The 54,778-nt window shown below is 62.3% G+C and carries 61 protein-coding genes (2 of these 61 cut by a window edge); 36 read left to right on the top strand and 25 right to left on the bottom strand.

Annotated features, from left to right (window positions below; genetic code table 11):
- A protein-coding gene (locus C442_RS15005) for a PQQ-dependent sugar dehydrogenase (RefSeq protein ID WP_008311879.1) crosses the window boundary here: on the bottom strand, positions 1–718 show its 5' portion. Its footprint begins 491 nt before the window's first position; the window shows 718 of its 1,209 coding nt (coding positions 1–718); it begins with the start codon at positions 716–718; the stop codon falls past the left edge of the window.
- A gap of 158 nt (positions 719–876) precedes the next feature.
- Between C442_RS15005 and C442_RS15000 the strand changes: the two genes are divergently transcribed.
- Positions 877–1,551, top strand: a complete 675-nt coding sequence (locus C442_RS15000) for a ribonuclease HI family protein (protein ID WP_008311878.1) — start codon at positions 877–879, stop codon at positions 1,549–1,551.
- 203 nt (positions 1,552–1,754) lie between these two features.
- Positions 1,755–2,828, top strand: coding sequence for an NAD(P)/FAD-dependent oxidoreductase (locus tag C442_RS14995; RefSeq protein WP_008311876.1), 1,074 nt, complete (start codon positions 1,755–1,757; stop codon positions 2,826–2,828).
- Positions 2,829–2,893: 65 nt separating this feature from the next.
- Here the strand turns inward: C442_RS14995 and C442_RS14990 are convergent, their stop codons facing one another.
- On the bottom strand, positions 2,894–3,319 hold the full coding sequence (locus C442_RS14990; RefSeq protein WP_008311874.1) for a ribbon-helix-helix domain-containing protein: 426 nt from the start codon (positions 3,317–3,319) through the stop codon (positions 2,894–2,896).
- Between the two features lie 231 nt (positions 3,320–3,550).
- Between C442_RS14990 and C442_RS14985 the strand changes: the two genes are divergently transcribed.
- The 3 genes from C442_RS14985 to C442_RS14975 all read left to right on the top strand — a co-directional run bounded on the left by C442_RS14985 (position 3,551) and on the right by C442_RS14975 (position 6,121).
- Positions 3,551–4,906, top strand: a complete 1,356-nt coding sequence (locus C442_RS14985) for a sulfatase (RefSeq protein ID WP_008311872.1) — start codon at positions 3,551–3,553, stop codon at positions 4,904–4,906.
- Between the two features lie 120 nt (positions 4,907–5,026).
- Positions 5,027–5,461: a universal stress protein gene (locus tag C442_RS14980; protein ID WP_049943021.1), complete on the top strand. Its 435-nt coding sequence runs from the start codon at positions 5,027–5,029 to the stop codon at positions 5,459–5,461.
- 462 nt (positions 5,462–5,923) lie between these two features.
- Complete coding sequence (locus tag C442_RS14975; protein WP_008311867.1) at positions 5,924–6,121, top strand: heavy-metal-associated domain-containing protein; 198 nt, start codon at positions 5,924–5,926, stop codon at positions 6,119–6,121.
- Between the two features lie 109 nt (positions 6,122–6,230).
- Here C442_RS14975 and C442_RS14970 read toward each other — a convergent pair whose 3' ends face one another.
- A complete protein-coding gene (locus C442_RS14970; protein ID WP_008311865.1) occupies positions 6,231–6,494 on the bottom strand; it encodes an MTH865 family protein in 264 nt (87 codons plus the stop codon).
- 61 nt (positions 6,495–6,555) lie between these two features.
- Positions 6,556–6,768: a hypothetical protein gene (locus tag C442_RS14965; protein ID WP_008311863.1), complete on the bottom strand. Its 213-nt coding sequence runs from the start codon at positions 6,766–6,768 to the stop codon at positions 6,556–6,558.
- 230 nt (positions 6,769–6,998) lie between these two features.
- Between C442_RS14965 and C442_RS14960 the strand changes: the two genes are divergently transcribed.
- A complete protein-coding gene (locus C442_RS14960) occupies positions 6,999–8,189 on the top strand; it encodes an outer membrane protein assembly factor BamB family protein (protein ID WP_008311861.1) in 1,191 nt (396 codons plus the stop codon).
- 48 nt (positions 8,190–8,237) lie between these two features.
- Complete coding sequence (locus C442_RS14955; protein ID WP_239642310.1) at positions 8,238–8,822, top strand: hypothetical protein; 585 nt, start codon at positions 8,238–8,240, stop codon at positions 8,820–8,822.
- A 41-nt stretch (positions 8,823–8,863) separates the two neighbouring features.
- On the opposite strand, the gene C442_RS14950 is transcribed toward C442_RS14955, so the two are convergent.
- The 8 genes from C442_RS14950 to C442_RS14915 all read right to left on the bottom strand — a co-directional run bounded on the left by C442_RS14950 (position 8,864) and on the right by C442_RS14915 (position 17,993).
- On the bottom strand, positions 8,864–10,162 hold the full coding sequence (locus C442_RS14950; protein ID WP_008311857.1) for a DUF6498-containing protein: 1,299 nt from the start codon (positions 10,160–10,162) through the stop codon (positions 8,864–8,866).
- A gap of 679 nt (positions 10,163–10,841) precedes the next feature.
- On the bottom strand, positions 10,842–11,285 hold the full coding sequence (locus tag C442_RS14945; protein ID WP_008311856.1) for a MaoC family dehydratase: 444 nt from the start codon (positions 11,283–11,285) through the stop codon (positions 10,842–10,844).
- A 208-nt stretch (positions 11,286–11,493) separates the two neighbouring features.
- Entirely contained in the window at positions 11,494–12,909 is a 1,416-nt protein-coding gene (locus tag C442_RS14940; RefSeq protein ID WP_008311855.1) for a sodium-dependent transporter, read from the bottom strand.
- 176 nt (positions 12,910–13,085) lie between these two features.
- On the bottom strand, positions 13,086–13,784 hold the full coding sequence (locus tag C442_RS14935) for an ABC transporter ATP-binding protein (protein WP_008311853.1): 699 nt from the start codon (positions 13,782–13,784) through the stop codon (positions 13,086–13,088).
- Complete coding sequence (locus C442_RS14930; RefSeq protein ID WP_008311851.1) at positions 13,784–14,590, bottom strand: ABC transporter ATP-binding protein; 807 nt, start codon at positions 14,588–14,590, stop codon at positions 13,784–13,786. Before C442_RS14930 ends, C442_RS14935 begins: the two co-directional genes overlap by 1 nt.
- Positions 14,590–15,744 carry an urea ABC transporter, permease protein UrtC gene (gene urtC, locus C442_RS14925; protein ID WP_008311849.1) on the bottom strand — a complete coding sequence of 385 codons (1,155 nt, stop codon included), beginning with the start codon at positions 15,742–15,744 and terminating at the stop codon, positions 14,590–14,592. Before urtC ends, C442_RS14930 begins: the two co-directional genes overlap by 1 nt.
- Positions 15,745–16,683, bottom strand: coding sequence for an urea ABC transporter, permease protein UrtB (gene urtB / locus C442_RS14920; RefSeq protein WP_008311848.1), 939 nt, complete (start codon positions 16,681–16,683; stop codon positions 15,745–15,747).
- A 2-nt stretch (positions 16,684–16,685) separates the two neighbouring features.
- Positions 16,686–17,993, bottom strand: coding sequence for an urea ABC transporter substrate-binding protein (locus C442_RS14915; protein WP_008311846.1), 1,308 nt, complete (start codon positions 17,991–17,993; stop codon positions 16,686–16,688).
- A 632-nt stretch (positions 17,994–18,625) separates the two neighbouring features.
- On the opposite strand from C442_RS14915, the gene C442_RS14910 reads away from it, so the two are divergent.
- The 7 genes from C442_RS14910 to C442_RS14880 are packed head-to-tail and all read left to right on the top strand — an operon-like array spanning position 18,626 to position 23,914.
- A complete protein-coding gene (locus C442_RS14910; protein WP_008311844.1) occupies positions 18,626–19,042 on the top strand; it encodes an urease subunit beta in 417 nt (138 codons plus the stop codon).
- A complete protein-coding gene (ureC, locus tag C442_RS14905) occupies positions 19,039–20,745 on the top strand; it encodes an urease subunit alpha (protein WP_008311843.1) in 1,707 nt (568 codons plus the stop codon). The genes C442_RS14910 and ureC overlap by 4 nt, the downstream gene beginning before the upstream one ends.
- Positions 20,742–21,128, top strand: coding sequence for an urease subunit gamma (locus C442_RS14900; RefSeq protein ID WP_008311841.1), 387 nt, complete (start codon positions 20,742–20,744; stop codon positions 21,126–21,128). Before ureC ends, C442_RS14900 begins: the two co-directional genes overlap by 4 nt.
- Entirely contained in the window at positions 21,125–21,748 is a 624-nt protein-coding gene (ureG, locus tag C442_RS14895) for an urease accessory protein UreG (protein WP_008311839.1), read from the top strand. Before C442_RS14900 ends, ureG begins: the two co-directional genes overlap by 4 nt.
- Positions 21,748–22,647, top strand: coding sequence for an urease accessory protein UreD (locus C442_RS14890; protein ID WP_008311837.1), 900 nt, complete (start codon positions 21,748–21,750; stop codon positions 22,645–22,647). The genes ureG and C442_RS14890 overlap by 1 nt, the downstream gene beginning before the upstream one ends.
- The gene (locus tag C442_RS14885) at positions 22,647–23,228 is read left to right on the top strand and encodes an urease accessory protein UreE (protein WP_008311836.1); all 582 of its coding nucleotides are present in this window, start codon (positions 22,647–22,649) and stop codon (positions 23,226–23,228) included. The genes C442_RS14890 and C442_RS14885 overlap by 1 nt, the downstream gene beginning before the upstream one ends.
- Complete coding sequence (locus C442_RS14880; protein WP_008311835.1) at positions 23,225–23,914, top strand: urease accessory protein UreF; 690 nt, start codon at positions 23,225–23,227, stop codon at positions 23,912–23,914. Before C442_RS14885 ends, C442_RS14880 begins: the two co-directional genes overlap by 4 nt.
- Before the next feature lie 88 nt (positions 23,915–24,002).
- On the opposite strand, the gene C442_RS14875 is transcribed toward C442_RS14880, so the two are convergent.
- Positions 24,003–24,563: a class I SAM-dependent methyltransferase gene (locus tag C442_RS14875; protein WP_008311834.1), complete on the bottom strand. Its 561-nt coding sequence runs from the start codon at positions 24,561–24,563 to the stop codon at positions 24,003–24,005.
- A gap of 1 nt (position 24,564) precedes the next feature.
- Entirely contained in the window at positions 24,565–25,005 is a 441-nt protein-coding gene (locus tag C442_RS14870; protein WP_008311833.1) for a DUF302 domain-containing protein, read from the bottom strand.
- 455 nt (positions 25,006–25,460) lie between these two features.
- Here C442_RS14870 and trxA (C442_RS14865) point away from each other — a divergent pair, with 455 nt between their 5' ends.
- The 7 genes from trxA (C442_RS14865) (at position 25,461) to C442_RS14835 (ending at position 30,454) form a co-directional block, all read left to right on the top strand.
- Positions 25,461–25,874, top strand: a complete 414-nt coding sequence (gene trxA, locus C442_RS14865) for a thioredoxin (protein WP_008311832.1) — start codon at positions 25,461–25,463, stop codon at positions 25,872–25,874.
- Between the two features lie 265 nt (positions 25,875–26,139).
- Positions 26,140–27,390 (top strand): M20 family metallopeptidase, encoded by a 1,251-nt coding sequence (locus tag C442_RS14860; protein WP_008311831.1) that lies wholly within the window; start codon positions 26,140–26,142, stop codon positions 27,388–27,390.
- 94 nt (positions 27,391–27,484) lie between these two features.
- Positions 27,485–27,703, top strand: a complete 219-nt coding sequence (locus tag C442_RS14855; RefSeq protein ID WP_008311830.1) for a YgaP family membrane protein — start codon at positions 27,485–27,487, stop codon at positions 27,701–27,703.
- A 2-nt stretch (positions 27,704–27,705) separates the two neighbouring features.
- The gene (locus C442_RS14850; protein ID WP_008311829.1) at positions 27,706–28,299 is read left to right on the top strand and encodes a class I SAM-dependent methyltransferase; all 594 of its coding nucleotides are present in this window, start codon (positions 27,706–27,708) and stop codon (positions 28,297–28,299) included.
- A 147-nt stretch (positions 28,300–28,446) separates the two neighbouring features.
- Positions 28,447–28,683, top strand: coding sequence for a sulfurtransferase TusA family protein (locus C442_RS14845; RefSeq protein WP_008311828.1), 237 nt, complete (start codon positions 28,447–28,449; stop codon positions 28,681–28,683).
- Entirely contained in the window at positions 28,680–29,825 is a 1,146-nt protein-coding gene (locus C442_RS14840; protein ID WP_008311826.1) for an NAD(P)/FAD-dependent oxidoreductase, read from the top strand. The genes C442_RS14845 and C442_RS14840 overlap by 4 nt, the downstream gene beginning before the upstream one ends.
- A gap of 2 nt (positions 29,826–29,827) precedes the next feature.
- Positions 29,828–30,454, top strand: coding sequence for a DUF1641 domain-containing protein (locus tag C442_RS14835; RefSeq protein WP_008311825.1), 627 nt, complete (start codon positions 29,828–29,830; stop codon positions 30,452–30,454).
- A gap of 36 nt (positions 30,455–30,490) precedes the next feature.
- Here C442_RS14835 and C442_RS14830 read toward each other — a convergent pair whose 3' ends face one another.
- A complete protein-coding gene (locus tag C442_RS14830; RefSeq protein ID WP_008311823.1) occupies positions 30,491–31,063 on the bottom strand; it encodes a DsrE/DsrF/DrsH-like family protein in 573 nt (190 codons plus the stop codon).
- Between the two features lie 2 nt (positions 31,064–31,065).
- Entirely contained in the window at positions 31,066–31,311 is a 246-nt protein-coding gene (locus C442_RS14825; protein WP_008311821.1) for a sulfurtransferase TusA family protein, read from the bottom strand.
- Positions 31,312–31,559: 248 nt separating this feature from the next.
- Between C442_RS14825 and C442_RS14820 the strand changes: the two genes are divergently transcribed.
- The 8 genes from C442_RS14820 to C442_RS14785 all read left to right on the top strand — a co-directional run bounded on the left by C442_RS14820 (position 31,560) and on the right by C442_RS14785 (position 37,887).
- Complete coding sequence (locus C442_RS14820; protein WP_008311819.1) at positions 31,560–32,753, top strand: MBL fold metallo-hydrolase; 1,194 nt, start codon at positions 31,560–31,562, stop codon at positions 32,751–32,753.
- 8 nt (positions 32,754–32,761) lie between these two features.
- Entirely contained in the window at positions 32,762–33,253 is a 492-nt protein-coding gene (locus tag C442_RS14815) for a YeeE/YedE family protein (protein ID WP_008311818.1), read from the top strand.
- 66 nt (positions 33,254–33,319) lie between these two features.
- Complete coding sequence (locus C442_RS14810; RefSeq protein WP_008311815.1) at positions 33,320–33,781, top strand: YeeE/YedE family protein; 462 nt, start codon at positions 33,320–33,322, stop codon at positions 33,779–33,781.
- A gap of 143 nt (positions 33,782–33,924) precedes the next feature.
- Complete coding sequence (locus C442_RS14805; RefSeq protein WP_008311813.1) at positions 33,925–34,329, top strand: helix-turn-helix domain-containing protein; 405 nt, start codon at positions 33,925–33,927, stop codon at positions 34,327–34,329.
- Positions 34,330–34,489: 160 nt separating this feature from the next.
- Positions 34,490–34,849: a thioredoxin gene (trxA, locus tag C442_RS14800; protein ID WP_008311811.1), complete on the top strand. Its 360-nt coding sequence runs from the start codon at positions 34,490–34,492 to the stop codon at positions 34,847–34,849.
- Between the two features lie 141 nt (positions 34,850–34,990).
- Positions 34,991–35,347, top strand: coding sequence for a DsrE family protein (locus tag C442_RS14795; protein WP_008311809.1), 357 nt, complete (start codon positions 34,991–34,993; stop codon positions 35,345–35,347).
- Between the two features lie 149 nt (positions 35,348–35,496).
- Positions 35,497–36,282 (top strand): sulfite exporter TauE/SafE family protein, encoded by a 786-nt coding sequence (locus tag C442_RS14790; protein ID WP_008311807.1) that lies wholly within the window; start codon positions 35,497–35,499, stop codon positions 36,280–36,282.
- Between the two features lie 180 nt (positions 36,283–36,462).
- Complete coding sequence (locus C442_RS14785; protein ID WP_008311805.1) at positions 36,463–37,887, top strand: FAD-dependent oxidoreductase; 1,425 nt, start codon at positions 36,463–36,465, stop codon at positions 37,885–37,887.
- A gap of 162 nt (positions 37,888–38,049) precedes the next feature.
- Here the strand turns inward: C442_RS14785 and C442_RS14780 are convergent, their stop codons facing one another.
- The 4 genes from C442_RS14780 to C442_RS14765 form a co-directional block, all read right to left on the bottom strand.
- Positions 38,050–40,635 carry a calcium-translocating P-type ATPase, PMCA-type gene (locus C442_RS14780; protein WP_008311803.1) on the bottom strand — a complete coding sequence of 862 codons (2,586 nt, stop codon included), beginning with the start codon at positions 40,633–40,635 and terminating at the stop codon, positions 38,050–38,052.
- 89 nt (positions 40,636–40,724) lie between these two features.
- The gene (locus C442_RS14775; protein WP_008311801.1) at positions 40,725–41,159 is read right to left on the bottom strand and encodes a pyridoxamine 5'-phosphate oxidase family protein; all 435 of its coding nucleotides are present in this window, start codon (positions 41,157–41,159) and stop codon (positions 40,725–40,727) included.
- Positions 41,160–41,279: 120 nt separating this feature from the next.
- Positions 41,280–42,182, bottom strand: a complete 903-nt coding sequence (locus C442_RS14770; RefSeq protein WP_008311799.1) for a universal stress protein — start codon at positions 42,180–42,182, stop codon at positions 41,280–41,282.
- Between the two features lie 221 nt (positions 42,183–42,403).
- Complete coding sequence (locus C442_RS14765) at positions 42,404–42,886, bottom strand: DUF2267 domain-containing protein (protein WP_008311797.1); 483 nt, start codon at positions 42,884–42,886, stop codon at positions 42,404–42,406.
- Positions 42,887–43,109: 223 nt separating this feature from the next.
- On the opposite strand from C442_RS14765, the gene C442_RS14760 reads away from it, so the two are divergent.
- The 5 genes from C442_RS14760 (at position 43,110) to C442_RS14740 (ending at position 45,862) form a co-directional block, all read left to right on the top strand.
- Positions 43,110–43,589, top strand: a complete 480-nt coding sequence (locus C442_RS14760) for a pyridoxamine 5'-phosphate oxidase family protein (protein WP_008311795.1) — start codon at positions 43,110–43,112, stop codon at positions 43,587–43,589.
- 170 nt (positions 43,590–43,759) lie between these two features.
- Entirely contained in the window at positions 43,760–44,182 is a 423-nt protein-coding gene (locus C442_RS14755) for a universal stress protein (RefSeq protein ID WP_008311793.1), read from the top strand.
- Positions 44,183–44,369: 187 nt separating this feature from the next.
- Positions 44,370–44,645, top strand: a complete 276-nt coding sequence (locus C442_RS14750; RefSeq protein WP_004595131.1) for a DUF7471 family protein — start codon at positions 44,370–44,372, stop codon at positions 44,643–44,645.
- A gap of 58 nt (positions 44,646–44,703) precedes the next feature.
- Positions 44,704–45,264 carry a nitrous oxide reductase accessory protein NosL gene (locus tag C442_RS14745; protein WP_008311788.1) on the top strand — a complete coding sequence of 187 codons (561 nt, stop codon included), beginning with the start codon at positions 44,704–44,706 and terminating at the stop codon, positions 45,262–45,264.
- Between the two features lie 70 nt (positions 45,265–45,334).
- On the top strand, positions 45,335–45,862 hold the full coding sequence (locus tag C442_RS14740; protein ID WP_008311786.1) for a winged helix-turn-helix transcriptional regulator: 528 nt from the start codon (positions 45,335–45,337) through the stop codon (positions 45,860–45,862).
- A gap of 2 nt (positions 45,863–45,864) precedes the next feature.
- On the opposite strand, the gene C442_RS14735 is transcribed toward C442_RS14740, so the two are convergent.
- The 4 genes from C442_RS14735 to C442_RS14720 form a co-directional block, all read right to left on the bottom strand.
- Complete coding sequence (locus tag C442_RS14735; RefSeq protein ID WP_049943020.1) at positions 45,865–46,677, bottom strand: ABC transporter permease subunit; 813 nt, start codon at positions 46,675–46,677, stop codon at positions 45,865–45,867.
- On the bottom strand, positions 46,674–47,399 hold the full coding sequence (locus C442_RS14730; protein ID WP_008311784.1) for an ABC transporter ATP-binding protein: 726 nt from the start codon (positions 47,397–47,399) through the stop codon (positions 46,674–46,676). Before C442_RS14730 ends, C442_RS14735 begins: the two co-directional genes overlap by 4 nt.
- Complete coding sequence (locus C442_RS14725; protein ID WP_008311783.1) at positions 47,396–49,309, bottom strand: NosD domain-containing protein; 1,914 nt, start codon at positions 49,307–49,309, stop codon at positions 47,396–47,398. The genes C442_RS14730 and C442_RS14725 overlap by 4 nt, the downstream gene beginning before the upstream one ends.
- 189 nt (positions 49,310–49,498) lie before the next feature.
- Positions 49,499–50,827, bottom strand: a complete 1,329-nt coding sequence (locus C442_RS14720; RefSeq protein ID WP_008311782.1) for an RNA-guided endonuclease InsQ/TnpB family protein — start codon at positions 50,825–50,827, stop codon at positions 49,499–49,501.
- 266 nt (positions 50,828–51,093) lie between these two features.
- Here C442_RS14720 and fdhF point away from each other — a divergent pair, with 266 nt between their 5' ends.
- Positions 51,094–53,145 carry a formate dehydrogenase subunit alpha gene (gene fdhF / locus C442_RS14715; RefSeq protein ID WP_008311781.1) on the top strand — a complete coding sequence of 684 codons (2,052 nt, stop codon included), beginning with the start codon at positions 51,094–51,096 and terminating at the stop codon, positions 53,143–53,145.
- A gap of 152 nt (positions 53,146–53,297) precedes the next feature.
- Positions 53,298–53,576, top strand: coding sequence for a hypothetical protein (locus tag C442_RS14710; protein WP_008311780.1), 279 nt, complete (start codon positions 53,298–53,300; stop codon positions 53,574–53,576).
- Between the two features lie 159 nt (positions 53,577–53,735).
- Here C442_RS14710 and C442_RS14705 read toward each other — a convergent pair whose 3' ends face one another.
- Positions 53,736–54,778, bottom strand: partial view of a permease gene (locus C442_RS14705; RefSeq protein ID WP_008311779.1) — the 3' portion only. Its footprint extends 343 nt past the window's final position; 1,043 of the gene's 1,386 nt are visible here — the last part of the coding sequence; the start codon falls outside the window, past its right edge; it ends in the stop codon at positions 53,736–53,738.

Below are 54,778 nucleotides of genomic sequence, written 5' to 3'. Positions count from 1 at the left end.
CGTAGCTGAATATCGAACCGACCGCGTCCGGGTCGTCGGTGAACGGGTTCGCGTCGGGAATCCCACCCGAGGGCGTCAGCCGAAGTGTGGTCCCGAGTTCGTTGGTCCTGTCCTGAGCGACGTGGTCGGGCCCGAAGTCCTTGAACTGTCTGTCGCCGACAGTCACATACACCAACCCGTCCGGGCCGAACACGACGCGAGACCCGAAGTGCCCGTCAGAATCGACAAAGGGCTCCGCAGCGTGCAGTTGTTCAAACGTCTCGAACTGCGCGTCAGCGGCGTTCAGACGGCCACGGCCCAGATGTGTCGCCGACTCACCACTGTCGTTGGCTTTCGAATATGTCAGATACACCCACGCTGGGTCCGGAAAGTCGGGGTGGAGCGCCGCATCGAGCATCCCGCCCTGACCGCTCGCGTACACCGACGGTGCGCCAGTGACAGGCGTAATTGTTCCGTCGGCCGAATCGACCAACACCACGCGGCCGACGCGCTCTGTGACCAGCAACTGTGAGCCGTCAGGCAGCGGCGTGACACTCCAGGGCGATTCGAGTCCGTCGGCGACGGTCTCGACAGCGACAGCCGTCTCTGAACCGTCGGCCTGTCCGGAAGCCGTCGCTGTCGCGCCGTCCCCTTGCTGGTCGTCACTGGGGGCACTACAGCCTGCGAGTGTTCCAGCGGCCGTGAGCCCGCTCACAGCGAGGAACGTCCGTCTGTCCATTGTAGCCACAGCTACGGTCGCGGTGCTGTTAACTGCGGTCCCGATTGGTTCATCAGAAACGCCGACCCGTCAGTAGCCGGTACTCACGGGACGCATCCTGCCATCCCTCGCCTATCGCGGCGAAGTGTCTTTTAGCCACCCGCAGCTACGCATTATTGATGGACCGTCACAATCAGCCAGCAGGTGAGAGAGAGCGTCTGCCAGCGGAGACGCTCTCGCCGCTGGCGACGCGGGTCGACGAGCTGCTGGCCCTGTATCGATACGAACTCACCCCCGCTATCGATGCGATCAATGCTGCCGTCGCTGGCTACGGTGGCCTGTTCGACCCGGAGACATCCGCCGATGAAATACGGACCGCAATCGACGAGCTTGTCGAATCTGGCCCGCCCCCGTCACAGCAGGGCTCGGCTACCTCCGACGTGGCACAGGTAGTGCTCTATGTTGACGGCAGTGCACACAGTAACGGGCCGGCCGGTGCCGGTGCTGTGATTCAGGCCGATGAGACACCGATTGCCCGACTCGGGCGTCCGGTCGGCTCCCGGACGAACAACAACGTCGCCGAATACGCCGCCCTCCATCTCGGACTGCGGGCACTGGCGGCACGGTGTGACCCGGAGTCGGTCGAGATACGCATCGATTCGATGACCGTCATCAACCACATCTGGGGTGACAAAGAGAGCACTGTGCAAGCGACGCCGTACAGCACAGCGATCACTGACCACCTGTCGGCGCTGCCCGCCCACGAGTGGACGCATCTGGCCGACAGTGATCCGAACCCGGCTGATGCACAGGCGACGGTCGGGGCCGACATCGCGGCCCTCGGCCCTGGGTGAGACAGGGGTGCTATAGTAACAATTGAAACGATTTACCCACTGATCGCACTGCCGTTGTGCGATCAGGTGTGCATTGATTTTCAATGGCTACTATAGCGAGCCTGTCGTTCGCATCGCTTGCGGAGCGTAACACCAGCGTCGAATTGCTGTGTAGATGGCCGCTGTTCTGCTGTTTTTATTCCTTGAGCACGTATATTACGTTAATGTACACCGAAGGGCGGTACGACTATGATGTGGCCGTTGTCGGCGGCGGGCCGGCCGGGCTGACGAGCGCACTGTACACCACCCGACTGGGGATGGACACGATTGTCATCAACCGCGGTGGGGGCCGCGCTGCGATGATGACCGATACCCACAACGTCATCGGGGTCACCGAGGACGTTTCGGGCAACGAGTTCCTGGAGACAGCGCGTGAACAGGTGCAGGATTACGGCGGGACCTACGAGCGGGGCTTCGTCGAGTCGGTCGAACCGCTCACCGACGGGAACGAGGACGGGTTCACCGTGACGACGAGCGACGGCGAACTGGCGGTCAAGCGAGTCGTCCTGGCGACCGGGTTCGCCGACGAGCGTCCGGACCCGCCGCTGCCGCGGACCGGGAAAGGGCTCCACTGGTGTCTCCACTGTGACGCGTTCATGTTCGTCGGCGAGCCGGTCTTCGTCATGGGGACCGGCGAAGCCGCGGCCCACGTCGCGATGATTATGCTGAACTACACCGACGACGTGGACATCCTGACTCGCGGCGAGGAGCCCGAGTGGAGCGACGAGACGCAGACGATGCTCGACAATCACCCGGTCGAGATCGTCGATACAGAGCTGTCGGGCAAGCAGACTGACGACGACGGCTGGCTATCGGCCTACGAGTTCGAGGACGGGAGCGTTCGGGAGTACAAGGGCGGCTTCCCGATGCTCGGGTCGGACTATCACGCGGAACTGGCCGACGAACTGGGACTCGATAGAAACGACGACGGGACGGTAGCCGTCGACGACCACGGCGAGACCAGTGTCTCCGGCGTCTACGCCGTTGGTGACCTCACGCCGGGCCACAACCAGATCCCGATCGCGATGGGTGAGGGCGCTGATGCGGGCATCGCGATCCACAAAGACCTCAGGAAGTACCCCCGTTCAGTCGACGACATCGAGTCCGAGGGTGCGGTCGAAGACGTGGACGTTCCTGCTGTCTCAGAAGAACTGTTCGCGACAGCGCTGGCACACGAGGGACACGCCGCCGGGCCACGCTCGGAGACAATGCCAGAGGCCCGCGCTGACGACGACTGACGCGCCGGCGAATAGTTCAACCGGTGATGCGACGAGGGAGCCGAGTATCGGCTCCGGGAAACGACCTATTCGTCTTCGGTTTCGCGCTGTCGGTAGGGTTCGAGCAAGTCGTCGAGGAGCAAACAGCGGGGGTCAGTGACGGGGTACGCAGTGTCGATGTACTCTTCTGCCGTCTCGATGTCACCGCGAATCGCGAACTGCCGGACGCGCGCCGCGTTCTCGTAGAAGTTCTCGTTGATCTCCGGCGACATCTCGGCCCCGCTGGAAGCCGGCTGGTGCTGGAAGACCTCTTTCTGGAGCTCGTCGAAATCAACCATTTCGGGCTCGTAGTCCTCGATCTCCGAAAGGACGTACTCGACGGCGAAGCGTTGAAACTCGGACTTGTTCGAGAAGACGCCCTCCGCTACCATCTCCTCGACGCAGTCCATCACCGTTTCGGGAAACCGGACCGTCGATTTGACCACGTTGTTGTTACCAGACTGTCGACCCATATAAAATATACTCACGCGAGGCCCGACCCAGTGCGTCTTGAGAGCATAGCGTAGCTCCAGCAGCGACGAACTGCCTCGAAGTGGTGAGAATATCGCGAGCGGCTTGTATCGCGGCGAGAGACAAATCAGACGCGTACTGGTAGAAGATCTCTGGGCTGGTCACTGGTGCTATCTTGGAAAACCACGATTACAGAACATACTTTTGCCGTGGACACCTTCTAAAGCCTGACAATGGGTCGCCCGAACGTGTTACTCGTCGTTCTTGATTGTGTCCGTGCGGCGAACACCTCGCTGTTGGGTCATCGACGCAGGACCACCCCCTTTCTCGAAGCGTTCGGTCGTGAGGCGACGGTGTACACGCAGGCACGGACAACCGCGAGCTGGTCGCTGCCGGCCCATGCGAGTCTGTTCACCGGAGTCCCGTCCGAGGGCCACACGCTCAGGATTACCGAGCGGCTGCAACCCGGCCAGACGATTTTCGATTTCCTCCGCGACGAAGGCTACGAGACCGGCGTGTTCACGGAGAACCCGTATCTCACGGTTCACCCGTCCGGGCTCAGCGACAGCTTCGAGACCGTCGTCACGGAACGGCCCGATTCGACAGACGTTGACGACCCGTCCGAGACACGCAACGGTGTCGACGGCTTCTGGTACGCCGACGAGCTGACTGAGTGGGTCGACGAGCAAACGGGGTCCTGGGCCGCGTGCCTCAATCTGATGGACGCGCACATGCCGTACGCGACACGGGACGCCTACGACGAGTGGGGTGCGGACTTGTACTGGGGAATGCACGACGAACTCCCGATCAAGTGGGAGTGGAGCGTCTACGGAGAGCAACTCCCGCCGGGCGTCGGGCAGCTACTCGAACCGCTGTACGACGGCGCGATTCGACAGACTGACGCTATTTTGGAGCGGGTCATCACCGACCTGAAAGCACGCGGCGTTTTAGACGACACGCTGGTCGTTATCACGTCGGATCACGGTGACGGGTTCGGAGAACCGCCACAGGCGGCCACCGAGCCACCGGCCGTCATGCACGGGATGGGCACACAGGAGGAACTGTTCCACGTCCCACTGGTCGTCCGAGGGCCGGGGCAGACCGAGAGCCGGCGAATCGAGTCCCTGGCGACGCTGTCACGGTTTCCCGATGCCGTCCTGGCCGCCTTCGACGGCGAAGCGGACGACGCTGGGTGGTTCGTCGCACCAGACGGGCAGACGACTGCGTACCAGACACCACCGACCGGGCAGACAGCGGAGTACGCCGAGCAGTACACTGACGAACCGGACCGGTTCCGACAGCCCGCGTCGCTCGTGTACCGGGACGGACCCGGTGACACCGTATACAAGCGCGCAGCGTGGGGAGAGGATGAGTACGAAGCGGTCGTACGGGGCCGGCGGTCCGAACCCAGCGACGGAACGCCTATCGACCGCCCGCCGTCGGACGTTGTCGCTGACTCCGCAGAGCAAAGTGAGACGCTCGAAATCACCCAACTCGCTGCCGGGGAGGACGAAATGGCAGAATACGATATCGATGGCTTCGACGACGTCGACCTCGAGTCGCGGTTGGAGCGACTCGGCTATCTCTAAGTCGGTGCCACGCAGGCCTGCACCGAGCACCGTCCGCCACAATCGTGGTACGGCTACCGTGTTTGCGATGCCTGAACAGAATCGAAAGGGATGTTTGTGACAACTTGATTTGTACGAACGATGTATAGCGATATTCTCGTTCCAACGGATGGGAGTGCGTCAATGGAGCAGGTACTGGAACACACAATCGACATTGCCGACGGGCGGGATGTCACCGTCCACGCGCTGTATGTCGTCGACGACCGAGCGTTCCTGTCGATGGATGACGAGATGCAGGACGAGGTGCTAGAGAACCTGCGAACGGAGGGCGAAGAGGCCACGTCGGTCGTCCGAGACACGCTGGAACAGGAAGGAATCGAGGTCTCGACAGCTATCCAGCGGGGCAAACCAGCAGACCGCATCGTATCGTACGTTGCTGACGCCGACATCGACCTGATTACGATGGGAACGCAGGCAGACAAGTACGAAAAGAACATGCTCGGGAGCACAGCGCAGAAGGTCGTCACGAAGTCGTCCGTTCCGGTACTCACTGTTGACATTTCCGAGTCGGACTAGGAGAGTTTGTAGTCACACACTGGCCGCAAGCAGTTCTCCAGCGGTAGCGATTGTTACGGGCTCGACGGACCGTGGTGCGACTTGAGCAGGCCAGGACAATCCCATCACCCGTCGCTTAAAAGTTCCAGCAGCCGCGTCGCTCTTGGACTAGACCCGCTGCCAATCGGCTGTGCGAGCCACGGACACGCCTCGGCGGTACTTACTGTAGCGCGGTCAGAACCGGATGCTGAGAGTAGTTCCGTTATCGGCGAGACTGGCCGAGCGCCGCTGGGCGTGAATCCGAAAGGGTTCGATACTCCCTTGTGTTGAGCACAGAGCCAAGTATTGGTAACAATCTAATATAGAAGTACTATGTAATGAATTGTTGAATTTAACTATATTCATTCAGATGTCATTATTAGGTGCTGTTCTGGCGGGTAAGTCGCAACTCAGAAGTTCTGCGCATCCTTCGTCAAAACTGCTATGTCTACGACGTTGACCGTCGAAGGGATGAGTTGTGGTCACTGTGAGCAGACCGTCGAGGAGGCCATCGAGGCGCTCGCTGGTGTCCAAGGCGCTGAAGCCGACAAAGACGCCGAACAGGTGTCTGTCGACGGCGACGTCAGCACAGAACAACTCATCGCCGCTGTGGAGGACGCGGGGTACGACGCAGAGACCTGAGACAGCCCCACTGCGAATACTGTTGTAGCTGTTGTCGACACGACTTCGTTAGCTACTGCTAAGTAGCGAATACCCATCACGCAGTCAAGCGGTGTGAGGAAAATCCCGCTCAGTCGAACAGCCCTTCTTTCCGAAAGCCGGCCATCAGATCGTCGATAAGGGCCGCAGCCGTCTCGTAAGGATAGTCCTGATACTCGGCGTATTCTGTGCCAAAATCCATCACCCCGATGCGGACATCCCCTGCTTCGAATGTCGTACTCGGGCCGTCCGGCAGAACTGGTACCAGTTCCATCGGTTCCTCGACAGGGTACTCTGCGCTGGTGAAAACCGCCTCTAATTCCGCTCTAAGCTGCTCGGCAGTGTCGTCTGTCATACCGGTGACTTGGTTGAGAGAGACAAAAGGCTTGTTCTGTGCCAACGGTAGGAGGAGCGCATCACTCGGTGTAGCCGAGGTCGCGGAGGTTTTTCAGGATCTCTTCGTCTTCGACGGCAGTATCGATGGCTTCGTCCACGATATCCTGTCGCTGTTGCACTACTTGCAGAAGCTGTCGCGCACTTCTGAGTTTGTATCGGACTTCGGGGTCGTCCACGTCGTCGAAAGCGCCCTCCAGCAGTTCGTCGATTGTGGCGAGTGTCGTTTCGGCCATAGAACCGCTATTGGGAGTGATTTACTAAGTTTTGCTGGATTTTCCCGGGAAGTGAGCCTTGATTAATAGGAGAGAGAGAGTCTCTCACACTGTTGCTCAGAATGTGTGTGAGTCTTCTGGAAAACCGAAGGTTGGGATTCCTGCAGATTGCGATATTGTAATAACATTTTTTATCGAGCTATTGGAACGAGCAGTCGATGCCCTCCAGGTCGCGGCGGACATTCCTCGGAATGGTCGCCACCGGATCAGTCGCCAGCATCGCTGGCTGTTCGTCGTCGTGCCCTGACGACGGCGCACCAGACCCATCGCATACAGTCGAACCGGGTATCGACAGCGCCGGCTTCGAAACAGTGCCCGACGGCTCGTGGCCGTTGCCGCGGTTCGACGCGACGAACACGGGCTATGCGCCAGTCGGGATGGAAACCACGACGCCGTCGGTCAGATGGCACGCAGATGTTTCAACATCGTCTGGTGACGGTGAAACCACCGGTGCAAGCGCGGGGGTTGTCGCCGACGGAACTGTCGTGCTAACGACGGCGACCGGTGTCGTCGCCCTATCGCTCCGTGACGGTACAGAACAGTGGCGGCGCGATCTCACACCGGCGACAGTCCCGTCAGTGGTCGACCTTGGAGACGAACCAGCGCCGCCGGTAATATCCAACAATCGCGTCTTTCTCGCTACAGCAGACAGTGTCACCGCGCTTGAGATTGGAGATGGATCCGTCGCGTGGCGAAACACCGACACAGTCGGGGCAGGCGTTCCGACGGTGACTGATGACGCCCTGTTCGTTCCCACGACTGACGGGGTAGCGAGATTTGCGACCGACGACGGACGCCAGCAGTGGACGGCGACCGCCGACGGGACGAGGCTGGCCGTGGCCGACAGTACCGTCGTCATCGCCGGTGAGAAGATAACGGCAGTGGATGCCGCAGCCGGCGAGGTCCAGTGGGAACACTCGGACCGACCTTCGGGATACCCCGTCGTCTCTGACGGGACCGTCTATGTGAGCGGCACGTACGGCGACCTGATAGGCCGGTCACTCACCGACGGGACCGAGCAGTGGCGTCTCGACGACAGACGGTCACTCGAATTTCCGGTCGTGACGCCCGATAGCGTGTACGCAATCGAGCGCCCCGGTGAGTCATCCAGCGCGACGTTCGCCTTCGACCGCGTCGAAAACGGGCCACCGGTTCCCCGGTGGTGCTCGGAAATCAATATCGGTGGTGCGGTGACTGCCGCGGCTGACGACGCTGTGTTCACGTTCCAGAGTGATGATGGCCTCACCGCGTTCACCACGCGCCTGGGCGAGGCAGTATGGCAGTATCCGGCCGAGTATCAGGCTGTCTCACTGGCGGTACTCGATGGCGGAATCGTGAGCGTGTCGCCGGACGGAACCGTCGTGGCCCTCGGAGGTGAGTGACCTGCTATGTGGCGTCGCTCATATCGGCTCGCCGGTCCGATTCTCGGTTTGAGTGCAGTCTGTCTGCTCGTCACCGCAGTGCCGCTGGAACTCTGGCCGACACCGCGGCCGGGTGATTCGTATGTGTTCAACCCACCGCCGTTTAGCGCAATTTGGGTACAACGGACGCTCAGACCGGGACTCGTCATAAGCGCGAACGCGCTGCTGGTAGTCGGAATGGGCACAGTACTCAGGCGAGACAGCGCGTCGATGTCTCGCTTGCAGCGCGCGTTCGCACTCGGCGCACTCTTTGGCGCTGGGGCCTGTTTGCTTGGCACGCTGTTGTTCACCACAGCCGGCACAAACGATATCGGGAGAGAACTCACCGCCTTCCTCATCTGGGCGCTCGCGATCCCGCTCGTGATCCTAGGACTCGTCGGCTGGGGCGCTGGCTACCTCCGGTCGGAAAGGACTCGACTCGGTGCCGCCCTCACTGTCCCACCAGTACTCGCTGTTGCGTACATCGGTCTCTCGATGGCAGGTATCGACTTCTCACCCGTTGGCAGGCTGCTGGTGATTATCCCGACGAGTGGCATGGCGCTTGTCGTCGGCTATGACCTGTGGACCGACAGCGCCGTCTCCGAGGATAGATAACGGGGCCGACGGCGACCTGTTCCAGACAACGAGTAGCCGGTTCACCCGAGTAACCCAGCCCGACCGGGGATTATCGGTTCTGAACGCTCGGGCTGTCGGTCAAACACCGCGATGACCGAGGCGGCATCGGGTAGATGTGGTAGTATGTACTCCCCGTCTGCGTGTTCGATAGTAACCGTCTCTGTTCCGAGCAACGAATCGAGCGGCGTCTGCTCAATGCGGAGGCCACTTTCCTCCCACGACTCGATGCGCCAGAGTGCCGTGCCGAACAGACGGTCATATGCGACGAGCGCACCAGCGTCAGGGTCAATCCGGTATTCGATCGTCCCGTATCGCAATAGCTGATCGAGACACAGCAGGAGAGCCGGGATGCTAACGCTTGCGAGAACGATCACGGCGACGATGTCCCACGCACTGCCGATTGCAAACAGGACCGCAACGAGCAGCCCCATGCCACCGAGAAACAGGCTTCCTGGGTGATACGGGAGCCGGAGGAGGCCGCCGATGACCCGTCCCCAGCGAACCGGACGAACCCGTTCAGGTGCATCAGTGAGCGTCCCGTCGATAGATCGTGCCTTCGGCGGGGCCGTTTGCCAGCCGTGTTCCTCATCGTATGACTTAAAATAGACGGCGAGACGGTCGCTGTAGACGCCCAGGAGGTCGGACGTGAATTTGAAACAGACGACCATGAGTACCAGTGGTAGTCCGACGACAGTCGGGTCAAGACTGCCGAGTTCTGCTTCAGGCCCCTCCGTAGCTGCTGTTATCAGTGCCAGCGTGAGGATGCCGCCGAGAAAGACGGTTACTATCCGAGGGAACAGTCCACGAAACGCCGTCGTCGAGTTGTGTCTCCGATACTCCCCGTTGTAGAAGTAATTCCGTACCGTTGTGATCCCTGTCAGAACGAAAATCCCGATAGTTGCCAGCAGCACACCAGTTACCGTCTCTGTACTGGGTTCCGGCAGTGGACCGATGAGCAGGGCCCCAGTAACCAACCAAACGACTGCCAGGATTAGAACGGTAATTGGGAGCGCGAGTAGCGTCGTGAGATAGACTCGTAAATCGGTTCTCGGGACGGAGAGGGCGAACTGTCGGTCCGCCAGCGGTCCCATAAGCAAGGCGCTGGTCTCAATATCCGGCGGGCGACCAGCGAACACTGCCCGAACGAGTGCCCAGACCGAGTCGACGCCGAGCTCGAACCAGTACAGAAACAGCAGTGCAGCCGCACTCCAGTCAAACAGTCCGACACCGACGACGGGGAGAGAATTTGAGACGATGGTACTGAGGAGTTCTGTCCGACGGCTATTCTCCGCGTAGAGAACCCGTCTGGTGAAGGGCATTATCCGTGGTGACGGCTAATGGCATATGAACGAAACGATTGCACGGCCAGCAGTGTGCTACGCTACAAGCGGAGTTTCAGTACGCTGGCGACCCCCTGAATCACGGATGAGACTGGCTACGCACTGCCATCGAATGAATTAACGCCACTGTTCAGAAGACAGCGACCGAGATCACTTCTCTTACTCGCTCGCTGCCCTCGCTGCAGGTGTGAGCCGCCAGCGCCGGACCCCTCGGTGTGTGTTGAATCCGACCAAGCCTTTCAGGGTGAGTTGCTGGAGATGTGTCGTGACATACGGTTTCGGGGCCGCAAGGCGTGCAGAGATTGGGCTGTCGGGACAGCCGTCGCCTCGCAGTCTTCGAGTCCTGCCAGAACCTCGTCGTTTGTCAGTTGGTCAATCGCCATACTACCCATTCGGGCTGGCAAGTAACAATTGAAACGATGCACACACTGATCGCACTGCCGTCGTGCGATCAGGTGTGTATTGATTTTCAATGGCTACTATAGTTTGTGACTACGACTCGAATACACGTCAACACCTGAGTGCGTACGTGGCAATCTCGCAGGCTGTCTCAGATTGTTCCGGTGGGAGCGATGCTGACTCAGCTATGGGCCAGAACACGGCTAAAAACGAGCGGTCTCCACGTTACTGGCACCTATCCCACAGCTTGGCTATGTCGTCACGCGTCGGTCTCGCGGCGGATCATGGCTGTCGCCTCGTATGAAATAACCAGTTCGTCGTCCTGATTCAGTCCTTCGTGCCGGGTGGTGATGTACCCACGACTCGGGTCGCTGTCGGAGGGTCGCTTGTCGATGATTTCGGTTCGTAGTCGTAGCGTGTCACCGGGTTGGAGCGGCTGATGCCAGCGGAGATCGTCGACGCCGACGCCAGCCTGCGTTGCCATATCCTCGCTGTTCTCGACGTTGAGACGCATGCAGATCGCGGCGGTCTGCCACCCGGAAGCGACTAGCCCGCCGAAGACGGAGTCCTTCGCTGCGTCCGCATCGGTGTGGAACGGTTGCGGGTCGTACTTCTCGCCGAATTCTACGATCTCGGATTTCGACACAGTGTATCCATCGGATTGTCGTACGTCGCCAACCGAAACATCCTCGTAAAGTTTCATACGATCATGCACAGGGTGCACAAACAAAAAACCCGGCGCGATCACCGACAGAATGCAGTTCCGTGGGTATGGCAGCAATACCGGATTCAGGAATTATTGCGATGCGTTCGAGAGTCGCTGGCGAACAATATGCAGTAAGCCAAAGCGGCGAACAAACCCTCTCGGTGGTGCCGTGCTCAGAATAGCAGCGGATTCAAGCGCGGCGTACTTAGCTCGAACTCAGTCGGTCGCTCCAGTTTCCGCTCGTAACTGCGACGGCGAGGGCAACAGTGCCGACCACAGCGATAAGCGCTCGGCCGCCGAGTCCCAGCGACATCCCGGCGAGCGACGCGAGCGTGTTCGTCAGCAAGAACAGCACGACGACGGGGAGAACCCAACTGACCGTCAGGAGCCACGGCCTGGCTAACCACCCGAAGCTTTCGGTTCCGGCGCGGAACTCCGCCAGCGCTTCCCCGCGCAGTAGCCAGCCGACGATGACGGTGAACGCGAACAGTCCGACGGTCAACATGAGGTCTGCGAGCGTGCCGGAGACGAACTGGAACACCGGGCTCGTGAGTGCCAGCCCGCTCCCGGTGGCCGCAAGCAGGACCGAGACCAGCACCGTTGCCCGGCGTCGCGGGACGCCGAAGCTGTCGACGAGCGTGGCGACCGGCGTTTCGAGCAGGCTGATACCGCTGGTCACCGCGGCCATCAACACGGTCGCGAAAAACGCCGTCGCGACGAGTTCCCCGCCCGGGAGCGTCGCAAACGCTGTCGCGAGCGCAACGAACAACGCGCCAGGGCCACCCTGTCCGGGGTCGACACCCTGGGAAAACAGCAACGGAATGACGACCAAGCCGGCGAGGACACCGATGAACGTGTTCGAGACAGCGATGACCAGCGTGTCTCGCGGAAGGGATGCGTTGTCGTCGAGATACGAGGCGTACGTCAACATGACTCCAGCGCCGAGCGAGAGCGTGAACAGCGCCTGGCCCGCCGCTGGCCCGATAACGCTCAGGAAGTTGGCGGCGAGATACTCGGCGTCGAAGCTGAGATAGAACGCGTAGCCGGCGGCCGTTCCCGGCTGGGTGGCCGTCCATACCGCGAGGCCGACCAGGATTAGCACGACGCCGGGCAGCATCACCTTCGAGACGCGTTCGATACCGTGGCTCACGCCGAAGAAGACGATCCCGGCGACGCTCCCGAGAAACAGCAGGTGAAAGGCGACCGCTTCGAGGCCGAAGCTCATTGCCCCGAAGTACTGCTGGGGCTGCCCGAAGTACGCCCCGACCGGCGAGACCAGCGTGTAGCGAAGGATCCACCCGCCGACGACAGAGTAGAACGAAAGGATGACGAGTGTCGTGAGGACGTTGAACGCGCCCAGCCACGACCCCCAGCGGGAGCCGGTGAGCGAGCGAAGCGCCGCTGTCGGCGTCTGTCGGCCACAGCGGCCGAGGACGAACTCAGCGAGCAGTCCCGGGACGCCGATGCCGACGACGACGAGCAGGTAGACGATGAGGAACGCGCTGCCACCGTTCCCGGCGGTCAGCCACGGGAACCGCCAGATGTTCCCGAGGCCCGCCGCACCGCCGACAGCGGCCAGCACGAAGCCGAGGTTCGATATCCATGAGTCACGTTCGGACATTCGTGTACACGTCTGTACAGTGGGTACTCAAATCCCTGTTGATTCGGTTGCTTGCCCGTGGTTATGAAGGCGTCAGCTAGCCGACAGCCGGGCCCGTATGCCGGCTATGCCACAGCAGTCCGTATCGACTGCCAGCACGCCGGCCATTTGGCGCGAAAATGCCCCCGTAATCCGCCTCAGACCGCGAGGTACTCCGCAATCGCGTCCTCGTCGGCGATTGTCGACGGACCGAGTTCGTCGACGACCGTCCCACGCTCCATCGCGTAACAGCGGTCCGCCATCTCGCGGATAACCCCGAGGTTCTGCTCGACGAACAGAATCGTCGTTCCGAGGTCCTCGTTAATCGTCTGCATGTCCTGGCTGATTTGGTCAACGATAGATGGCTGGACGCCCTCGCTCGGCTCGTCGAGCAAGAGCAAGTCGGGGTTCGAGACCAGTGCCCGGCCGATGGCAAGCATCTGCTGTTGCCCGCCCGAGAGCGTGCCGGCCTCCTGGCTGGCCCGTTCTTCGAGGACCGGGAAGTAGTCGTATATCTGGTCGTATAGCGTCTCGTCGCTGTCCGACCGGATAGTCTCGCCCATCTTGATGTTCTGCTCGACGGTTAGCTTGGGGAACACGTCCCGGCCCTGTGGGATGTAGCCGATGCCGGCCCGTGCGCGTTCGTCGGCGGAGGTGGTCGTCACGTCGGTGCCGTCGTAGCTGATGGTCCCCTCGCTGGGCTCCAGCAGCCCCATCACCGTCTTCAGGAGCGTCGTCTTGCCGACGCCGTTTTTCCCCATCACGCCGACGATTTCCCCTTCCTCGACGGAGAGGTCCACGTCCCGCAGTATCGGTGTCGTGTCGTAGGCGGCGGAAACATCGTCGAGTTCGAGCATCACGACTCACCCCCCAGATATATCCGCTGGACCTCCGGATCGGATTCTATCTCCTCGATCGGCCCTTCGCGGAACACCTCGCCGTTGTGCAGGACAGTCACTTCTTCGGCGATGCTCGCGACGAAGTCGGTGTCGTGCTCGATGACGACAAAGGCGATTCCTTGCTCCTCGTTGAGCCGCGTGATCCGCTCGGCGATGGCTTCGCGTTCGGCCACGTCGAGGCCGGCGACCGGCTCGTCCAGCAGGAGCAAGTCGGGTTCGAGCGCGGCAGCCATCCCGATTTCCAGTTGCTGTTGCTGCCCGTGTGAGAGTTGTCCGGCATCGACGTCCTCGTAGCCGGTGAGCCCCGCGGCCTCAATGGCCTCGGCGACCAGCCGGCGTCGCTCCTCCCCGTCGGCGAACTGCTGGACGGGGAGCCTGACGTTCTCTCTAACGCTCAGGGCACCGTACACGGATGGGACCTGGAATTTCATACTGATACCGCGTGAGACCCGCTCGTGTGGGTCGAGATCGGTGATGTCGTGGCCGTTGTAGTAGATACTGCCGGCGGTCGCCTCGTACGAGCCGGTAATCAGGTTCAGCAGCGTCGACTTGCCAGCGCCGTTGGGGCCGATGAGACAGCGTAGCTCCCCTTCGGCGACCGAGAAGTCCACGTCGTCCGTGGCGGTGAACCCGCCGAACTGTTTCACGAGCCCGTCGGTCTGTAGCAGTGTCTCAGTTCTGTCCCCCGTTGCCAGCTCCGCGGCGGTCTGTCGGACGTTCGGTCCGAGCGAATCAATGTCGGATTCGGTTTCAGTGTCACTCATTAGTCACTCACCTCACTCGACGCATCAGGAGCGTCAGGCCCACCGGCTTCGCCCGGGCCGAGTCGGGCGTCGACGATTTGCCGGTGGACCCACGGGACGAACCCGCCGGGGAGCACCAGAATCGTCACCAGCAACAGAGTGCCAAGCAAGACCAGCGCCAGCTCACCCGCCATCGAGATGCGGAGGTATTCGATGGCGAGCGTTGCGACGACGGCCCCAAGCAGGCTCTTTCGGCCGCCGATACTCACCCAGATGACCGGCAGCGTCGCGAACAGCAGCGAGAACACGGTCGGGTCGATGTAGACGTTCCGTGCAGCGTACAGCACGCCAGACAGACCCGCCAGCGCGCCGCCGAGCGTGAACACGACGAACTTGATGCGGGTCACGTTGTAGCCGAACATCTCGGTCCGGTCCTCGTCCTCGCGGACGGCGACCATCACGCGGCCGTAGTCCGAGTTGACCAGGACTCGCAGCCCGAGGTACGTTCCGACCAACAACACCAGCACGAGGTAGTAGAACGGGCTGAGTTCGAACGATCCGATACCGATAACCCGCATCGGGAACGGGTTGTACATGAACTGGTAGGAGGCCCCCTCAACGCCAAGGGTCAACACCGGAATGTCTGGCATTCCGTTGAAGCCGCCAAGCGCTGCCTCGCCGATAGCCCACTCGGACCCCGCGGTCTGGGCCATGAACGTGTGCATGACGATCGTCGAAACGAGCGTGATGATAGTGACGTAGACGTCACGCACCCCGCCGTAGAACATGAAGTAGCCCAGTATCGCCGCACTGAGTCCACCGCCGACGATACCGGCGACGACAGCGGCCGTGATACCGCCCGGGGTCGCGAAGTTGATCGAGACGACGCCGAACGTGTAGGCCCCGATACCGAAGAAGACGACCTGGCCGAAGCTCAGCACACCCGAGTAGCCCCAGACGACCGACAGCGAGAGCCCCAGCAGCGCCAGCACCATGAACAGCGACAGCTGCGAGCCGTCGCCGAACACCGGGTAGACGGCGAGCGCCGCCACGGCGACGACGAAGCCGACCCAGAACCCGCGGGAGTCCCCGATCGTGTTCGGTCCCTCAAACCGGCTTCGGAGCCGGTCCGGGAGCGACCTGTTCGGTGCGCTAGTTGGTTCTGTCGATGACATTTACTCGCTCTCCTGTCTCCGTTTCCGTAGTTGTTCGATGAACCCAGTGATGCCGTCGGGGAGGAACCGGAGCGCGATGAGCGCGGCGACGAGCAACGCGATACGGCCGATGAACGTCCCGTAGAGGTTCGAGAACACGGCCAGTATCGCCCCGAGGACGCCACCCGAGAGCGCGGTCCCGAGGACGACGCTCGGGCCACCGACGACGACGGCGACGAACGACTCGACGAGGAACTGGTCCCCGAGCGTCGGCCGCATCGTGATGACCGGCGCGAAGAGTGCACCCGTCAGCCCTGCCAGTCCTGACCCGATTCCGAACGTCAGCATGTACATACGCTCGGTATCGACACCCATTGCCCGTGCAGTCTCCTTGTCCTGAATGGTTGCACGGGCGCGCATCCCGAACTCGGTCCGGGTAAACAGGTAGTAGGTCGCGACGAGCAGGCCGATACTGACCGCGGCCAGGACGATTCGGTACGTCGAGTAGGAGAACGCGCCGTACTCGATAGGACCAAAGGGCGTCGAGAGGCCGTCGATGGAGTTCCCGAAGGCGATTCGGGTGCCCTGGGTCAGTATCAGGCTGAGCCCGAACGTGGCGACCATCGAGTCGGCCAGCCGGTCGTACAGCGGTTCGATGATGTCCCGGTCGAGCGTCCGCTGGCTGACGTAGTTGGGCACCGCTCCGGAGATGATTACCCGCTCTGTGAGGATTCCGAAGAGGGCGGTGACGACACCGCCGATAGGAATCGCGACGGCGAGCGGAATCCCGAGGTGGGTCACGGACAGCGTGGACGTGTAGGCACCGATGAGGATGAACTCCCCGTGTGCCAGATTGATGACGCCCATGATCCCGAAGATGATGGCCAACCCCGCCGCGGCGAGCACGATGAACGCGAAGCTGTCGAGGAACTGAAGCGCGAGGTTGATCCCGTTTACCATCCCTACTCGGCCTCCTCGTAGTAGTCCACCGGGGTGTACTGGGTCTGCTCCGGGTTCTCGGGGAGGTTACAGCCGGCCGTCTCCGAGAGGAACGTCTCTGGGATCTGCCGGTTCTCGACGGCTTCGACGTTGTGTTCCTCGTCGGCGCGCATAATCCACATGTGGTGGTCGACGTGGTGGGTCGCGCCGTCGAGGCGGATCGTCTCACCCTCGGGCGCTTCGGGTGCCTCCTCGGTGCCGAGTTCGATCCCCGACTCCAGGGCGTCGATGACTTCCGGCTGTTCGGTGGTACCGGCCTGCTCGACGGCTTTCTTGTACATGTACGTCGAGAAGTAGTTGGTCTCGGCCTCCTCGTTGAGGTAGGGGGCGTCGGGGTACTTCTCGAAGTACCGGTCGACGAAGCCGCCGTCACCCGTGTTGCTGTCGGTCGGAACCTCCTCCATGTAGTTGACGCCGGCGTAGATATTGGCCATCGCCGGGGCGTCGAGCCGTCGGTGCTCGTACCCCTGTGCCATCGCCGTCGAGGTGCCGATTGGCACGTCGAGACCGGCCGAGGCTTTCTGCTCGTAGAACGACGTGTGGTTCGCGCCCACGAGCATCGACATGACGAAGTCCGGGTCCGCCTCCTGAATACGGTTGATCGTCGAGCCGAAGGATGATTCGCTGAGCGGGATGAACTCCTCGCCGAGGACGTTCGCGTCGTTCTCGTTTGCCAGCACCTTTACCCAGTCGGCCGAAAGCTGTCCGAAGTTGTAGTCGGCCGCGATGGTGTAGATGTCCGGACCGAACTCCTCGACTAGATACGGGAGGACGATGCCGAGTTGCTGCCGGGCGGTCGGTCCGACCGCGAAGGTGAACTCGTCACAGACACCGCCCTCGTACTGGGTGGTGTAGAAGTACAGCTGTTCGTTGCGGTCGATTATCGGACGTATGGCCTCCCGGGTTGCCGAGGAGTAGCCGGCCCACAGCGCGTCGACGTTCTCCTCGTTGATGGCCGTTCGAGTGAGTTCCTGATAGCGCTGGTTGTCCGACTGGGGGTCGCGCTGGAACGTCTCTATTTGCATTCCGTCGATACCACCGTTGGCGTTGATTTCCTCGATAGCGAGCATCGACGCCTTTGCTTTCGGATCACCAACGAGGGCGAAGTTCCCGGACTGGTCCTCAAGAACGCCAATTTTGAGCGTCTCGGCGCTGCTCGCGGTATCGGTCGAAGTTCCACCTTCACCGGCCGAACAGCCGGCGAGGCCAGCGACGAGTGCGGCCCCACTCGCGCCGAGGAACTGGCGACGGCTGACGGACGGACGACTCATGCTTTCACCGCCAGTTTCTGATTGTTGTTAGAACCATTATATCCGATGCTCTTGACCATCTCTCGTTCTTTGCTCTTGATATCCGAACGTTCGTCCATGATTTCGCTCACAGTGTTGCCGTCCGGGAGGGGGAAAATAAGGTTTACCACTCTTATCTTATATTGTCCGCCATACAGTCTGAAGAGTATAAGGTCGTCAAAGGATATGACGAATAGGCATCGAAGCCACTAGTATTAGCGTGAAAATTTGAATTATTCAGCAATTTTGGGAGAGGAGTTGTCAATACGGCAAAAATAGAAAATAATGGTATTTTTCCGGTTCGGCGGTTTATCTTGCCGCTGTCGGCCAGTTTTGTGCTCTCGACCCTCCAAATCGCCCGTCATATTCTCGCCCGCGCCCCGGGGCCACCTATCGTCGGCACTGCCAGCAGACTGGACGTGAGTCGTGTTGACTCCGAGAAGTAGGACAGTTCGATAGTCTGTCCCCTTTATCTACGGTAGAAACTTTAGCATTTAATTCGTCTGCCGATATAGAGGCGTCACTTGCGCAGAGAGCAACCATTTTAGTATGTGTATTCAAAGAGAGGGGCAGATGATAGACAAACAGTCAGAAACACTACCGGCGGTGGCGCGATGAGCGACGGACTCGTACCCGGTGAGGTCCTCCCTGGCGAGGGAACTGTAACACTGAACGAGGGTCGCGAGACGACCGAAGTGACGGTCGGTAACACCGGCGACCGGCCCTCGCAGGTTGGATCGCATTTCCACTTCTTCGAGGCCAACGCAGCCCTAGAGTTCGACCGCGAGGCTGCCATGGGAATGCGGCTGAACATCCCCGCCGGCACGGCCGTCCGGTTCGAACCCGGCGACGAGCAGACAGTCGAACTCGTCGAAATCGGCGGGAAGCGCCGCGCCCACGGGATGAACGGACTGGTCAACGGGAGCGTCGACGGCGATACGAGCGATGCTGTCGAGCGCATGCGTGCGGCAGGCTTCGGGGACACTGGCGAGACGGCAACGGACGGCGGCGACGCGGAGTCCGACCAATGACACGCGACATCGACCGCGAGAACTACGCCGAGCTGTACGGGCCAACGACGGGTGACAAGGTCCGCCTGGGTGACACGGAACTGTTCGCCGAAGTCGAGGACGACCTGCGGACCCACGGCGACGAGGCGGTTTTCGGCGGCGGGAAGACGCTCCGGGACGGGCTGGGAATGACCCCCGGCGTCACACAGGCGGAGGGCGCACTCGACTGGGTGCTGACGAATGCGACGATTATCGACCCGATACTCGGTATCGTCGCCGCCGACCTCGGAATTCGGAACGGTGAGATCGCCGGCATCGGGAAGGCCGGGAACCCCGACACGATGGACGGCGTCGACATGGTCGTCGGCCCGTCGACGGACGTCTACCCCGCCGAGGGGAAGATTGCCACCGCTGGCGGCCTCGACATCCACATCCACTTCAACTCCGCACAGCTCCACGAACACGCGCTTTCGGGCGGCATCACGACAATGCTCGGTGGCGGGTACGGCGGCGGCGCGACGACGACCACGACCGGCCCGGAGAACATCAAGCGCTTCCTGCAGGCCGCCGAAGCGTGGCCGGTCAACGTCGGCTTCTACGGGAAAGGGAACGCCTCCGAACCCGGTCCGCTGCGGGAGCAGGTCGAAGCGGGTGCCTGCGGGCTGAAACTCCACGAGGACTGGGGGTCGACGCCCGAGACGATCAACACCTGCCTCGAAGTCGCCGAGGACGAGGACGTGCAGGTGTGTATGCACACGGACACGCTGAACGAGGCTGGCTTCGTCGAGAACACGTTCGGTGCCGTCAACGGCCGGACGATGCACCTGTTCCACATCGAGGGCGCGGGCGGCGGCCACGCCCCGGACATCATGGAGATGGTCGGCGAGCCGAACATGCTCCCATCGTCGACGAACCCGTCGATGCCGTACACCGACAACACGTTCGACGAGCACCTGGACATGGTAATGGTGTGTCATCACCTCAACCCCGACGTGCCGGAGGACGTGGCCTTCGCCGAGTCCCGCGTTCGCGCGGAGACCATCGCCGCCGAGGACGTGCTTCACGACATGGGCGCGATTTCGATGATGACCTCCGACTCCCAGGCGATGGGCCGGATGGCCGAGGTCATCCCGCGAACGTGGCAGACGGCCTCGAAGATGAAGTCCCAGCGCGGCCCGCTCCCCGAGGACGAGGGGACCGGCGCGGACAACCACCGCATCAAGCGCTACATCGCGAAGTACACCGTCAACCCCGCTATCAGCGCAGGCATCGAGAAGCATGTCGGAACGCTTGAACCCGGCAAGCTCGCCGATATCTGCCTGTGGGACCCTGCGTTCTTCGGCGTCAAGCCGGCGATGACGTTCAAGGGCGGCTTCCCGGTCCACTCGGAGATGGGCGAGGCCAACGGGTCGCTGATGACCTGCGAACCGATTCTCCAGCGCGAACGGGCCGGCGCGGTCGGCAAGGCCAAACACGGTCTCTCGCTTTCGTTCGTCTCCCCAGCGGCCGCCGAAGCCAACGTCGGCGAGGAGTACGGGCTCGATTCCCGTGTCGTTCCAATCGAGGGCGCACGCACGCCCGGCAAGGACGACATGGTGTACAACGACTATTGCCCCGACGACATCGAAGTCGACCCCGAGACCTTCGAGGTCCGGGTCGACGGTGACCACGTCACCTGCGAACCGTCTTCCGAACTCCCACTCGCACAGCGGTACATGCTATGAAACTCACAGCCAAAGAACAGGAACGACTCACGGTCTTTACCGCAGCAGAGGTCGCGCGACGCCGCAAGGAACGCGGCGTCCCGCTGAACCACCCCGAAGCGGTCGCCTACATCAGCGACTGGTGCATCGAGCGCGGCCGGGACGGTCAGTCGGTCGCCGAGATCCGCTCCGGCGCGTCGAAACTGCTGGGCCGCGAAGACGTGATGGACGGCGTCCCGGAGATGATCGACATGATTCAGGTCGAGCCGGTGTTCCCCGACGGTACGAAACTCGTCACGGTTCACGACCCGATTCGCTCCGACAGTGTCGGGTCGGCCGACGACGATGCACCTGAGGGGGAGACGGCGACCGATGGCGGAGACTCAGCGGGGACAGACGAATGAGTCTCACACATCGGGACGTGGCGACGGTCGGTATCGGCGGCCCGGTCGGCTCCGGAAAGACCTCACTGCTGACCGCGCTCGTCCCAGAACTTCGCGAGCAGGGCCTTGACGTGGGCGTCATCGCCAACGACATCCTCACGCAAGAGGACGCCGACGTGCTGCGCGAACGCTTTGCCGGGGTCGTCCCGGAAGACCTCGTCGCCGGCGTCGAGACGGGAGCGTGCCCGCATACGGGCATCCGCGAGGACCCGTCGATGAACCTCCAACAGATCGATTCGTTCCTGGCCGACCACCCGGAACTGGACCTGGTGCTGGTCGAGAGCGGCGGCGACAACCTCGCGGCGACGTTCAACCCCGAACTCGCCGACTACTCGCTGTACGTCATCTCGGTCGCGGAAGGGGAAGACATCCCCCGCAAGCGCGGCCCCGGCGTCGTCGATTGTGACCTACTCGTCGTCAACAAGACGGATCTCGCGCCTCACGTCGGCGCCGACCTCGACGTGATGGAGCGAGACGCCGACGAGGTCCGGGACGGACCGGTCGTCTTCACCAACTGCAAGGACGAGACGAACATCGACGAGGTGGTGTCACACGTCCGCGAAGGGGTGCTGTTCGCCTGATGGCCGCCGACGCGCCCCACCCGGCGTTCGAGGGGTATGCGACCGAGGCCGTGCCACAGGCCGCCGTAGGGTCGCCGGGGAAAGACGGCGTGCTCGAACTGACCTTCGAGCGGACGGCCGACGGGACGACTCTGGTCCACGACTACGCGACGGTCCCGTTCCACGTCTCGGGGACGCTGGGGCACGACCCCCATCCCGACGCCGACACTGTCTTCGTCCAGTCGCCGACCGGCGGCATCGCCCAGGGCGATCGCCACGACGTGTCGATAACCGTTGAAGAGGAAGCCGTCGCTCACGTCTCGACCCAGAGCTCGACGAAGGTCCAGACGATGACGTGTAACTACGCCGCCGCCGACACGACCCTCAGCGTCGGCACCGACGGCCACCTGGATTACGTGCCCGAGCCGACGATTCTGCACGCCGATTCCCGATACGTGCAGGAACTGACGGTCGACCTGGCCCCCGGCGCGACCGCCGTTGTCAGCGACGTGGTCGTCCCGGGTCGCCTCGCCCGAGGCGAACGGTTCGAGTTCGAACGATACCTCTCCCGCGTGCGCGGGACCGGGCCTGACGGGCTCCTGTTCGAGGACGCAACCCATCTGACGCCGGGAGACAGGGACCCGACAGCACCCGGCGTTCTCGGCGAGTTCACCGTCTACGGGACATCATTCGTCCTCGCACCGCACCGCGACGAGGCCGAACTGAGCGACGCCTTACATGCGGCCGTCACAGACGGCGAAGCCCGGGCCGGTGCGACAGCGCTCCCCAACGGGGCCGGCGTCGCGGTCCGTGCTCTGGGCGACCGGGCTGAGACCGTCCAGGCGACGCTCCACGCGGCCTGGGACCACGCCAGACAGGAGTTAGTGGACGCGCCTGCGCCGTCCGGGAGGAAGTACTGATGCTGGTCGCAGACACCTATCTCGGTCACCGTAACGACGATGCCACCGCCGGGGCCGTCGCTACGTCGGACCACGCAACGGTCGTGCTCTCGGACACTGAACGCCAGCGCTCGCGAGTCCGCACTGAGACGACAGACGGCCGGGACCTCGGTATCGTTGTCGCCCGCGACCTCGCGGACGGCGACGTGCTGGAAGCCGAGGACGGCACCCTCGTCGTCGTCGAACTCGCCGCGATCGAGGCCCTCGTGCTCGATTTCGCCGACAGCGAGGTGTCACCGACCGCGGCGCTGGAGCTCGGTCACGCAGTCGGGAACAGACACTGGAACCTCGCGGTCCGCGACCGAGAGGCCCTGTTCCCCGTGACCGACTCGAAGGAACGGATGGAGACGACGGTCGCCGAACTGCTGCCCGCAGACGTGCCGACGCGGTACGAACACGTTCCGCCGACGACGTTCGATGACGACGGGGTCGATCATACACACGGCGGCGATACCGATGTGCACGACGACGGCGGCCACAGTCACGGCGCCGGCCACGCCCACGACCACGGCGTCCGGACTATCGATGGGGGCGACCAATGAGCGACGCCGCGACGCTCGAATCGTTCCGGCTCGCGGACTCGTTCCTCCCGGTCGGGACCTACACCGTATCGTACGGACTGGAGCAGTTCATTCAGGACGACCGAGTCGACGACGCGGCGGACCTCGAAGCGCTCCTGTCGACGTACCTCCGCCGGCAAGTCGGACCTGCCGAACTCGTCGCGCTCCGGGCTGCACACGCCGCTGCAACCGATGGGAATCTCGAAGCGGTCTGTCGGGCCGACCAGCGGCTTTCGGCCGTGACGCTGGCCGCGGAGTTCCGCGAGAGCGCCAAGCAGTCCGGCGACCGACTGCTCTCGCTCCAGACGGACCTGTGTGACGAGGCGCTCCTGGACCGGTACGCTGAGCGAGTCGCCGCCGATGAAGCCCCCGGCAACTACGCCGTTGTACTCGGCGTTGCGACAGCCCTGGCCGACGTGGCTGTCCGTGACGCCTGCTTGCTGTGCTGTCACGGGTTCGTCACCGGACTGCTGGGCGCAGCCCAGCGCCTCCTCTCGCTCGGCCACACAGATGCCCAGCGAATACTGAATGACCTACAGCCGGTCATCACAGCCGCAGTCGAGGAGAGCGCGGACCGGGGGATAGACGAGATGACGCCGTTCGCCCCACTGGTAGATGTGTTGGCCGCCGAGCACGAACGCGCGGAGCGGCGGCTGTTCGCCAGTTAACGGCCGACCCACGACGGCGGTCCCTTGACACGGAGGCTCCGCGCTGCACTCGGCCATACAAAAATGACGTGACCAGTAGCCAGTTCTGTTATTCGGCACTCGCAACGAGCAGAAACGTCTCCGGTCGCACCGCCTCGAACTCGATTGTGAATCCGTGCTGGCGGAGCGCGTCCGTTGCCTCGGCGGCGGAAAACCGTTCGTCGACGGGCGGGCCGTTGCGACCGCTGCCGGAAGCCGCCCAATCAGCGATGGCGAACGTCCCACCCGAGTTGAGTACCCGTGCGACCTCGTTCAGCGCCCCGTCGCTAGCGAACTCGTGGTACGTCATCGTCGAGAACGCCCCGTCGAGACTGCCGGTATCGAACGGGAGGTCGTCGACCGCACTCGTCACGAGGTCGACGTTGTCAGGGACGCCTTTCTCCCGATAGTAGTCGTGCATCGCTTCCTGGATGTCGACAGCGTACACTGATTCGACGGCCGGTGCGATGTCGTCGGTGTAGAATCCAGTCCCGCTCCCGAGGTCCGCGACCGTCTCGTCACTGTCGGGTGAGAGCGCCCAGTGCAACTCTTCTGCAGAGAGAGAGCGGTACCGTTGCTGAGCGTCTTCGAGTTTGTCGGCCCGGCCGGCGTCGAACGTGTGATACCCCATATTAGAGGTTCTGGAACGCCTCGTCGACGATTTCGCCGGTGTCGGCGACGATGTCCGCCATCTCCTCGTTGTCGGGAGCCATCCCGACGAGGCGGGCGATACGCATAATCGAGACGTGATAGACGCGCTGTTGTCCGGGTTCTTCCTCCCAGATGACGACGTTACAGGCCATGAGCGCACCGAGTTTGTTGTCTGTCGCATCGAGAGCGCGGTCAGCGACTTCGGGGTTACAGGCCCCCAACACGTAGTAGGGGTCACGGTCCGCATCGATCTTCTCGTTGAGCATATCGGAGGGCGAGAACTCGACGGGGACACCGAATCCGGCGTCGGTGAACACGTCTCGGACGTGTTCGATGGCGTCTTCGTGACTCATTTCGAGCGTCGCCTGTTGTTCGCCGATGTCTTCGGGGTCGATCTGGCTCGGGTCGATTGGGAGTACCATTCGTGTGTTGTATTGTGCCTACAGAGCAAAGTCTCTTCGGATATACTGTCGGAGGGGCGGAGCGAATTTTCGAGTTCCGGATCGAGCGGGAGGGTCGTTACTCGTCGATATTGCAACCGTAGCTCGTCGGCGGAGTATGTCTTGTTATGTGGTACTTCGGAAATGATGTGGCTATCAAATGGCTAGTAAAGTACGCCATTACCGACCACTTCCACGGGTACTGAGGCAATTCTACCTGTGAACCCCACACGATAGGCCACACCGACTTGTTGTCATATATGAGACTGGCCTGTCCCGGTTACCGTTTGAGAGAACCGACGGCTGTGATGCCGAGGGTGGGAATCGACTGCTGGTCAGGTCCAACTCTTGACTCTCGTATAGACTCCCGCAGTGCAACTCAGTATTGCAAAGAGTGTACAAAACAAATAAGTCGACCCGGTCCGAATGTCGGAGTGATGACTGACGAGCTAGAGGAGATCAGACGACAAAAACTGGACGAGCTTCGTACCCGGGGTGAGTCGGGTAGTACCAACGAATCTGAATCAGGAGACCCCTCCGAACCGATTACGGTCGATGGAAAAGCCGAGTTGTCCGACACGACTACCGATCACGACGTGGTTCTGGTCGACTTCTACGCCGACTGGTGTGGGCCGTGCCAGATGCTCGAACCCGTCGTCGAAACCGTCGCGGCCGAGACCGCCACGACAGTGGCGAAAATCGACGTCGACGCGAACCAGGAGCTCGCCGCCGAGTACGGCGTTCGGGGAGTCCCGACGCTGCTTCTGTTTGCCGACGGGGAGCCGGTCGAGCGACTCGTCGGAATGCAGGACGAATCACAACTGCGTGCCGTAATCGAAAAGTACGCGTGATTCGGGCGGTAGCGAGTTTACCTGAGAGAAACGGAGGCAAATCCCGTCTCACAAGCGTAGGGGACTCGTAGCGGTTCATCTGGACTCCGTTCTGTAGTCGTTTCTCTCCACAGGCGGGCTCCACGTATAATACCACATAGTATTGTAATATCTGCGAAATACTTTTGCGCACACTGGTTCTATTATAAGATATGACGTTGGTCTTCACCCACCCAGAAACGGTCTGGACGACAGCAAAGGTCGTTAACGGTATATTCGGCCACACATGAGCCCCGCTGCTCCCCTCGCCTACGTTCGAGACCACCGCGAGGAACTGGTCACACTCGCCCTCGACCTCCTGGCGATAGACACGTCGAACCCGCCCGGGGATACGCGTGCGATTGTGACCGATATCGAGGAGTTCCTCGACCCGCTGCCGGTCGACGTCGAGCGGTTCGCAGTCGGCCCGGCGAAGCCCAACCTGCTCGTTCGGATTCCCGGCGAGTCGGACCGAACGCTGCTGTACAACGGGCATCTCGATACGGTTCCCTTCGAGGCCGACGCGTGGACTCACGCTCCGCTCGGCGAGCGCGTCGACGACCGCGTGTACGGCCGCGGCGCGACCGATATGAAAGGTGCCGTGGCGTCGATGCTGCTTGCCATCCAGGCTTTCGCCGCAACCGACGCTGAACCGCCTGTCACGCTCCTGTTTGCCTTTGTGAGCGACGAGGAAGTGGGCGGTGACGCCGGCCTTCCCGCGCTGCTGGAGGCCGGGAAACTCGACGCGGACGCGTGCGTGATCGGCGAACCGACCTGCGAGGCGGGCCGGCATTCCGTCACGGTTGCTGACCGGGGCAGCATCTGGTTGACACTCGAAGCCAGCGGCGAGGGGGCCCACGGTTCCCGGCCGATGCTGGGCATCAACGCGGTCGACCGACTCTACGACGCCGTCGAGACGCTGCGGGACCGCTTTGGTTCTAGACGACTCGATATCGCCCCCGAAGTGGAACCGATCGTCGACGAGTCGGTCGAATACTACGCCCCGTCGCTGGGCGAGGATGTCGCTCATGATCTGTTCCGGTACCCCTCTATCAACCTCGGTGTTCTCGAAGGCGGCGATGCGATAAACAGCGTCCCGCAGTCCGCCCGCGCCGAAATCGATATCCGACTGACCGCCAGGGTGGAGACGCCCGACGTGCTCTCGGAGATCCGGTCCTGTGTCACCGGCTGTGAGGGGATTACGATTACCGATGTCTCCTGGAGCGTCGGGACTGTCGAGGAGTCCGACAGCCCGCTCGTCGAAGCGGTCACGTCGACGGCGGCGGACGTCACAGGTGAACGCGTCTTCCGACGGAGTGCCACGGGCGGCGGCGATGCCAAGACGCTCCGGAACGCGGGCATTCCGACCGTCGAGTTTGCGCTCGGGACCGATACCGTCCACACCCCCGACGAGTACGTCCCGGTCGATGTGCTCGTCGACAATGCAGCCGTCTACACGAGACTGCCGGCAGTGTGGGCGTCACAGACAGCACCGTAGCAGTCCGTTGCGGTGTGATTTTGTCGGCGCGACTGCTCTGGTGGCCGCCGTGCATCGAGTAAGACTTAGGTAGATGTATTGCGTATTTGTGGGTATGGAGAACAATATTGGAGCGACTGATAGACTGACCCGCATCGCTGTTGGCCTCGTGCTGGCAGTTGCTGGACTGGCGACGCTCGGCGGTCTGCTGGGCTTCGGAACGACGGTCGGCGCGGTCGCGACACTGCTTGGTGTCGTCCTCGTCGCGACTGGCCTCGTCCGGATGTGCCTCCTGTACCGACTGCTGGGTATCGACACGTCGGGTTCCCGCTAGGGATGGACCGGTTCCAGAACACCGGCCAGCCCGACTGGGACTGGTGGGGCAAACTCTGGCCGACGCCCGGCGCGACGCTCCGGACACTCGGTGTCGCGTCCGGCGAGTCGGTCGCCGAGGTCGGCTGTGGAAGCGGGTACTTTGCGCTCCCAGCCGCCCGCATCGTCGAGCCCGAGCCGGTGTACGCGCTCGATCTGGATGCGGCCCTCCTCGACGAACTCGAAGATCTCGCCGACCAACAGGAGATCGAGAACGTCGTCCCAATCCACGGCGATGCTCGGAACCTGCCTTCGGCGCTCACTGCCCGCGTCGACACGCTCATGATAGCAAACACGTTGCACGGCGTCGACGACCAGTCCGGCTTTATCCGACAGGCCTTCCGGGCGATTGAGGCTGGCGGGAGCCTACTCGTCGTGAACTGGCACGACCGTCCGCGCGAAACCACGACCGTTGCGGGCGAACCGCGAGGGCCGCCGACGGGGCTTCGGATGCCCTCAGCGGCAACCGAGGATGCGGTGCTCTCGGCGTCGGAGTTCACGCTTGAGCGGCAGGTCGAACTGCCGCCGTACCACTACGCCCTCGTGTTCACCCGATAGAGATAGCGGCGCGCTCCCGGCGGTTCCGTACTCGCCGTACGATCGATACGCTTGCTCCACTGCGCCGGACTCATCTGTTTTCATAATCTTGGAATTTACGCACAATACTAATACAGGTGAACCCCAACTAACTCCTGTGAGACTCCCATGACTGACATCGAACCCGACGAAACCGTCGACGCCCGAGGCGCGGCCTGTCCCGGTCCGCTGATGGACCTCATCGGACAGATCCGAGATGCCGAAGCCGGTGACGTGGTTCGGCTCCTGAGCGACACCGACCAGTCACTCACCGACGTTCCGGAGTGGGCCGAAGAGGCCGGCAACGAACTGCTCGCTATCGAGGAGCTCGACGACCACAACGCGTTCTACGTGGAGAAAGCATGACCGAGCACGTCGTCATCGTCGGTGGTGGGACCGGTGGCACCGTCCTCGCGAACGACCTCGCCGACCGACTGGACCCTGAACTTGACGCCGGCGACGTCCGAATCACGCTGGTCAACGACGGGCCTGACCACGTGTACAAGCCGGTCTGGCTGTACGTGCCGTTCGGACAACGTGAACCGGACGACGGTCGGCGACCGCTCGACGAGCTCGTCGGCGACGCCGTCGACCTTCGAATCGACCGCGTGACCGAAATCGACACCGAAGCCCAGCGACTGCAGTTCGACGGCACTGCCCCGTCAGTCGGCTACGACTACCTCGTGCTGGCGACCGGGTCGACGCTAGAGCCCGAACAGATTCCTGGCCTCGCGGACGGCGGGCACGATTACTACAGCGAGTCGGGCTCGACCGCCCTCCGTGACGAACTGCTTGGGTTCACCGAGGGGCACCTCGTGTTGAGCGTCATCAGCTCGCCGCATATGTGTCCGGCGGCACCACTGGAGTTCGTCTTCATGGCCGACGACTGGTTCCGCGAGCGCGGGCTCCGCGACGAGGTCGACATCACCTACACGTACCCGATCCAGCGCGTCCACGGCAACCCCCAGATCGCCGAGTGGGCCCGGCCGATTATGGACGAACGCGACATCGAGGCCGAGACGTTCTTCAACGCCGAGGCGGTCGACCCGGACTCGGAGACGCTCGTCTCGATGGAGGGGACCGAACTCGACTACGACCTCCTCGTGACGATTCCGCCCCACGGCGGTATCGACCTCATCGAGGAGGCGGGGCTTGGCGACGACGGCTGGGTCGACGTCGACAAGCACACGCTCGAAGCCGAAGCCGCCGAGAACGTCTACGCGCTCGGCGACACCGCCGACACCGGCGTCCCGAACGCGGGCAGCGTCGCCCACTACCAGGCCGGCGTCGTCGGCCAGCGCCTCGCCAGTGAAATCCGCGGCCGTCCGGCGACAGCGACCTACGACGGGAAGACACTGTGTTTCATCGAAACGGGGATGCACGCGGCGTCGTTCGTCGAGTTCGACTACGAGAACCAGCCGTCGCCGGCACCGCCCTCGGAGAAGCTCCACTGGTCGAAGCTGGCGTACAACGAGTCCTACTGGCTCACCGCACGGGGGTTGCTCTGACCATGTCCGGAGAGCAGGTCTCCGAGCAGACCGATCTCGAAGCGGCGATCCAGCAGAACCCCGAAGCCGTCGCCGAGTTCGTCGAACATCTCGACGCCGTCAACGAACTCCTGGACGTCCTCTCGCTGGGCGAGAGTGCGCTCTCCGACGAGATGGTGCGTGAGCTCTCTGCCACGGGCTCGACGCTCGCCGAGTCCGCAGACGGGCTTGCGACCGACGAGACCGTCGCCCTGGCCGAGACCGTCGGTGAGAACGGCGACGAGTTGCAGGACGCGCTCGAAACCCTGCTCGCGCTCCAGCGAAGCGGCACGCTCGACGAACTGGCCGAACTCGCCGAAGTCGGCTCGCTGGCGACCGCCGCGCTCGACGACGAGATGGTCACGTCGCTGGCCGGTACTGGTGCCGCGCTCGGCGAAGTCGCACAGACGGCTGCGGACGACGACACCCGCGACGGTATCGAGACGCTACTGGCGAGCCTCGGTGAAGCGGAGCGCGAACCGGCCGAGCCGGTCGGTCCCGTCGGATTGCTTCGCGGGCTACGCGACCCGGACGTTCAGTACGGGCTCGGTTACTTGCTGGCGCTTGCCGGCGCAGTCGGCCGTGAGCGCGCCGAGGAAAAGACAGAATAGTTGTCCGCCGCAGCTACCTGTACGCGATTAGTCGTTTCAAACGAGAAGTTGGATATCGGCGTCAGCCATATCCTGAAGCGCTGTCGCAGCGCCGACGCCCGTGGTGACGCCGTCGTAGAAGTCGTCCTCGTCGTAGTCCATCAGATCGATGGTCATCTGACAGGCCTGGAACTCCACACCCATGTCGAGGCTCGTCTCCAGCAGCTCCTCGATGGTGGCGGTGTCGTTGTTCGCGATGCGCTTTTCCATCATCTTCGTCGTTACGCGGTCCATGCCGGGAATCGCGGCGACCGCGTTCGGCATCGGCATGTTCGGGTTCCCGACGGAGCTCAGTTTGAGGTTTTTCGAACGCTCCTCGTGGAGGATATCTAACCCCCAGAACGTGTGGAAGACGGTCACCTCGTAGCCGAACGCAGCGGCGGTGCTGGCGAGGATGAGCGGCGGGTACGCCATGTCCAGCGTCCCCTTCGTCGCGATGATGCTCATCTTCTTCGTGTCGTCCTCACTGGTAGCCTCCGCGAGCGCGTCTTCCAGCTCGTCCACGCGAGCGGCCAGTTCCGCACGCGAGGGCGTGTCGTCGGACGGCGCGTCTGGTGTGTCCGTGCTCATCGTTACTCCGTCTTGCGGACGTAGTGCTTGTACACGTCGTCGCCCTCTTCCTGGTCGACGAGTTCGACGCCCGCAGTGCCGGCGGCCCAGCCGTCGATGTCGCTCATACTCCCGGGGTCGGTCGCCAGCACTTCGAGGACGTCACCCTCGGCGAGGTCGTCGATAGCCGACTTCGTCTTCACCACTGGCATGGGACACGATGCACCTTTCACGTCGAGCGTCTCCGCGATATCGAATTCAGCGTTCATTGGTTATTCGCTCCGTTGAGTTGTCTTGGAGCTAACGCACAATACCGCCCGTCCAAGTAAAAGATTGTCGATTCTTGTAAGTTCAGCAAACAACTACTGATCAGATTTCCGGCCTCAAGTGCCCTAATATGCTAATTCAGGCTATATTTAATTTACTCGTGGGTTTATTTGGCCAATAGTATTGTTTAGAATGTGGATTACTATGCAAATGCTTTTGTGCGTCCGCCCGGTAGAAACGAGTGCACAAAATGAACGCTGACGACTTTCCGACGCCGGACGCCGACGTAGAAACGACCGATCCGGAATCGCTCAAAGACCGCATCGACGCCGGTGAGAACGTGACGCTTCTCGACGCGCGTATGCAATCGGACTACGACGAGTGGCGTATCGACGGTGCGAACGTCACCTCGCTCAACATCCCGTACTTCGAGTTCCTCGAGGACGACATCGACGGCGACGTCCTCGCTCAGATCCCCGACGACCACGAAGTGACTGTCCTGTGTGCGAAAGGCGGAGCAAGCGAGTACGTCGCGGGCACGCTCGCGGAACACGGCTACGACGTCAACCATCTCGAAGACGGCATGAACGGATGGGCGAGCATCTACGAGGCCGTCGAAGTCGAACGCTACGACGGCGCCGGCACGCTCCTCCAGTACCAGCGCCCGTCCTCGGGCTGTCTCGGCTACTTCCTCTATCACGACGGCGAAGCCGCTATCATCGACCCGCTGCGGGCGTTCACCGACCGCTACCTCGACGACGCCGCTGAACTCGGTGTCGACCTGCAGTACGCCCTCGATACGCACATCCACGCCGACCACATCTCCGGTGTTCGTAACCTCGACGCTGAGGGCGTCGAGGGCGTCATCCCGGAGGCCGCTGTCGACCGCGGCGTCACCTATGCTGACGACCTGACGACCACCGAAGACGGCGACACGTTCCAGGTCGGCGACGCGACTATCGAGACAGTCTCCACGCCCGGCCATACGACCGGAATGACCTCTTATCTCGTCGACGGAAGCCTGCTCGTGACCGGTGACGGGCTCTTCATCGAGAGCGTCGCTCGCCCCGACCTCGAAGAGGGCGACGAGGGCGCGCCTGAAGCCGCGCGTATGCTCTACGAGTCGCTTCAAGAGCGCGTGCTGACCCTGCCCGACGACACGCTGGTCGGCGGCGCGCACTTCAGCGACGCGGCCGAACCCGCCGAGGACGGCACATTTACCGCCCCAATCGGTGCGCTCGTCGAAGAGATGGACGCGCTCACCGTGGACAAGGACGCGTTCGTCGAGCTCGTCCTCTCGGATATGCCGCCGCGGCCGGCCAACTACGAGGAGATTATCGCGACGAACCTCGGGCAGAACGCCGTCGACGACGAGGAAGCATTCACCCTGGAACTCGGGCCGAACAACTGCGCCGCTAGCCAGGAATCCCTTGCGGGTGACTAACGACGCCAATGGTGATTGAGGCACTTCCACTGCAGGCAACCGCCGAACTGTTTCCGAACGGCATCAGTCGCTACGCCGTCGGTGGCTTGCTGGTGGGGCTCGGGACTGTCGTCATCTACCTCGGAACCGGCATCAGCGCCGGCGCGAGCACGTTTTTGGAGTCGACGCTGTCGTACGTCTCGGACCGGTCCCGGTTCCAGCAGTACGTCAGCTCCCGTGACTGGCGCGTCGTGTTCACGCTCGGCATCATCCTCGGGGCGGCCGTGTACGCGGCCGTCTATCAGGGCGGCGCGTGGACCACGGACGTCCAGCCGTGGCGACTCCTCCTCGGCGGGGTATTCGTCGGCATCGGGACACGCGTCGGCAAGGGCTGCACGTCAGGCCACGGCGTCTGTGGCGTCGGCTCGGCGTCGAAAACGTCGATCGCCGGCGTCCTGACGTTCCTCGCCGTCGCCATCATCACCGCACAACTGGTTTCGGCACTGGGGGTGAGTCCGTGAGCTGCGAGACACGAGCGGAGCAAGAGTCTGAAGCGAGCGACCGGGAGCGACCGGGGGGAGCGACACATGAGTGACGACCGCCACCCCGCGTTCATGCCGCTGATTCTCGTCGGCGGGCTCATCTTCGGGTTCGGACTCGCGTACAGCCACATGGCGCGCCCGGAAGTCGTCCTTGACTTCCTCCAATTCGAGGACTTCGGGCTGGTGTTCGTGATGTTCGGCGGCGCTGCCGTGACAGGGGTGGTCTTCGTTCTCGCACCCCGCCTCCTCGGCCGCGCGCCACTGACCGGAGACACCTTCGAACGGCGTCTGAAGTCCTTCGACCGGAACGTCCTGGTCGGCGGTGCCATCTTCGGCGTCGGCTGGGGACTGTCCGGTATCTGTCCGGGGGCCGCCTACGCGAGCCTCGGTATCGGTAACGTCACCATCCTCTGGGCGCTCGCCGGGATGTTTCTCGGCGCATATCTCCAGGGCTACTGGCGCACCCGGAGCGAGACCCGCGATACAGCCGTGACGGGCGCAGACTAACCGTTCGCGGGCGTGTGTGTCGGCTGTGAGGTGAACGGCGTTGACCGCTCACTCGAGGGCAGTTTTTGCCGGATCGTGCATGCATTTGTGCGAACCGTACACAAGTCTTATTACCGCGTAGTGGCTACAGAACAGTGATAACGATGCCAGATTCGATGTCTGAACAACTCCGCCGGGATATGCAGTGTGAGGGGCTGTTAGAGTGTTTCCACGGGCTCAAAGAACTCGACAAGGAGTGCTTTCGAGCGCTCGTCGAGGCTGACGAACCACTGACCGTCGACGAACTCGCCGAGGCAGTCGACCGGGAGCGCTCGACCGCGTATCGCGCCGTCCAGCGACTCCTCCAGACGGGCTTTATCGAGAAAGACCAGATCAACTACGACCAGGGCGGCTACTACCACGTCTACTCGCCGACGGACCCGTCCCAGATCGCAGACGAGATGCAGCGCATGCTCAACGACTGGTACGCGAAGATGGGCCAACTGATTCAGGAGTTCGAGAACAAGTACGAACAGTCCGAGTCCTCGGCTCCGACTGTCGAGAGCTAACACCGCCGTTCTCTCTATCACACGCTGTCGCGTCCGAGCCGAGCCGATTTCTGCGCCTGCGCGAATAGATATCCCGCTACCACTGGCTTGCAAATAGTGTTTCATAGTATTGTATATTTTGTGCAAACCTTTATTTGGCGCTGACGCGTATAGTCTGTTGATGGCAACTGATACTGCATCCGACGCCGGGACGACTACGACGGACGAACCGCTTCACATCGACGGAACGGACCATCTCGACGATGTCGTCGACAAGCACGACGTCGTCCTCACGGATTTCTATGCCGACTGGTGTGGCCCGTGCCAGATGCTCGAACCGATCGTCGAGACGCTGGCCGCAGAGACCGGCGCGACCGTCGCCAAAGTCGATGTCGACGCGAACCAGCAACTCGCACAGTCGTACGGCGTCCGGGGCGTGCCGACGCTCATCCTGTTCGCCAATGGCGAGCAGGTAGAGGAAGTCGTCGGCCTGGAAGGAGAAGAAGCGCTCCGAGCGCTCATCGAATCCTACGCTGAATAAGGCCATATCTGTAGACGATACCTCGTATGTCGACTCATTCACTTGCCGACTGGCACTAGTTAATAAACACTTGGTGCGAGTTCAGCGCCGTCGCACGCACCCATTCATAATATATTAGTGGGAGTGCTATTACGCTACGTAATGACGAAAGCAGCCATCATCATCCTCGCAGGGACAGAGGGACACGAGAATCTCGGCCGACTCGCAAACGGCCTCGAAGCCGCAAAGGAGTTCGCAGAGAACGACGAGGACGACCTCGAACTCATCTTCGACGGGGCCGGAACGCAGTGGATTCCGGAACTCGAAGACGAGGACAGCGACTACCACGAACTGTACCAGACCGTCAAAGAGGATACGGCCGTCTGTGACTACTGTTCCGGTGCGTTCGGCGTGGAAGACGCCGTCGCCGACTCCGGACTCGTCACGCTGGACGAGCACGACGGCCACCCGAGCATTCGCTCGCTCGTCGACGACGACTACGAAATCATCACGTTCTGATCCCGGCAGCAAACCGGTCACCTTCGAACCCACCGTGGCGAAACACGATGCGGCTTTATCCAGGGCCGTGTAAGTACTTCGCAAGAACCACTCCCCGGCCCGGAATCGGTTCCGGGCCGCCGTGGGAGTCGCACAGGACAAGATACCATATGATTCTGCCAGCCTCGTGGACAATGGTCGTGATAGTGACGGCCATCGTCCTTGTCGCTGGGGCGACAAACGGACTTGCTGGCTTCGGCTTCGCCGTCGTCGGGACGATGGCGCTTGCGACGGTCATCGACCCGGCGACCGCCGTCGTGTTCATGATTCTCCCTATCCTCGCAGTCAACGTTTCACTGGTTCGGGACCTCTCACGGCGTGAACTGCGTACCTGTAGCCAGCGGTTCGGACCGCTCATCGCTGCGGCGCTGGTCGGGACCGTTGTCGGGATGGCTGTACTCGACAGGCTCCCGGAAGCGCCGCTCCGTGTCGGACTCGGCCTGCTGACCCTGGGGTTTGTGGCGACCGCCCAGCAGCGGGTGCCGCTTCCCGGATGGGTGTCAGTGGGCAACAGCGACCTCGGGAAGACACCGCTTGCGATGGTCGGCATCGGCGGCGTTTCGGGGGCGCTGTTCGGCGGAACGAACGTCGGCGTCCAGCTCGTCGCGTATCTCCGGAGTTTCGACCTCTCGCACAGCGTGTTCGTCGGCGTCGTCGCGCTGGTGTTTCTGGGACTCAGCGTCACGCGGGTCGCTTTTGCCGGCGTCTTCGGGCTCTATCCCAGCGCGGTTGTCGCTGGAACGTCCGTTCTCGCAGCCGTGCCGGCCGTTGCCGGTGTCGCAGTCGGGAAGCGACTCAGGACCGCTGTCAGTGACCGGGTCCGTCGAGCCGCCGTGCTAGCCTTACTATCGATTATCGGCTTCAGACTGGTCGCCAGTGGTCTTGGAGTCGTGTGAAAGTTGGCTCAGCATGTCCTCAACCACGTTCAGCCGTAGATGCTGGTGACGGTCGACCATGGAGAGGGGACAGACCGACTGGCTGGTTCGAATCCGTCCCGGACACAATCGCTTCCAGTAGCCCACGCAGTTACCCGGACCTCACGCAATCATTAGTACCGCAGCGATACGAGGGTCTGTATGACGGACCCGTTCGTAGTCATCGGTGGCGACGCGGCCGGACTGAGCGCCGCGAGCAAGTTCACCCGTGAGGCACCGGACCGTGACGTGATTGTCTTCGAGAAAGGGGAGTGGGTATCCTATGCCCACTGCGGGACGCCCTACTACGTGAAAGGAACTGTCGAGCGGCTGACGGACCTTCTCTCGCTGTCGCCCGAGAAGGCGTCTGAGCGCGGTATCGACCTCCGCCGAAACCACGAAGTCGTCGGCGTGGACACCGACGCAGAAACGGTCACCGTCGCCCACGACGGTGGGACGTTCAGCCAGCCATACAGCGACCTGCTGGTCGCGACGGGCGCACACGCGGTGACCGGGCCGATACCGGGGGCGGAACTCGACGGCGCGTTCACGATGCACGGTCTCGATTCGGCCGCCGCGGTCCGCGCCGCGCTTTCTGAGCCGGGCGACTCCGCCGTCGATACGAGTATCGAGTACGTCGATACAGCACTCGTCGAGAAGTACGCCGACTGGGAGCCACCGGAGCGAGTCGCTATCGTCGGCGGCGGCTACGTCGGTGTGGAGATGGCCGAGGCGTTCCGGGCCCACAACGTCGAGACCCATCTCTTCCAGCGGTCAGGCCACCTCCTGCCGCCGTTTGGGGAAGCAGTTGGCGAGCGCGTTGCCGATCACCTCCGGGAACAGGGCGTGACACTGCATCTGAACACCGCCGTCGAGGAACTCGTCGGCGACGAGGGCGGGCGCGTCGCGTCGGTCGCTCACGACGGCGGTATCACCGACGGAGACCTCGCGCTTGTCGGTATCGGCATCAAGCCGAACACCGCCATCGTCGAAGACACACCGGTCGAACTCGGGGCCTCCGGTGCGATAGCGGTCGACGAGTACGGTGCGACGAGTGTCGACGGCGTCTACGCCGCCGGGGACTGTGCCGAGGACAGCCACACCGTGACTGGCGAGCCTGACTGGGTCCCACTCGGACTGACCGCGAACCGGGCCGGTCGCGCAATCGGGCAGACCGTCGCCGGCGACCCCTCGCCCGTCGGAAACATCGCCGGGACAGCCGTCGTGAAGGCGTTCGACCTCGAATGCGGTCGCGTCGGCCTCCTCGACCACGAGCAGGCCAGCGCTAACGGCTTCGACCCGGTGTCGAAGACAGTCACGGCCGGCTCCCGGTCGGGGTACTACCCCGGCGGCGACGACACCGACGTGACGCTCGTCGCCGACCGGGAGAGCGGTCGCCTACTGGGCGGCGCAATCGTCGGGGAAGACCGGGCGGCGATACGTATCGACACGCTCGCGACGGCCATCGAGGGGGACATGACCATCGACGAACTCGAACGGCTGGACCTGGCGTACGCGCCGCCGTTCAGCCCCGTCTGGGACCCGGTGCTGGTCGCCGCCAAAGTGCTCAGCGGACAACTGGATTGAGAGCGGTACGGTAGACGGCTTTTCGAGAGGAGCGGCCCAACGATAGCCAATCACTCCGGGGCAAAGGGCCGCCCGGTCTCCGTCTGCAGGCGCACGCCTGGCGGAATCGGCAACGAGATGTGGAAACCCAGACCGAACGGCCGGTACTACCGGATCGGAGCGTCACAGGCGTTTCACACCGCTGGCGACAGCGAGGTACAGTGGCAAGGCGAGTAAGAGGATGCCGCCAATCAACCCCCAATCAGTGAGTCTGAGCGGGACCGTCCCGAAGTAGACGTTGAGGGGGGTGTACAGCACGGCGAGTTGCAGGAGTATCGACCCGCCTACTGCGGACGCCAGCCACCGATTCGACAGCGTCGGTGTCTCGCGGAGCCAGCGGATCACGTACAGCTTCTCGAATTCGAGGAACACGAACCCGGTGAATATCATCGTCATCGCGTACGGCGTGACTGCGGGTGCGCCGGCAAGCGTGACCAGTAGCAGGCCGAGCATCACAGTTGTCGAGATGACGCCTGTACCCCCGATGAGCGCGAGCATATCGTGGTCGACGATGCCGCGATCCGGGTCTCTGGGCGGTCGCTGCATCACGTCATCGCTTTTGGGGTCGGCCCCGAGCGCAAGCGCTGGCAGACCATCGGTCAGTAGATTAATCCACAGCAACTGGACCGCCGGCAGGACGAGGTAGCCAAAGAGCGAGGCGATAAAGACGATGGCGACTTCGGCCACGTTGGCACTCAGCAGATACCCGACGAACTTCCAGACGTTGTCGAAGATCGCCCGTCCCCGCTCGATTGCCCGCTCGATTGTCGCGTAGTTATCGTCCAACAAGATAACGTCGCTGGCCTGTTTGGCCACGTCAGTCCCGCGCACGCCCATCGCGACGCCGATATCGGCGTTTTTCAGCGCTGGTGCGTCGTTGACCCCATCGCCTGTCATTGCGACGGTGTGACCGTTCGCCTGTAGCGCCTGCAGAATCCGGACCTTGTGCTCCGGAGACGTGCGTGCGAACACGTCGACCGACTCGACACGGTCGCGGAGCGCTTCCTCGGAGCATTCCTCGACATCGCGGCCTTCCATCACGCGCTGCCCCAGACCGAGTTCTCCGGCGATGGCCGCGGCGGTCCGGACGTTGTCGCCGGTTACCATCTTGACGCCAACGCCTGCACGCTCGGTCGCCGCAATCGCGTCGGCGACCTCCTCGCGGGCCGGGTCGATCATGCCGACCAACCCGGCGAAGATCAGGTCGGCACTGACATCGTCGGCCTCGCCAGTTGTGTCGTTCCGTTCTACCACGGTGGTATCTTCCGTGTACGCCACTGCGAGCACCCTGAGCGCGTCGTCAGCGAACGCACCGACCTGCTCTCTGATCTGCTCGGCTCTGTCGGGCGTCAGGTCCGCCGGGCCGGTATCGGTGAGGACGCGGGAGCACTTCGAGAGGATTACTTCGGGTGCGCCTTTCACATAGACCGTGTCATCGTGAACAGTGCCCATCCACTTGCGCTCCGACGAGAACGGAATCTCGTCCGTTCTCGGGTGCTCTTCGCGGAGGCGTTCGACGTCGATTCCGGACTCGTCAGCCGCCATGACGATGGCCTGCTCCGTCGGGTCCCCCGCTTCGAGCGTCGCATCGCTACACAGTGTCCCGGCGCGGAGCACCGTGGCAACGCGGTCCGGCAGGGGTTCACCCTCTATTTCGTCACTGTCGACGACAGCGTCGTTGACCCAGATCCGACTGACTGACATTCGCCCCTCGGTCAGTGTCCCGGTCTTGTCGGTGCAGATGACATCGACGGAGCCCAGCGCCTCGACGGCGGGCAAGCGCCGCACGAGAGCGTTCTCGTCGGCCATTTTCCGGACACCGAGGGCCAGCGTTAGCGTCACAACCGCCGGGAGTCCCTCGGGGACCGCGGCCACAGCGAGCGAAATCGCGGTGAGTGCCGCCTGGATCAGTTCGGTCCCCCGGAAGACGAGGAGTGGAACCACGAGGGCAGCAAGTACCATCACGCCGATGCCGAGCGTCCGGCCTAACGTGTCGAGTTCCGTCTGCAGTGGTGTGTCAGTCTCCTCCGTTCCTGCGAGTTGGCGGGCTATGGCGCCGACCTCAGTGTCCATCCCGGTCGCCGTGAGGACGGCAACGCCCGAACCGCGCGTGACGTTGGTGCCCTTGTACACCATCGGTTCTCGCTCCGCGAGCGGTGCGTCGAGGTCCACCGGGTCGGTTCCCTTCGAGACCGGCGTGCTCTCTCCAGTGAGCGCCGCTTCGTCGACCTCCAGGGACTGACAGCCGATCAGTCGACCGTCGGCCGGAACGACGTCGCCGCTTTCCAGTTCGATAACGTCACCCGGGACGAGTTCAGTCGCGTCGACCTCGACGGACTGCCCCTCGCGTCTGACTGTCGCGGTTGGGGCGGTCAGTTCCCGCAAGGATTCGAGCGTCCCCTCTGCGCGGTAGTCCTGGACGAAGCCGAACAGGCCGTTCCCGACCACGATCACGGCTATCAGGACTGCGTCGACAGCGTGTCCCGCCCACACGGACAGTATCGCGGCCGCAACGAGAACCCAGATAAGGGCGCTGTCGAACTGGGCGATAGCGATGTCGAGTGGTGTCCGTTTGCTCCCCTGCGTTATCTCGTTCTCGCCGTGTCTGTCACGCCGCGTTCGGGCTTCCGACGCCGACAACCCATCAGATTCGCTGTCGAGCCCCGAAAGAGCGTCGGCAGTCGATTGTGTGTGGGCGGCTTCGGACATGGAGGGTACTCTACCGCTATGTTGATATGAGTTCGCCTATTCAGTACAGCGGTTCTTCTTCGAGTCGGTACTGCGGAGAACCGTCCGCCCTAGGATTCGGTCCGTCCGGTTAGCTCATCCGGTACGAGGCGGTAGAACTCGAAGTCCACTTCGCGGAGGGGGCGTTCGAAGATGTCGACCATGGGCATATCGACGTGTTCCAGTCCTTCCAGTGTTTCCGTCTCGATCCCCTCCTGTTCGACATCTTCGAGCCGACCGCTCGCGACTACGCTTTGCCATCCCGCATCCGTCTCGTGATAAGTCACGAACGTCGCCGCGCGGTCGTCAAGTTCTCCCTTCGACCGCTCTACACCGACCGCTAGCCGGAAGTAGAATGTGGTGGTAGGCGCGTCGTACCCGTACGAAACCGGGACTGAATGCGGCGGCGCGTCGCCGGCGGCGAGCGAGAGGACGCCCGTCCCCCCGTTGTCCAGAAACGCGTCCCGTTCCTCGTCCGTCATCGTAACCGGGTTGTCCGCAGCCATGGGTAGTGTCACGACAGGAACAGTAATAAGTGCATGGTCGTGTCGGTCTGACTGCCGCCTCGCCGGGGACACGGGCGCACCCAATCAGACGCTGACAGACAGGAAGACGCGTTCCTGTCTTCAGGCCTCGTCACCGCGCTGGTCTCGGGCGTTGACTGCGAGTACAGGCATATCGGCGTGTCTGATGATCCGTTCTGTCGTGCTTCCCACGAGGAACCGGTTGAGACCGGTCCGACCGGCCGTCCCCATGGCGATCAGATCGATGCCGTTCTCGTCAGCGTACTCAAGAATATCTGCCGCCGGGAATCCACTGACGACCCGTGTGACAGTTTCCACTCCGGATTCGCGTGCTCGTGCCGCAATCCGCTCTGTCACTTTCTCCCCTTGGGACTCCAGGGACTCGATCAGGTCTTTCGGTAGCGTGTATTCGGAGCCGGTTGCGATATTGCTGAGGTTGACGACGTTCAGTGCGTGAACGCGGGCGTCGAACTGCGCCGCAATCTCGCATGCGGGCTCAACTGCGGCCGCTGCAGGTGTGCTTCCGTCCGTCGGGACGAGGATATCGTCGTAGGGAGCGGTGTCGCGACTTCGGTCGGTTGCACGGACAGTGAGAACAGGGACGTCGGCCTGCCGAACGACGCTCTCTGTCACGCTCCCGGCGAGATATCGCCCGACGCCTGTGCGGCCGTGCGTTCCCATCGCAATCAGGTCCACATCGTGGTCGTCGCGGTATGCGCAAATCTCGTCAACTGGATCTCCCTTGCGGATAGTCGTCTGAATCGCTCCGGCGGCGTCCACCGCGTCCGTGATAGCCGCGACTGTTTCTTCGGCGTCGGCCGTCATGCGGTCGAGTGTCTCGTCTTCGAGATCGTCGCCGCTGAACGGCCCGCCTGCTGTTCGCGTGTCGATGACAGCGATGACGTGCAGGCTCGCGCCGAACGCACGGGCCAGCGCTGCCCCGTGCTCGGCGGCCCGGGTCGCGTGTTCGCTGCCGTCAGTCGGGACCAGAATTGAATCGAACATTGCTGTGTTTACGAATTGTTGCTGTCAGTAAATAAACTGTAGTCGCGATTCTCACGCTATTAGAAATCCGGCGGCTGAGATCGGCGTCTCGAATAGTTAGACTGCGTGGCCAGCAGTTCTCGTCGGTACACCTCCCAAAGTATGAGGGGAAGGCGTAACAATCGTACAGTTATTACCAGATTGTGTCAAGATATATTCGTTTGAAACCGATATGAGAGCTGCTACTGACTGTCCCACTGAGGGGCTTCAGCAGACTTTTGTGGACCACCGCCGGTTTGCACCTCTTCCGCCTCGCCCCAGCCACCGGCATCGACTATGCTGAAGAGTTCGCGCCAGTTTTCCTCGTCCGCACTTTCGGGGAGTTGGCCGCGGAGGTCCTGAAAATCGGCGGCCGGGACCGCCGTATGCATCAGGTCAACAACGACGCGTGCGTGGTACGCTGCGTCCGACGGTTCAACCCCTTCTATTTCGGCGACACGGTCGACGAACTCCGTCCAGTCAAACCGCTGCCCGTGGTCGCGGACGGCGCCGGTCATATACCACTTGATTTCCATCGGGAGGGAGGCAGCGAAGTCCGCGGCGTTCTCCGCGGGAATGCGCTGTCCCAGGGGTAGCAGTGTCGCGCGGGTCGCCCGAACGGCCTCACCAGTACCGGGTAGTTCAAGCCTGTGCTGTATCTCGCCGGTGAACTCATCGAAGTCCATGTATTCGTGTTGGTAGTGCAACAATATAGCGTCCGGTGGGACTTCTCACTGGCTGAAAACCAGCGGGCATACGTACTACCGTCCGACGAGTATCGGCCGACTTCGGCGATATAACAGTATCTGTGCCGTATTGTGAACAGCCACTCCCTCTGAGAAGTCCGCTCTACTTTTTTTAGCGTGGGGTTGCATTCGTGATACGTAACCGGATGATCAGACGCGACCTATGACAATCGACCAATTAGAAGAGTACGGACTCGAACAGATGGACGACGAAGCGATTCGGGAATTCCTCGCCACACACTCGACCGGAGTCTTGGGGCTTCCGACGGCGGATGTCCCGTATCTGCTGCCGTTATCGTACGGCTTCGACGACGGAGCCTGCCTCTATTTCACCTATCTCCTCGGCGAATCGAGTCGGAAAGCGGAACTGACTGAGCGAGCCGGCCGTGGCCGGTTTCTCGTCTACGACATCGACACGGCGTTCGAGTGGCAGAGCGTGATGCTTGCCGGCGATATCAGCAGTGTGCCTGAGGACGACTGGTCGGATATCACGGCGATGACACAGAACGCCTGGCGACCCAACACGCTCCAGACGGCCACCACCTCCGGCGGGGTCGCACTCTACGAGTTCGAGATAACGGACCTTGCCGGTATCCGACAGACCGGACTGGCACCCGACTTCCGGGAGAACATCGAACCGTGATTGCCACCGACTTGGGGAGAAAATGGCGGTTTAGCCGTTGTAAATACGATACGCGCCACCTCCGAAAATCGAACGGATCGATATATGGACGGGTTCCCAATACAACAATAGATTATTAGCTTGTGATAATGGTCAGCGGATTGAAATAGGAAGCGGTGCATTCTTTTAGTATGTACGACACGATTGTGGTCGCGACCGACGGCAGTGCTGACGCGAACCGCGCAGCGACACACGCGCTCGAACAGGCCGAGCAACACGGTGCCGAGCTTCACGCCGTCTTTGTTGTCGATACGGACCGACACGCCGAGCCAGCCCTCAGTAGTATGGAACTGGAGACCATCGAAATCGAGGAATGGGGGAACGATGAACTCGCAGAGGTCGCCGAGAGAGGTGACGCGCTCGGCGTCGAGGTCACCACTCGCTGCTGTCACGGGAAACCGTACGTGGAGATCATCAGTTACGCCGACGAGGTCGACGCTGACCTGATCGTGCTCGGATACCACGGCCATTCTCACACGAAAACTGGTCAAATGGGAAGCGTGACCGACCGAGTCGTCCAGAACGCGGGACGACCGGTGCTGGTGGCTACCTGAGAGAGTGACACAGAGACCCTTTCAAACGGGCATACACCGGCGGAACTGTCTCAGAGCACTCACCTCGGCGTAAGAGTCAGGCGCAGCAACGACTGCGACCGAAACCGATTCCAGTGTCACCGTCTGATCTATGATCTGAGCGATGCTCCAACCGACGGCTGACTGGATTAGTCCCGGTCAATCCGCAATGTTGATCGCCGTGCTGGGACTCGCTACGCTCGGAACGCTGGCGCTGTTTTTCGTCGCGGCGGCCAGTACACACCGACGCCGGTCGCGGCCGTACGTTCTGTTGACTGTCGCTATCGGGTTGCTGGTCCTTCGGTCCGTGGTCGGCATCGGGACTGTACTCGGGGCTGTCCCGATGGTAGTACATCACCTCACCGAACACGGGTTCGACTTCCTCATCGCGCTGCTGGTGCTGAGTGCGATCTATTCGGTCGCGCCGCCGAGCGTCCCCGACTGACCGGCGTTTCGACGCTCGCACCACGAACCATTTGGTGTCGTCTAGTGTACTATCTAGTATGTCTGACTATGCACCAGCCCTGACACGCCGGCACTTCATCGTCGGGACCGCGACAGTCGTGTCGCTCTCGGGGTGTCTGGGGACCAGTGAAGAGATGAAACCGGTCGCCATCGAGAGCGGACAGAACTGTGACCAGTGTGGGATGGTCATCGACCAGCACCCGGGTCCAGTCGGCCAAACGTACTATCAGGACAACACGCCCGAGGGGCACGACCCGCCAGCACGGTTCTGCAGTACGACCTGCACGTATCGCCACCGGTTCGCCAAAGAACAGTCGGGGTGGACGCCCGCGGAGACGTTCCTGACCGACTACAGTGCAACCGACTACGATGTCCGGACTGATAGGGGCAAGACCATCATCTCCCGGCACTTGGAGTCAGAGGCGTTCGCTTCGACTGAAGAGCTCACAGTCGTCGCGAATTCGGAGATAGAGGGGTCGATGGGGACCGCCATCGTCCCGTTCAGCGACAGCGCGGACGCCGAGTCGTTCGCCGAGGAGTACGGCGGCCAGACCCTCCCTGCCGAGGACATAACGCGAGAACTGGTGGGCGGGATGTAAGCGGGTTCCCGCGCAGTGAGAACGTCCGATACCCTGTTGTCCCGGTGGCTGGAAAGCCGTACTGAAGACTATGTCCACGGTTACTGAGCAAGTGCGTTCCCACGTCGAGTCCAAACCGGGAGTCCATTTCAACGCGCTTGCGGCAGATCTCGATATCGCGACTGGGCAGGCACAGTATCACCTGCGGAAACTACGCCGCACCGGCGACGTCGTCGCCGAGGAGATTCAGGGCAAGACGCACTATTACAGCCGGGAGTACGATCCCTGGGAGCGACGTGTACTCGCGTTTGCCCGGCGCGAAACTGCGCGGACGCTTCTCCTGCATCTGCTTGAAGCAGAGTCCCTGTCGGCAGACGAACTGACCGACCGGCTGGGAGTCGCCCGGAGTACGGTTTCCTGGCACGTTTCGACACTGGCCGACGCGGGGATACTCGAAAAGTCGTACGGCGAACGGGGGCGTGTCGTCGTGGCCCTGACCGACCCTGACGAGACACGGCGGCTGCTCGCTGCAGTCCGTCCATCGCTCACGGACCGTCTCATCGACCGGTTCACGCGGCTGGTCGACGGCGGACTCGCGGCCGCAACGGACGACGGCTGAAATCAGGCCGCATCCGTCGCAAGCATCGCCCCTACGAACGTGAGTCCCCACCAGAACAGGAGCGAGAGGGCGGCGACCCACGTCGGGACGAACGCTGACCGGCCCGGAACAGCGACGTACAGGACCTGATCGAACACGAGTCCGCGATACGCGCCCGCCGGAGTCATGGCGAGCGCGCCGCCGAGTGTGCCCGTCGTGACGCCGGTGTCGAGCGCTGCAAACACCGCGAGGTCACTGCCGACGGTGAGGACAAGCAGCCCGGCGAGTGCGAGCACGAGTGCTCGGCCCCGGCTTCGGGCGAGCGCCGACAGCAGGAACGCGATAGTCAGGGACGTGAGCGCGTACAGGACCGTCAACGCCACGAACCGGATGAACAGGAACGGCGAGTCGACGCCGCGATGGCTCGCAAACACCGTTGTCTCCGGTCCCGCGGTCGTCGCCACGTTGACGCCCAGCGCCAGCAGCGGGACGACGACAATGGTGAGCAACAGGAGGGCACGACCCGCGTACACCCCCCCGACGTACGACCACGTCGAGAGCGGGTAGGTGTCGAGGATATCGAGTTCACCCCGGACGGCGGGGTCGGCTATCGCGCGATAGCCGACCGCGAAGGCAAGCGTCGGCACGAGTACTTCGACGGCGACGAGCGTATCGACGACGGTTGGAACGTAGCCGCCAGCGGGGCCGCCCCCGGCGTAGGCGAGGCCGAACAGGACAATCCCCGTGACCAGTCCGAGCACGAGATAGGTGCGTGTCCTGACCGCACTCCGGACCTCTCGCACGAAGACCGTCCAGAATCGGTTTCCGTTCATCATGACTGCTCACCCCCCGGAGCGGCGATAGCAGCTCTGTCCTGATCCAGAAGCGCCGTGAACGTCTCGTGGAGCGGCCCCCCGGTCTGTTCCCGCAGGGATTCGACCGACCCGGTCCGAACGAGGCGGCCGGATTCGAGCACTACGAGTCGGTCGGCCGTCGCCTCGACTAGCGGTAGTTCGTGTGAGCAGAGAACCACGGCGCGACCGGCGTCGGCAATCGATTCAATGATATCGAATATCAGCCGACTCATCGCCGGGTCGAGACCGCTTGCCGGTTCGTCGAGCATCACGATGGGTGGGTCACCGGCCAGTGCCTGTGCGATTCCCAGGAGGCGCGTCATCCCCCCGGAGAGCCCGGACACGGGACGGCCGGCCACTTCTTCGAGGCCGACACGTTCCAGGAGCCGGTCCGGGTCGTCGTCGACGAGGTCCGCGTAGAACGCGGCGGTCTCCCGGACGCTAAAGCCCGGCCGGAAGGTCGGCCGCTGTGGCAGGTAGCCCAGCTGGCGTTCGGCCTCAGGCCCGCTGTACGAGACGGTGCCGCTGGTCGGTCGCTCGACGCCCAGAAGCACGCGCAGGAGCGTCGATTTCCCGGACCCGTTCGGGCCGATGAACCCGGTCACGGCGTCGGACGGCACGTCGAGTGACACCTCTGAAACGGCTGTCACGTCGCCGTACTTCTTCGTGACCTCGTCCGCCGTGAGGTACGTCTCGCCAGTCATGCTGCCCCCTCCATCGAGGTCTCGTTTCGAAGATGCCTGACGGCCTCGGGGTTAGCAGGGTCTGTCAGGGGTGCCCTGTCGACGATGCTTCCCCGCCGGAAGCCGGGCGTGGTTCCGCGGAGCGCCCGGAGACCCCGGACACTCGGTGCCGACCTGAGGACGACCGCAGCGTCGGTCTGGTGGAGGCGACGGTCGACGGAGTCGGTAGGCGAGTAGGACTGGACCAACACCGGGCCAGCCCCCCCAGTGAGGTCGTACGCACCGCTCCAGTAGTTCCCCCTGCCTTCGTGCGTGTACACGCGTAGCGGCCCCGGTCCCGAGACCGCGTGACGGTCGTTGGCGATGAAGTCGTTCTCGGTGACGATGTTCGACGGGACGACTGTCGACGCCCGCACACCGATGTCGTTTCCGTAGAGGACGTTGTGCTCGTACAGGGACCGGGCGGCGTTTGTCGACATCGCTTGGTCGGTGTCGACTACCACGTTGTGCGCAATATAGCTCCGGGAGCCGGCTAACATGACGCCGCTGCCGGAGTGGCGCACGTCGTTCCCGACGATGGCGTTCGCCACGGGGTTCGTCATGACGACGACGCCGGCGTACTCCTCCCCCCGGGCGACGTTGTCCGCAACGAGCGACCGGGAGGTGTACATCAGGTGGACGCCGAAGCGATTGTCCCTGAACGTGTTGTTCCGGACAGCGGTCCCGTCGGCCCGGTGGAGGTACACGCCGTCACGCCCACCGTTGAAGACCGAATCCTGCACGACAATCGGCCCGTGCATCCCGATGACGCCCATGAACCCGTCTTGCCAGTCTGCCGTCCCGTTGACCGTGACGTTCTCGACAACCGCACCGGGTGTCCGCCGCAGAACGACGCCGCTAGCGGGCGTTTCGACGCTGAGGTTCGCGACGTACAGTCCGGACGCGTTTCGACCGGTAACGGCGGCATCGCTGTTGCCGTAGGCGGTCGTCACGGTTGCGTCCCAGGCGCTATCGCTGGCGTTCGTGGGGTCGCCGACCGTCGTGTTGCCGACGCCGACGATGTCGAACCCGGTGACACCGACCCGGTCGGAAGTCACTGTCACGACCGTCCCGTTCCCGCCGCCGTCGAGCGTCGCCCCGGGACCGCTGAGGGTGAGCGGCTTGTCTATCGTCACCCGCTCGTCGTAGGTGCCAGCTGGGACAACGACCGTCGTGTTCGGCGGTGCCGCGTCGACGGCTCCCTGTATCGTCTGAGCATCGGTTCCGACTTCGGCCGAAACAGGCCGGTTTCGGCGTTCTCGCGCCGCCTGCACACTGGCATCCGCATCGTTCCGCCGCGGACCGACCTGGTTTCGGATCGCCCCCGCTTGTTCGAGGTCGAACGACTGGGTCTTGAGGGTCTCCCAGTCGATGGTTCGTCCGCCACATTTGTCGGCAAACGCCGCGGCGTCGTCACGGTCGGCGAACGGCACAACCGCCGGACCGGACGGGACCCTCGCCGACCCATCGACGACGTAGTGGGCCTGATTGGCTTCGACCCAGTCCGGCGGTGTGGCGGTCCGGAGGTAATCGTCGTCACCACACCTGACCGGCCTGTCACTGTAGTCGGAAACGTACACCGCGAGCGGATAGCCGAACTGCTGCTCGTGCCCCGGTTCCGTGAGCGCGGTCACAGCCTGGTCGAGGCCGACGTAGCCGACGACGTAGCGGTACTGCGAGTAGAAGACCTCTACTTTCGGGACGCTAATGCTCTGGTTCCGTGCGATCTGTTCGTCGGCCATCGTGATCCCACGTTGGACGGTGTTATCGAACGGTACTGGTTCAGGTCGGGCGCTGCTGATATCGACAGCGAACGACGCGGCGAAAACCAGTGAGCAGAGGACTACCGCGAGTAGCGCGAAGACTTGCACGGTCGTCAGGGCTGGTCGCATCTACCGGCCCTACGACCGATGTCCCATTACAGTGTTTGGTGCGCCTCTCGAAACTGGCGGCGCACCCGCAAGCACGGTCAGCCGCGACAGCCCGAAAACGGGTCTAGCACTGTTCCAAAACGGAGGTTATTGACACACTATTGACATCCTCCTCCGCGTGAACGCGGAGGAATCCCAAGCGTGGGGATATTAAGATCTACAGTCCACCACCTCTGTCTGCGGTTGGAATCCGCAGGAGAGGTCGTACAGGTAGACTGAAGGCTGTGCCAACCAGCCGGTACACCTATCCCCGGACAACTGCCCGGAAGACTCGGAGTTACTTTCATCGTCGCTGTTTATCTCGAGACGGATGTTCTCCGCCCCATTCACATCCGCGTTGAACGCATCATCGTGTTCCTCGCACACGTACAGACCACGTTCAACACGCTGATTCTCATCTGTTTTCCCGCACACGCAACACGTCTTACTGGTATCGCGTTCGTCCACTTCGTTCACTTCGATACCTTCCACTTTCGCCTTGTACGTGAGAATCGAAGTGAGGCGGTCGAACGCCCAGCCGTGCAAGTCGAGGTTGCCGTGCCGACCCCAGTTTTTCGCCTCGCCATCGCCGTCTTCACGCACTCCTTCCAAGTCACCAACATTGATTCGGCCAACCTGTTTCTCAACACACCGCTCAACGATGTGCTTGGCGAGACTGTGGAAGAAGTGGGTGCGGCGTTCACTCCATTTCGCATGGAGTCGGGTTGCTCGCTTGCCGCCTGAGTCGTCGCACTTGGCGATTTCTTTCGGGAAGTAGTACCCGTCTTGTTTCAGACGGTTGCCCGGATACAGGTCGGCTTCTTCGGTACTGTAGGCAACGGCGGCGAAATTGCAGATGCCGAGGTCGATGCCAGCGGTTTCATCACCGGGAGCGTCTGGGGGTTCAATCTCGTCTTTGCAGACGATGTGAAGCTCCCACTGACCTTTCGCACGGTTGTAGACGGCACGCACCTGTTGGACGTTCTCAACAGTCGCGTCAGGCCGGGTTTCGTATTCGACCAGCATATACTCCCACGCTTTCGGGTGTTCTTTGTGATTCGCGCCTTTCGACAGGCGAATCTTGTTGTGTTTCTTGTCGTGCTTGAACCCGTTCTGCTTCCATGTCACGGTGGAACGCGGGTGTTCTTCGTGAACACGGTTGCCGTCTTGGTCGTAGTAGTTGCGTTTGCGGTAGCCCGGCGGGTTCGCACGGTCATCGGACTTGCGTTTCTGATACCACGAGTGAAAGCTTTCAGCAAGCTCCTCAAGAACTCGCTGACTGGACTGGCTATGCAGCCCATTGTATTTGGTGTGGTCTTTCAACTCGCGTTTCAAGTCTTCATGGTCGGGAATCTCGCCGGTTTCGTCCCAGACGTTGCGGGCGTGATAGTTGGCGACGTTCCAGAGTTTGCTGGCACTCCACCCATGCCGGTCGAGCGACTCTGCAACCTGTGAGTGGTTGCAGATTTTCGCTTGGTGGGTGCGGTGAACTTCCAGCATCGTTTGGAACGGCTCTATAAGCGGTTATAACAGTCTAAATTGTAAATGTTGTGGTTAGCGTTGAATATCCAAACGTGGTGTAGCCGGCGGGTTGACCATCGGAGTGTCGGCTTCATCACCCGCCTGTTCGGTCCTCGGTTCCGACTAGCGGTCGGAACACTCGTCCCTCACGGGAAGGCGGGTGTATTCGCCTCGAATCTCTATAAACCCGCACAGGTTTTACCGGTCGGCTACTTGTATCTGCGTTCCGTTTGTTCGAAAGAGTAATGAGTGACAGTCAGGATCAAAACTCCCGGGCCGAGCAGACAGTCTGTCCCTACTGTGGCGTCGGCTGTACGATAGAGTACGCGGGCAACGGCAAAGCAACCGGAACAGCGGGGCCGGTGAATACGAGTGGTGAGGTCTGTCCGAAAGGCGTGGCCGCATTCGACGTAGTTGCGCATGAGGACCGGCTGACGGAGCCGCTTGTCCGTGAGGGCGGTCACTTCGTCACTGCTCCCTGGGAAACTGCCCTGAGTCGCGTCGCTGCTGAACTCTCGGAAATCATCGACCAGCACGGGCCAGACGCCGTCGAGTTCTTCGCGTCATCGAACTGTACGAACGAGGAGAACTACGTCTTCCAGAAGATTGCCCGGATGCTCGGCACCAACAACGTCGACAACTGCGCTCGCCTCTGTCATTCCTCGACGGTCGCCGCGATGAGCGAGCGCCTCGGTGCCGGGGCGATGACGAACACGCTCGATGACCTGGCCGAAACCGACTGTCTACTCGTCACCGGTGCGAATCCAGCCGAACAGCATCCCGTCATTTTCCGGTCGTACTTCTTGCCGGCGATTCGCAACGGAGCCACACTCATCCATATCGACCCGCGCGAGACGGACACGACCGACGCCGCCGACATCCACCTCGACGTCCGTCCCGGATACGACATCCAGCTCCTCAATTCGATGGCCAAAGTCGTTCTCGAGGAGGGACTCGTCGACGAGTCGTTCATCAAGGAGCGAACGACTGGCTATACAGATCTGACAGCACATCTCGACGATGCCGACATCGAATCGGGTGCCGACGCAGCCGGTGTTGCACCGGAAAGCGTCCGGGAGGCGGCCCGAGCATACGCCGAGGCCGATACAGCGGCAATCGTCACCGGAATGGGGATGAGCCAGCACACGTCCGGGACCGACAACGTGCACGCGCTGTTGAACCTCGCGCTGCTGACCGGGAACGTCGGACGGCCGGGCACCGGCGTGAACCCGCTCCGCGGCCAGAACAACGTCCAGGGAGCCGGCGACGTCGGCGCGCTTCCCAACGTGCTCCCCGGCTACGAACCCGTCACCGACCCGGAAGCCCGACAGCGTGTCGCCGACGAGTGGGGCGTCGAGCCGCCGAACGAACCCGGCCTGACGGAGACCACTGCGACACACCAGTTCGGTGACGCCGTCAAGGCTGCGGTCGTGTTCGGCGAGAACCCGGCCGTCACGGAACCGAACGCCAGTTCTGTCAGGGCCGGTTTCGACGAGCTCGATTTCTGTGTCGTCATCGACCTCTTCGAAACGGCGACCGTCGACCACGCCGACGTCGTGCTTCCGGGGAGCAGTTGGGCGGAGAAAGCGGGGACCGTGACCAACACGGACCGGCGAGTGATGCGGATGCGACCGAACGCTGACCTGCCCGGGAACGCCCGCCGTGATCTAGATATCCTCACGGACCTCGGCCGGCGGCTGGTCGGCCAGTCGGATGCGTTCGACTACGACGGCCCGGAAGCGGTGTTCGAGGAGCTGGCGCGGGTCAACCCACTGTACGCCGGCATGAGTTACGACGGTATCAGTGACAGCTACCAGCGGTGGCCGTTCCCGGCGGACGCCGATTCCGGCACCGACGTGCTCCATACGGAGACGTTCGCCTCTGGCGAGCAAACCGCTCCGCTGGTCCCAGTCTCGCCGTCGCCACCGGCCGATGCCGTTGCCGAGAAACAACTCGTTCTCACGACCGGGCGCGCACTCCAGCACTTCAACAGCGGCGCGCTCACTCGGCGGTCGGAGACACTCATGCGGATGCGCGGGGAAGACGTCCTCGAAATCCACCCGGACGATGCCGCCGCTCGGAATATCGAGGACGGCGATACTGTCGTCGTCGAGAGCGAACGCGGCAGCGTGACAGTGCCGGCGGCCGTGACGGCGGCCATTCGACCCGGGGTCGTGTTCTGTACGTTCCACTATCTGGACCCGCTCGCAAACGCCCTGACCGGCGATGCGCTCGACCCCGTCGCCGAGATTCCCGAGTACAAGCATTCGGCGGTGACAGTGCGAAAGGCAGGGTAGAACCAGTGGGAGACCGGTCGTACAGGTGGCCAATTCGAACGGCATGTGAAGCGTTGTCGACGCGCTCTACTCACCAATAAAACAGTTTCTACGTTTCTCAATGCGGTGGATTAGTCGCAATAGTCATTCTTGTCGGATGGGTAGGTAATCGTATGTTGGATAGTCGAAACAGTCGCAAACTCAGTGCAGCAGTCGTACTTTTCCACGGCGTCGTGACTGCGCTCTTCCCGCAGATAAGTGTCAAATTCATCAAAGCCATGATCGGGAAGAACTTCGACAATGCGTCCGAGTTGCAGGTGAAGCCAGCGTATCGCCGGCAGTTGCGCGCGGTTGGCGTTGGTATGGTCGCCGCAGCCGGTACGGATCTCCTGTTGCAGAGTGCTGGGGAGACAGACGACGACCTCCCCGCAGCTGACGGGGGCGACGAGTAACACGGTCAACAATACGGTTAAATCTGGGTAGTCGCGGTCCTAAAGACAGCAATTCAAATCCGCCACACAGCCAGGCCTCGCAACTTCTGTCTAAAGGTACTGCTGTGTACACACTGGCCGTCGCCGAAGCAGGTGTTGGCGGCTGTGACGAAACAGCCGTCAGTGGTCGTGTCCCTCCATCACCATCGGGTGTCCGGTGGCGTACGCGCCCGGGTTCGAATCGAAGGCGTCTCTGCAGGTCTGTGAGCAGAAATAATACGTCGTCCCCTCGTGGGACGCGCTCGATTTCGCCTCGTCGGTCCGCATCCCACACACCGGGTCGCGGTACTGCCCGGGCGAACCGAGGCCGCGGCGGTACACGTACAGGAGAAACCCGGAGAGCGCGAACGCGACGAGGTTGAGGTAAAACGTGTAGTTGAGTTCGAAGTACGTCTGTTCGGTCGCCGTCTCCCCGCCGGCCAGATCCGGGACGATGCCGAAGGCGTCGAACAGCAGTTCCATGAGGAAGCCGGTGAACGCCATCGTCACGAAGAAGACACCGAGGATGTACAGCATGACTTTCCAGCCGTAGTACTTCCGGTAGACGTTCAACACGGGGATCGTGATGAGGTCGGCGTAGACGAACGCGATGACGCCGGCGAAGCTGATGCCGCCGCCCCAGAGTGCGACGGCGAAGGGGACGTTACCCATACTGCCGACGAAGCTGACGACGGCGATGGCGACGCCCATGATCGCGTTCTCGGCGGTTACGAGCAGGCCATCACCCTGGACGAACAGCGTGTTCCACACCCACTGCGGGACGAAGACGATGACGAACCCGGAGACGAGAAAGCCCGCGATGACGTCCTTCCAGATCATCGACCACTCCTTGCGGTACTGGTTCCCGATCTTGTACCAGCCGCCCCAGGACAGTAACTCCTCGCGCCACCCGCCGCGACTGGACGTGGTCTGCAGGTAGGTCTCCATACAGCCCTCCGAGCAGAACTGCAGCGTCTCCCCGCCGTCGGTCGTGAGTGTGTACTCGTCTGTGCCCTCCATCCCGCATGTGGGGTCCTCAGTTGCGCCCGACGCTCGGTCACGCTCGTTGAGCGTCGTACGCACTTCGTCGAACAGGGTCTCGGGGAGTGTGAAGTGGACGATGACGGCCATGACAGCGATGAGGATGAGGCCGCCGAGCAGTTCGGCGACGAGGAACTCCCAGC

It is taken from the genome of Haloarcula amylolytica JCM 13557, assembly GCF_000336615.1.
Taxonomy (GTDB): domain Archaea; phylum Halobacteriota; class Halobacteria; order Halobacteriales; family Haloarculaceae; genus Haloarcula; species Haloarcula amylolytica.
This window is presented reverse-complemented; position numbering and strand designations above follow the sequence as displayed.

Excerpts from the sequence above, each read along its gene's own strand:
- C442_RS14875 (WP_008311834.1), bottom strand. The coding sequence starts at position 24,563 with ATGGGGTATCACACGTTCGACGCCGGCCGGGCCGACAAACTCGAAGAC.
- C442_RS14880 (WP_008311835.1), top strand. The coding sequence starts at position 23,225 with ATGAGCGACGCCGCGACGCTCGAATCGTTCCGGCTCGCGGACTCGTTC.
- C442_RS14770 (WP_008311799.1), bottom strand. The coding sequence starts at position 42,182 with ATGTTCGATTCAATTCTGGTCCCGACTGACGGCAGCGAACACGCGACC.
- C442_RS14840 (WP_008311826.1), top strand. The coding sequence starts at position 28,680 with ATGACCGAGCACGTCGTCATCGTCGGTGGTGGGACCGGTGGCACCGTC.
- C442_RS14960 (WP_008311861.1), top strand. The coding sequence starts at position 6,999 with ATGGTCGCCACCGGATCAGTCGCCAGCATCGCTGGCTGTTCGTCGTCG.
- C442_RS15000 (WP_008311878.1), top strand. The coding sequence starts at position 877 with ATGGACCGTCACAATCAGCCAGCAGGTGAGAGAGAGCGTCTGCCAGCG.
- trxA (WP_008311811.1), top strand. The coding sequence starts at position 34,490 with ATGGCAACTGATACTGCATCCGACGCCGGGACGACTACGACGGACGAA.
- urtC (WP_008311849.1), bottom strand. The coding sequence starts at position 15,744 with ATGTCATCGACAGAACCAACTAGCGCACCGAACAGGTCGCTCCCGGAC.
- C442_RS14870 (WP_008311833.1), bottom strand. The coding sequence starts at position 25,005 with ATGGTACTCCCAATCGACCCGAGCCAGATCGACCCCGAAGACATCGGC.
- C442_RS14780 (WP_008311803.1), bottom strand. The coding sequence starts at position 40,635 with ATGTCCGAAGCCGCCCACACACAATCGACTGCCGACGCTCTTTCGGGG.
- C442_RS14945 (WP_008311856.1), bottom strand. The coding sequence starts at position 11,285 with ATGAAACTTTACGAGGATGTTTCGGTTGGCGACGTACGACAATCCGAT.
- C442_RS14970 (WP_008311865.1), bottom strand. The coding sequence starts at position 6,494 with ATGACAGACGACACTGCCGAGCAGCTTAGAGCGGAATTAGAGGCGGTT.
- C442_RS14980 (WP_049943021.1), top strand. The coding sequence starts at position 5,027 with ATGTATAGCGATATTCTCGTTCCAACGGATGGGAGTGCGTCAATGGAG.
- C442_RS14730 (WP_008311784.1), bottom strand. The coding sequence starts at position 47,399 with ATGACTGGCGAGACGTACCTCACGGCGGACGAGGTCACGAAGAAGTAC.
- C442_RS14935 (WP_008311853.1), bottom strand. The coding sequence starts at position 13,784 with ATGCTCGAACTCGACGATGTTTCCGCCGCCTACGACACGACACCGATA.
- C442_RS14950 (WP_008311857.1), bottom strand. The coding sequence starts at position 10,162 with ATGCCCTTCACCAGACGGGTTCTCTACGCGGAGAATAGCCGTCGGACA.
- C442_RS14755 (WP_008311793.1), top strand. The coding sequence starts at position 43,760 with ATGTACGACACGATTGTGGTCGCGACCGACGGCAGTGCTGACGCGAAC.
- C442_RS14815 (WP_008311818.1), top strand. The coding sequence starts at position 32,762 with ATGGTGATTGAGGCACTTCCACTGCAGGCAACCGCCGAACTGTTTCCG.
- C442_RS14975 (WP_008311867.1), top strand. The coding sequence starts at position 5,924 with ATGTCTACGACGTTGACCGTCGAAGGGATGAGTTGTGGTCACTGTGAG.
- C442_RS14820 (WP_008311819.1), top strand. The coding sequence starts at position 31,560 with ATGAACGCTGACGACTTTCCGACGCCGGACGCCGACGTAGAAACGACC.
- C442_RS14785 (WP_008311805.1), top strand. The coding sequence starts at position 36,463 with ATGACGGACCCGTTCGTAGTCATCGGTGGCGACGCGGCCGGACTGAGC.
- C442_RS14720 (WP_008311782.1), bottom strand. The coding sequence starts at position 50,827 with ATGCTGGAAGTTCACCGCACCCACCAAGCGAAAATCTGCAACCACTCA.
- C442_RS14850 (WP_008311829.1), top strand. The coding sequence starts at position 27,706 with ATGGACCGGTTCCAGAACACCGGCCAGCCCGACTGGGACTGGTGGGGC.
- C442_RS14940 (WP_008311855.1), bottom strand. The coding sequence starts at position 12,909 with ATGTCCGAACGTGACTCATGGATATCGAACCTCGGCTTCGTGCTGGCC.
- C442_RS14910 (WP_008311844.1), top strand. The coding sequence starts at position 18,626 with ATGAGCGACGGACTCGTACCCGGTGAGGTCCTCCCTGGCGAGGGAACT.
- C442_RS14775 (WP_008311801.1), bottom strand. The coding sequence starts at position 41,159 with ATGGCTGCGGACAACCCGGTTACGATGACGGACGAGGAACGGGACGCG.
- C442_RS14765 (WP_008311797.1), bottom strand. The coding sequence starts at position 42,886 with ATGGACTTCGATGAGTTCACCGGCGAGATACAGCACAGGCTTGAACTA.
- C442_RS14760 (WP_008311795.1), top strand. The coding sequence starts at position 43,110 with ATGACAATCGACCAATTAGAAGAGTACGGACTCGAACAGATGGACGAC.
- C442_RS14835 (WP_008311825.1), top strand. The coding sequence starts at position 29,828 with ATGTCCGGAGAGCAGGTCTCCGAGCAGACCGATCTCGAAGCGGCGATC.
- C442_RS14790 (WP_008311807.1), top strand. The coding sequence starts at position 35,497 with ATGATTCTGCCAGCCTCGTGGACAATGGTCGTGATAGTGACGGCCATC.
- C442_RS14735 (WP_049943020.1), bottom strand. The coding sequence starts at position 46,677 with ATGATGAACGGAAACCGATTCTGGACGGTCTTCGTGCGAGAGGTCCGG.
- C442_RS14845 (WP_008311828.1), top strand. The coding sequence starts at position 28,447 with ATGACTGACATCGAACCCGACGAAACCGTCGACGCCCGAGGCGCGGCC.
- C442_RS14725 (WP_008311783.1), bottom strand. The coding sequence starts at position 49,309 with ATGCGACCAGCCCTGACGACCGTGCAAGTCTTCGCGCTACTCGCGGTA.
- C442_RS14830 (WP_008311823.1), bottom strand. The coding sequence starts at position 31,063 with ATGAGCACGGACACACCAGACGCGCCGTCCGACGACACGCCCTCGCGT.
- C442_RS14745 (WP_008311788.1), top strand. The coding sequence starts at position 44,704 with ATGTCTGACTATGCACCAGCCCTGACACGCCGGCACTTCATCGTCGGG.
- C442_RS14750 (WP_004595131.1), top strand. The coding sequence starts at position 44,370 with ATGTTGATCGCCGTGCTGGGACTCGCTACGCTCGGAACGCTGGCGCTG.
- C442_RS14990 (WP_008311874.1), bottom strand. The coding sequence starts at position 3,319 with ATGGGTCGACAGTCTGGTAACAACAACGTGGTCAAATCGACGGTCCGG.
- C442_RS14965 (WP_008311863.1), bottom strand. The coding sequence starts at position 6,768 with ATGGCCGAAACGACACTCGCCACAATCGACGAACTGCTGGAGGGCGCT.
- C442_RS14885 (WP_008311836.1), top strand. The coding sequence starts at position 22,647 with ATGCTGGTCGCAGACACCTATCTCGGTCACCGTAACGACGATGCCACC.
- C442_RS14890 (WP_008311837.1), top strand. The coding sequence starts at position 21,748 with ATGGCCGCCGACGCGCCCCACCCGGCGTTCGAGGGGTATGCGACCGAG.
- C442_RS14795 (WP_008311809.1), top strand. The coding sequence starts at position 34,991 with ATGACGAAAGCAGCCATCATCATCCTCGCAGGGACAGAGGGACACGAG.
- C442_RS14985 (WP_008311872.1), top strand. The coding sequence starts at position 3,551 with ATGGGTCGCCCGAACGTGTTACTCGTCGTTCTTGATTGTGTCCGTGCG.
- C442_RS14855 (WP_008311830.1), top strand. The coding sequence starts at position 27,485 with ATGGAGAACAATATTGGAGCGACTGATAGACTGACCCGCATCGCTGTT.
- C442_RS14805 (WP_008311813.1), top strand. The coding sequence starts at position 33,925 with ATGCCAGATTCGATGTCTGAACAACTCCGCCGGGATATGCAGTGTGAG.
- C442_RS14930 (WP_008311851.1), bottom strand. The coding sequence starts at position 14,590 with ATGAGTGACACTGAAACCGAATCCGACATTGATTCGCTCGGACCGAAC.
- C442_RS14860 (WP_008311831.1), top strand. The coding sequence starts at position 26,140 with ATGAGCCCCGCTGCTCCCCTCGCCTACGTTCGAGACCACCGCGAGGAA.
- C442_RS14915 (WP_008311846.1), bottom strand. The coding sequence starts at position 17,993 with ATGAGTCGTCCGTCCGTCAGCCGTCGCCAGTTCCTCGGCGCGAGTGGG.
- C442_RS14740 (WP_008311786.1), top strand. The coding sequence starts at position 45,335 with ATGTCCACGGTTACTGAGCAAGTGCGTTCCCACGTCGAGTCCAAACCG.
- ureC (WP_008311843.1), top strand. The coding sequence starts at position 19,039 with ATGACACGCGACATCGACCGCGAGAACTACGCCGAGCTGTACGGGCCA.
- urtB (WP_008311848.1), bottom strand. The coding sequence starts at position 16,683 with ATGGTAAACGGGATCAACCTCGCGCTTCAGTTCCTCGACAGCTTCGCG.
- C442_RS14710 (WP_008311780.1), top strand. The coding sequence starts at position 53,298 with ATGTTGGATAGTCGAAACAGTCGCAAACTCAGTGCAGCAGTCGTACTT.
- C442_RS14900 (WP_008311841.1), top strand. The coding sequence starts at position 20,742 with ATGAAACTCACAGCCAAAGAACAGGAACGACTCACGGTCTTTACCGCA.
- trxA (WP_008311832.1), top strand. The coding sequence starts at position 25,461 with ATGACTGACGAGCTAGAGGAGATCAGACGACAAAAACTGGACGAGCTT.
- C442_RS14810 (WP_008311815.1), top strand. The coding sequence starts at position 33,320 with ATGAGTGACGACCGCCACCCCGCGTTCATGCCGCTGATTCTCGTCGGC.
- C442_RS14995 (WP_008311876.1), top strand. The coding sequence starts at position 1,755 with ATGTACACCGAAGGGCGGTACGACTATGATGTGGCCGTTGTCGGCGGC.
- ureG (WP_008311839.1), top strand. The coding sequence starts at position 21,125 with ATGAGTCTCACACATCGGGACGTGGCGACGGTCGGTATCGGCGGCCCG.
- fdhF (WP_008311781.1), top strand. The coding sequence starts at position 51,094 with ATGAGTGACAGTCAGGATCAAAACTCCCGGGCCGAGCAGACAGTCTGT.
- C442_RS14825 (WP_008311821.1), bottom strand. The coding sequence starts at position 31,311 with ATGAACGCTGAATTCGATATCGCGGAGACGCTCGACGTGAAAGGTGCA.